The sequence below is a fragment of the Methylosinus sp. RM1 genome, assembly GCF_011378635.1.
In the GTDB taxonomy this organism is placed as follows: Bacteria; Pseudomonadota; Alphaproteobacteria; order Rhizobiales; family Beijerinckiaceae; genus Methylosinus; species Methylosinus sporium.
On sequence record NZ_WOVC01000026.1, the window covers coordinates 1 to 57,671 of the forward strand.

Genomic DNA, 57,671 nt, shown 5'->3' on the forward strand with positions numbered 1-57,671 from the left:
CTCAACGGATAAAAGGTACGCCGGGGATAACAGGCTGATAACCCCCAAGAGTCCATATCGACGGGGTTGTTTGGCACCTCGATGTCGGCTCATCACATCCTGGGGCTGGAGAAGGTCCCAAGGGTTCGGCTGTTCGCCGATTAAAGTGGTACGTGAGCTGGGTTCAGAACGTCGTGAGACAGTTCGGTCCCTATCTGCCGTGGGTGTCGGAGAATTGAGAGGATTTGTCCCTAGTACGAGAGGACCGGGATGAACATACCTCTGGTGGACCTGTTGTGGCGCCAGCCGCAGTGCAGGGTAGCTATGTATGGACGGGATAACCGCTGAATGCATCTAAGCGGGAAACCCACCTCGAAACGAGTTCTCCCTCGAGAGCCGTGGAAGACGACCACGTCGATAGGCCGGGTGTGGAAGCGCGGCGACGCGCGGAGCTTACCGGTACTAATAGCTCGATCGGCTTGATCGTTCTCATTAATCCATGCCCATCTTCCCAGATGGCGCGATCGAAAGACCAATCACAGTTTGCTTCAAACTTGCCCTTTGCCGGCCTGGTGGCCTCGGCGGAGCGATCAGACCCGATCCCATCCCGAACTCGGCCGTCAAACGCTTCAGCGCCAATGGTACTATGTCTCAAGACCTGGGAGAGTAGGTCGTCGCCAGGCCTGCAAAGGGCAAGAGTTTCCTTATCTACGATGTGCGAATGGGGAGTAGCGAAGAGCGAGTAGACGATATCTATTCGCCATTCGGTACTCCCCTTTCTCGTCTTCGGCCCGCCCTTTCGAGAGTGGCCGTCGTCCTTGGCGCGGGGTGGAGCAGCCCGGTAGCTCGTCAGGCTCATAACCTGAAGGTCACAGGTTCAAATCCTGTCCCCGCAACCACTTCTTACATAAATCAATCACCGCCCCGATCTGATCCTCGGGGCGGTTTCATTTTCATGGTCGGTCTATGAACAATTGCTTGAAACAGTCACTTAGGTAGTGCAGGATAGTCGCGGGGCCCATCGCCGCCTTCTCGGGTCGGCCCGAGCGACCTTTTGCCGAGAGCTACACGCGCCCGATTCGTGAGTTTGATCAAATTATTTTGGTGGCAAACGATTGCTTCAGCAATGATGATGTTCTCCCCCGACGCCTCCAGCTCATTCCTAGACGCCGCGACGCTCCATCGTCGTCGGGGCGGCCCAGCGCTTACGTTCCGATGACTTCGGCCGCGCCCTCCTGTTTCGTCACCGGAGCCTATCCAGCCGCGGCTCCGATCGGCGCATCGGCTTTCGCCTCGCATTTCGTTTTCGCGGAGCGTAACGCGGATCTCGACCTTTCACTTCGCCAGCGGCGCCAATGAACGAGAATCCGCGACCCGAGGTCGCAGCAGTCAGTGTCGACGCCGGCCTTTTGGCTTTGTGCGGCGTCGCCGCCTATTATCGGATCGTGGCGGATCCGGCGCATATTCGCCGAGAACTCGCGCTGCGTGATGGACCGGCGAGTTCTCAGGATATCGTGCGCGCGGCCCTTCTGATCGGCCTGAAGGCGCGCATCATCGTCGATCCCGACGAAAACCGCATCGGCGCTCTACCGGTTCCGTCGATCATCCGAATGCGCGATGGCTCGTTCCAGGTGCTCGGCGGACGACTCCCGTCCGGCAGCTATCGGCTCGTCGATCCCGTCACGCGGATGGATCGCGAGCTGCCGCTCGAACGGCTCGTCGAGGAGATGGGCGGCGAGGCGATCCTCGTTTCCCGTAAGCTCGGCGGCGCCGGCGTCGATCCGCAGACATTCGGGTTCAAATGGTTCCTGCCGTCGATCTGGCGCTACCGGCGCCCGCTCGCGCATGTGATCGCCGCCTCCTTCGTCGTGCAGATCTTCGCGCTCGTGACGCCGCTGTTCTTCCAGGTGGTGATCGACAAGGTGCTCAGCCATAAGGGCTACGACACGCTCTTCGTCCTCGTCGGCGGCCTCGCCGTCATCGGCCTGTTCGACGTCATCCTGCAATATCTGCGCAGCTATGCGCTGTCGCATACGACCAACAGGATCGACGTCGAGCTCGGGCGACGCCTGTTCTTTCATCTCTTCCGCTTGCCGATGAGCTATTTCGAGACACGTTCGGCCGGACAGACCGTGGCGCGCGTCCGCGAGCTCGAGACCATCCGCTCCTTTCTGACCGGACAAGGCCTGTTCTCGGCGCTCGACATCTTCTTCACCATCGTCTTCATCATCGTCCTCTTCGCTTATTCCTGGAAGCTGACGCTGATCGTTCTAATTTCCATCCCGCTCTATCTGCTCATCGCGCAATTGGTTCGCCCAGCGCTTCGCGAGCTGATCAAGGAAAAGTTCAATCGCGGAGCCGAAAGCCAGCAGATGCTCGTCGAGGCGATCGTCGGCGTGCAGACCATCAAGGCGGCGGCCGTCGAGCCGACCATGCAGGCGCAATGGGAGGAGAAGCTCGCCGCCTATGTCTCCTGCTCTTTCGACGCGGGGCTGGTCGGCGCGGGCGGGCAGAGCGCGATTCAATATGTGAGCAAGCTGACCAGTGCGGCGCTGCTGCTGTTCGGCGCCAAGGCGGTGATAGACGGCGAACTGTCGGTCGGAGAGCTGGTCGCCTTCAACATGATCTCGGGACAGGTCGCTCAGCCAATCCTGCGGCTTTCGCAGATCTGGCAGGACTTCCAGCAGGTGCAAATCTCCATCGATCGGCTCGGAGACATTCTCAATATGCCGACCGAGCCGCTGAATGTCGCGCATGGCCATCTGCCGAGGGCCAAGGGCGCGATCGAGCTGCGCAATGTCGCCTTCCGTTATCGCCCGGGGGCGCCCGAGGCGCTGAAGAATATCTCATTGTCGATCCGGCCGGGCGAAGTCGTCGGCGTGGTCGGCCGCTCGGGGTCGGGAAAATCGACGCTGACCAAGCTCATTCAGCGATTCTATCTGCCCGAGGAGGGGCAGGTGCTGGTCGATGGCGTCGATCTCTCGCAGGTGAGCCCGGCTTGGCTGCGCGCGCAGATCGGCGTCGTGCTGCAGGAAAATCTTCTGTTCAACCGCTCGATCCATGACAATATCGCCCTCTCCAACCCCTCCATGTCGCGCGCGCAGGTGATGGCCGTGGCGCGGCTCGCCGGCGCCGACGAGTTCGTCGGCAAGCTACCGCGCGGCTATGATACGGTGATCGAGGAGCGCGGAGCCAATCTCTCGGGCGGCCAGCGGCAGCGCATCGCCATAGCCCGCGCGCTCGCGATGAATCCGCCGATCCTCATCTTCGACGAGGCGACCAGCGCGCTCGACTACGAGAGTGAACGCGTGATCCAGAAGAACATGTTCGAGATCGTCAAAGGCCGCACCGTCATCATCATCGCCCATAGGCTTCAGGCGGTGCGTCCCTGCGATAAGATCATCGGCATGCATGAAGGACGTATCGTCGAGGTCGGGACGCATGACGAGCTGCTCGCGAAGAAGGGCGTCTATGCGCACCTTTGGGCGTTGCAGAACGATCTGACGAGGGCGGGATGACGATCTGGAGCCGCTTCGCCGACAAACAGAGAGACGCGGTTCGACAGCGCATGACGCGCTCCGACCAGGAGTTCCTGCCGGCCGCGCTCGCTATTCTGGAGACGCCGCCTTCGCCGATCCAGATCGGCCTGTTGTGGAGCATCTGCCTACTGGTGGTTTTCGCGATTGGCTGGAGCTATTTCGGCGAGATCGACATATTGGCGACGGCCCAAGGAAAAATCCAGCCGTCCGGTCGCGTGAAGACCGTGCAGTCTCTAGAGATCGGCAAGGTCGCCGTCGTCCACGTGGAGAATGGGCGGCATGTCGCGGCTGGAGACATTCTGGTCGAGCTCGATTCGACCGAGGCCGCGGCGGATGAGACATCGTCCAAGGCGGCGCTCACCGCCTTTCGCGCCGAATGGCTGCGGCGCAAGGCCGCTATCGCCGCTGGGGAGCGACGCGAGGTCGCGCAGGCGCAAAGGATCGACTGGCCGGACGATATTCCGATCGACACGCGCCGACGCGAGCAGAGAGTTCTCGAGGGCGATTTGTCGCAATTGCGATCCTCGGCGCAGAGCTTCGAGGCTCAGATCATCGAGAAGCATGCCGAAGAAAAGCGCCTCGAGAATACGATCGTCGCGCAGGAGCTTCTCGTCGAGACGTTGAGGAAGCGCGTGGACATGCGCGCGGCGCTGGTCGCGCGCAAGGCGATCGCGCCGGCGAGCCTGCTCGATGCGCAGGAGACGCTCCAGAATCAGCAGACGGCGCTGGCGACGCAGAAGGGCCAGCTCCTCGAGGCGCGCGCCAATGTCGATGTTCTCAATAAGGAGCGCGAGAAGGCGTTCGAGAGCTTCATTGCCGACAATGCCCAGAAATTCGCCGAGGCCGGGCGTCAGATCGACGATCTCGAGCAGAAGGCCTCGAAGGCCCATGCGAGGACCAGTCATATGACGCTCGTCAGCCCGATCGCCGGCACTGTCCTCGGACTCTCCATCACGTCGAAGCATCAGGTCGTCTCGCCGGGCGAAGAGCTCATGCGCATCGTTCCGGACGACGCCGGCCTCGAGATCGAATGCTATGCGGAGAACAAGGACGTCGGTTTTATCCAGGCGGGCCAAAAGGCGGTCATCAAGATCGAGTCGTTTCCATTTACGCGCTACGGCTCTCTCGACGGCTTCGTCACCCGTGTGGCGCGGGACGCCATTCCAGAGCCGGACGCCCAGACGGCCGAAGCCAATCCGGCCAAGTCGCAGAAGACGAGCTATTTCGGCGGCGCGCAGCGTGTTCAGAACTTGGTGTTTCCGGTGACCGTCGCGCCCGAGAGGCGGTTCATGAGCGTGGATGGCGTAGATGTTCCCCTCTCGCCGGGGATGTCCGTGTCGGTCGAGATCAGGACCGGCAAGCGGCGGATTCTGGAATATTTGTTCTCGCCGCTGGTCGAGACCGCGTCGCGGGCGTTGCGAGAGAGATGAGAAGACGGCGGGGAGCCCGATGGGCCCTCGTCGAGTGCGGCCAGAGTCGAGAGCGTTGCGTGATGGCGTTTCGAAAATCGATCCGGTGGGCGGCGACCGCCTGTGCTCGTGGAGTTCCGTCCGGGCGAGCCCTCTTGCTCGGAGCGGCTCTGATCGCCTCGCTCGAAGGCCGCGAGGCGCGGGCGGAAACTATGGAATCGGCGCTGGCCAAGGCCTATGTCGGCAATCCCGATCTCAACCAGCAACGGGCCAATGTGTGGGTGCGCGACGAGGATGTCGCCAAAGCGGCCGGAGGCATGCGGCCGAAGATCAACGCCTCCGTCAATGGCGGACCGCAATTCAATCGGCTCCGCCAGCCGGCCGGCCGGAACAGTTCCAACGAGCGGCTCTACAGCATAGAGCAGACGATCGGCGAGCCGCGCGCCGCCGCCTTCGCGCTGTCGCAGCCGCTGTTCGATGGATGGCGCACGGATAATTCCATACGTCAGGCCGAGTCGGGCGTTTTCGCCGCGCGGGCGACGATGAGGCTCACAGAACAGACGACGCTCCAAAACGCCGCGACCGCCTATATGAATGTGTTGCGCGACACGGCCGTTCTCGGCCTGCGCAAAAACAATATCGCGGTCTTGAAAGAGCAATTGCGGGTGACGCGCCATCGGCAAGAGCTCGGCGAGCTGAGCCCGACCGATGTGGCGCAGGCGCAAGCCGCGCTCGCCCATGCGGAGATGGAGCTGAATTCCGCCCAGGCCGCGCTCGAGGCCAGCGCCGCCAATTTCCGTCAGGTGATCGGCGTGGAGCCGCAGCATTTGGAGCCTGCGGCCACGATCGAGCAACTGCTGCCGAAGTCCTCGAGCGAGGCGATCGCCCTCGCGCTCGCCGAGCATCCGAGCGTCACCGCGGCGCAGCATCAGGTCGACGCCGCCGAGTCGGCGGTGAAAGTCGGGGAAGGCGCGCTGCTTCCGACCGTCTCGGCGAATCTGCAGGTCAATCAGCAATATGAATCCTTCTTCGGCATTCCGGGCACGCGACAATTCACAGCGCAGGTGAGCGGCGCGCTGAACGTGCCGATCTATCAGGGCGGGGTCGAATATGCGTCGATCCGCCAAGCGAAGGCGCAATTGCGCCAGGCGCGCTTCAACGCCGATCTGCAGCGCGATGCGGCGCGCGCCGCCGTCGTATCGAGCTTCAGCCAGCTGAAGACGGCGATCGGCTCGATCGCCGCGGGACGGGTCGCGGCGAAGGCGGCGGAGGTGGCGCTGAAGGGCGTGCGCGACGAGGCGCAATTGGGCCAGCGCACGACGCTCGACGTGCTCAACGCCCAGCAGGCGCTGCTCAATGCGCGCGTCGATCTGGTGACGGCGCAACGCGACCGCATCGTCGCATCCTACGCCGCCCTGGCCGCGGTCGGCCGCCTTTCGGCCGAACGGCTGCGGCTGGAGACGACGATCTACGATCCGGCCCCGCATCTCGAAGAGAGCCGTGGCAAATGGTTCGGGCTGGATGGTCCGGGAGAAAAATAGCGCAGAGCGTGTTCGCCGCTTTCGTGTCAGAAGTCCCGGATTACCCGGAAATTCGATGTCGACGGCGTTTCTCCTGGGCGTGTTGCAGACACACCCAGGAGGTCGAGAACCATCAGGCAAATTGGAACTGGCTCTGATTGAGGCTCGAAACCGCGACGTTTTTCAACGTGATCGCATCCGCCGCGCTCGCTGTGATCACCGTATCCGCTCCGACCTGCTGCGCCGCTCCGATGAGATGCGCCCAATCGGCGAAGATCGAGCTGTCGATCTGCATCCGATCGCTGCCGTCGAAACCGGAAATCTGATCCTGGCCGAAATTCGCTTCGAAAATGAACGTCTCGAAGGAGCCCGTATCGTCGACGGAGTCGTTGCCGGCTCCGAACACGACTTTGTTATTGCTTCCGGTGAGCGTCAGAGCGTCGCCAAATTCGAAAGTGACCGTATTGCCGGAGCCGTTGAGCGTGGCCTTCGCGCCGCCGCTCATGACGAGCGAGCCGTCGGACATGTTCACGACGTCGCCGGAACCGTTCTGCCCATTCGTCGAAAGCGTGATTTTCGCTCCCGTCTCGCCATAGACCGTATTGGCGTCGCCGACAATGTTCGCATCCACTCCAGCAAAGACGGTGACTGTATTGTTGGAGCCGTTGACGATCGTTCCAGATCCTCCCACCCAGAGGCCATCGGCCTTCGCGGAGACGATATTGTCGTCGCCAAATATTCCCATATTGCTGCCCACGTCCGCGGTAACGACATTGCGTGAACCGACGATATCCATATGGGAATCGGCGAGCAGGCTCGCTGAGCCATTCGAAATATAGACGACATTGTTGGCGCCCCACGCGCCATTGCCGCCGATCGTCAGGACGTCGCCGTTCCCGGCGTTGATCGTGTTTCCGCTTCCCGTAACACGAACGACCGCATTCTCCGCGAAATTCAGGGTCTGATAGGATGCGGCGATCGCTTGGCCCGCCTGGGATCCGATATAGGCCAGATGCTCGGCGCTTTCGGCGAGCGCGTAGATCATGTCGCCGCGGCTCACGCTATTATTGTCGAGCATCGACACCCAATCGGAGCTTTCCGTCGCGGTCGGGTTTCGTCCCAAGGAATTCAGATAGATCCGGGTAACGAAATCGGCGTTCGACAAGGCCCCATAGGTCTGATCGAAAGTGCTCGGATTCGAGACGTAAGGCCACCACACCCATTGAACCGAGACGATATTGTTCGCCAGTCCCGCCTCATTGGCGCCTCCGCCGACGATCGCCTGATAGCCGTCCGAAAGCTCGGTGGCGGTCGGGTCGCGTCCGAAAGCCGTTTGATATACGCGCGAGACCATGTCCTTGGCGAGCTGCTGATCGACAATATGGTCCGACGCCAAGGACGCCATCGACTGAACGGAATTGTTCGTCGTCGCATGGACGTTTCCGACGAGCACGTGCTCGGCGCTCTCGGAAATCTGAACCATCAGGTCGGCGCGGCTGAGCGCTCCGGCGTTCAATTGACCGAGATAGCCGGTGAGCTCGGCGACAGAAGGAGCGCGGCCGAGCGCATTTTCGAACACGCGTTCGACGAACTGCAGATTCGACAGCCCGCCATAGCGCGTGGAAAACTCGGTCGCGTTCATGAGGTCGTTCGCCAGCTGCGTCGAATTCAACGCATTCGTCGACGAATTGATGTATTTGCCGATCAGCTCCTTTTCGTCGATCAGCATGTCGCGATCGAAGGCCGAGTCGTACAAGCGCTCCGCCAAATCGAGATATTGATTCAACGCGTCGGACTCGATGCGGATCGTGCCAGAAGCGTTCGAGCTCGAGTAGGCATATGTGTCGATCTTGTTCTCATCGATCGTATGCGACGACGAACCGATAGTGGTGCCATAGGAGTCTTTTGAGCTCCAATTGTAGCTACCGGTTCCGTCGCCCAGCTCCGTCCTATTCTGAGTAATTCCGGCCGACGTGTTCATTGTCGTCGTCAGGCCGTCGAAGCTCGTCGTGGTCGTCGCGGTCGAACCGTCCTTGAACGTGATCGTCGAGACTTTGACGCCATCGGCGCCCTCCGTCACCGAGACGGTCTTGTCGGTGACATTGTCTCCATCGATATCGATCGTCGTGGTCGCGGACTTGCCGTTGGCGCTCGTGGTGAGGACCGATTTTCCTTTCAGGGCTCCCCCTGCGTAGAAATCGGCGACCTCGCGCGTCACGCTGCCGTCCGCATTCAGCGTCGTCAGGTCGGTCTCTGTCTCGATAGCGGAGCCGAGACCATTCAAATCGATCTGCGATGTCTTCGACAAGCCGTTGGCGCTGACTGTCGTGACGATGCGGGCTCGCAGTGTGCCATTCGAGTTGAAATCCGACGTTGTGACGGTATGGCTCCCGTCCGCATTGAGACGCTCGACGCTCGATCGGGACCAATCGACGGAGCGATCGCCGTTCGCATCGATCGCCTTCAATGCCGTCAGACCGTTAGCGCTGTCGAGCGTGACAATTCTATCCTTCAGCGCGCCGCTGGAATTGGTTTCCCATATGACGCCGCCCGATGCGCCGCTCGCCTCTTGGCCACTATTCTCGAAATGCTCATAAACGCCATCGCCATTGGCGTCGCGCGCTAGATTTTGTCTCAGCGCGTCCCAGCTGACGGTCGTGGCCTCCTTCCGGCGCAGTGAGCCATCGAGATTCTTGGCGGTCAGCGTGTCCGCGGCGGCGCCGTCCACCGTGACGGTCGAAACGTCAATCGTATCGTAGGTTCCGTCGCCATTGACGTCGAGCTGATAGGTCGTCGCCAAATTCGAATCGTCGACCGTGGTTACGGCCTTGTCGATCAGGATGGGCGCGTTCGATCCGTACAAAAACATCATCCCAGGGTCGGTCGACTGATCGATCACGACCCGTGTCGTCGAACCATCCGAATTATAAGTCGTGACGTCGCTCGACGCCAGATTGATGCTTGCGCCGCCGTTGGATCCTGTCCATTGTTTGGAGGTGGAGAGGCCATTGGCGCTGACGGTCGTGACGATCTGCTCGCGAATGCTACCGGACGTCGAGCCATTATACTGTGTAAATGTTCCGACCCTGCTGCCGTCGCCGTTCAGGACTGTGACATCGGTCACGGTCTTCACCACGTCGAGGGACTGATAGGGGATCGGAATCCAATATCCTACCCAAATCCAATTGTAGTGCGTCACCAATTCGCTGAAGTCGGTCTCGCTGGAGAGGCCGTCCGCGCTCTCCGTGGTCGTTAGCTGATTCTTGACGCTGCCGTCGGAGTTGAAATTCGAGGTCGTGTCGATTGTGGCGCCGTTCGACTGAATCTGAATGGTCTCCGTCTGATCGTTTGCGCCATTGCCGTCGATATCGTGGTTGATCGTCGTGCTGCGTCGATCCGCGCTCACCGACGTAATCGTCTGATCGCGCAAGGAACCATTGCCATTGTTGCGGCTGACGGTCTCGACATGGCTGTTGTCGGCCGCGACGCTGCGCGCGTCCGTCGTCGTCAGGTCATAGGCGCCATTTCCATCGAGATCTGCTTGCGTCGTGACCGTCAGTCCGTTGGCGCTCGTCGTGACGACCGAATTTTCGCGTATAGAGCCGTTGGAATTGGTGAGCATCGTCGTTTTGGTCGACGATCCGTCTCCGTTCTTGACGGTTACTTCGGTCGTGGTGGTGTCCCACGATCCATTGGCGTCTGCATCGACCTGCGTGATGCGCGTGAGGCCATCGGCGCTGGTCGTCGCTACAGTCCTGTCGATCAGGACGTTCCTCGGAGTATAGTTCGAAATCGTATCGACGCTCGACCCGTTGGCCGCCACGACGATCGTCTCGACTGTGTCGAACACGCCGTCGCCGTTCTGATCGAACTGGATCGTCCGCGAGCGGCCATCGGCCCCTTTCACGACGATCGTTCGAGCCCGCACGGAGCCGTCGGCATTGAGGTCGGTGGTTGTCTCGGTCCGGGTTCCATCTGGCGCGACGACGGTCACATCCGTCGTTACGCGCTCCCAATAGCCGTCGCCATTCACGTCGATCCAACTCGTCTTGGAAAGATTATCGGCGGAAAGCCAGGTGTGTGTGCGGCCGCGCAGCGATCCGTCGGAATTATAGTTGGTTTGGGTGACGGAATATGATCCGTCCGAATTATCGGCCATCGTCTCGATCGTTCGCAGATCGATCGTTTCATTGCCGTCGAGATCGAACAGCGACGTTTTCGAACGCCCGTCGACGCTCGTCCAGGTCGTGACCTTGTCGCGCAGGGATCCGTCGGCATTCGTGTCGGTGATCGTCTCGACCTCGCCGCCATTGGCCGCGAGCCAAGACGAGGCGGACGCCGCCGTATGAAACGCCATTTCTGATGAGTGAAGGACAACGTCGACGAATTCTTCGCGCGACATTCCTGTGTTCAAGGCGTTGGTCCAGCCCTGCTCCGCCTCTGGCTCTGGATTTCGACCGAGCGCGTCATTATAGATGTGAACCACGAATTGCTGGTTCGTCATCCAGCCGTATTTGCTTTGGCCCTCGGGCGATTGGACGAAGCCCGCCTCGGCCGCCTGCAGGCTGTTCCCACTGTTGAGCCAGGTGAGCCATCCGTTGAAGCCGCCCGTATCCGGCTCGCGTCCGAGCGCGGCCAGATAAAGCCGATACAGCATAACCGCTTGTTCCAGGCCATTCGTACTTTTGGCGTCGGTCGAGGTCGTGTCCCAGACATTATCGCCATTCTCGTCGGTCCTGTCGGTCCGGGTCAGGCCGTCCGCGCTGGTGATGTAGCTCGATTTGCTGATCAAGGTTCCATCGTTGCCGAAATTGGAGACGATGTTCGTCTTGGACCCGTCCGCCTCGGTGACCAGCGTCTCCGTCTGCTCGAAGACGCCATTCGCATCCATGTCGCGCTGGATGGTGGTCGATCTGCCGTCGGCGCTGGTCGTGGTGACGATCCTGTCGAGATTGACGCCGCCCGTGGTCGCATCGGTCAGCGTCACCGTCTTCGAGCCGTCGCCATTGACGACCGTCTGCTGCGACTGGACGAGGTCGATGACGCCGTCTCCGTCGACGTCCTGAGAGAGCGTGCGGGAGCTTCCGTCCGCGGACGTGACGGAGATGGTCTCGCTCGCGAGCCGGCCGTCGGCGGAATAGGCCTTGTTATCGACAGTCACCGCGCCATTCGGAGCCGTGCTGGTGGCCGTCTGTAGCGCGTGGCCTGTGGCGTCATAGACGAGTGAGACGCTCGCCGCGATTCCGGTCGCGCCATTGGTGCGGGTGAAAATCGTCTGACCGTCGATCGACGAGCCGTCGACGAAGGTCTGGGCGTAATTATTCTCCTTCAGATCGATCGATGCGATTCCGGCCTGCGCCAGGGTCTGGAGCGTCTTGCTACCATCGGCATTGGTGATGACGAGCTTGAATTGCGCGAATTTCGCGTCGCCTGCGTCGAGCTTGCCATTATGGTTCGTGTCGAACACATCGAGCAGCGCCTGCATGTCTGAGGTCGCCGTCGGGTCCCATTCGGTGAAGACGATCTCGTTCTTCTGATTGATCGCACCGTCATTGTTGGCGTCGAAGGCGAGCACGGCGTCACCGGCGCCGGCCCAGGCCGTGCGATGCTGATAGCCGTCGCCCGCCATGTCGAAATAGGTGTTCGACGAGGTCAGCGGATCGATCTTGATCCCGTTGCCGTCGAGGTCGAGGATGACGGGCCAGTCGCTCCACCAGTCGTCCCAGAACTGCCAATCCCAATCAGCCTGTTGCTGCCAGGATGCCTGATCGAAGCTGGCGCCGAAGTCGCCAAAGCCGAAGTCACTGAGTCCGAAATCGCCGAAATCGAGCGAGAAGTCAGAGAACAGGCCAGAATCGTCAAAGCCCGAGAAGAGGTTGTCCAGACCGGCGCCGATGTCGTCGAATAGGGAGGAGACGTTTGAGCCGATTTCGTCGAGAAAGCTGCCGACATTGTCGATGAGATGGGTGAAAAAGTTCGATTCATTATGCACACGCACGCCGCCGGCGATGTAGGTGTGCAGTTCCTCCACCTCGAAATTGTAGGTCTTCCACCCGCGCTCGATCTTCGGGGTCAATGCGAGACCACCGATGGATGCGTGGATGACGCGCTCCGCCTGCTCGTAGAGATGCGCCGTCTCTTCGGAATAGACGATCCGCTCCGCTGTGATCTCGGCCACGCTCCCATCGGCGAGCACGATTTTTCGGTCGCCTGCAGCGATTTCGTCGATACGACGGAAGTCGCCCGCGGGCGTGTAGAAGCGATGGCCTGGCGTCACTGTCAACTCGATCGATCCTGTTCCAGACATGTCGCCGTGGAGCACCAACCATTCCTCGGTTACATTTTTGAAAACGCGAGTGACGCGCCGCGGCACCAGAGCACCGTTCGAAGGATCAAAGGCGAGAACAGTATCGCCAATTTTGATCTGCTCAATCGCAGCTCTTACACCGGGTGCTATCTGGATTGGAGTGCCTGCAGGAAAACATTTATGGCCGGCATCAGAATCACTTTTTGGCACAATTTCGGTAGGGATTATCTCTCTATATCGCTCGATTGAGGTGCTTTCTTGTGACCATCGCGCAGGAATTTTATGCTGAAGCCGAAAATAATCCTCTACAACTGCCGCTCTTTGTTCAAAATTTAAATCATCATATGATTCAATTTCATTCAGATTGTATGGGTACAATTCTGTGTATTCGCCGCCAGTTATTATGAGTCCTTCAAGCCCCCTAATTCTAGGGTCCTCTCCATGTTGAATTTGATATACGTGAACAAGCTCGTGGATAAACAGCGCAGAATCTGATAGCGACTTAGAATAATCATCTGGCGCATATTTGTTATAAATATTGCCATCGGGCGTCATCGTGACATTGTCTGGTTGAAAAGGGTGGTATGTGCTATTAATAACACTGATCGTACTATAATCGAGCGAGTTTCCAAATACGGAAGCGCCGAGGGCAATCTCACCAATCGTTAGCGGCCGAGATGTCATTTTTGCTCTCCGAGATTTCCACGGTTTCCGCACGTGATAGATACAGTATGGTTATTTAAGTTAAGCATCAATTGCATAGACTGCTGTAAGTCTGGGATAATTCCCATATCGATCGCGTAACTGACGCACTGCGAAGGCGAGTACTGTGCAAAACATCCGTATTTGCCCCAACGAACTCCATAGTCATTATCTGAACGAAGGATACGTTCGGCCGCGCGCTCCAATATTTTGTTGCTCGGAACCCACTTCAAAACACTCTTCTCGTCCGCGACCATCGAATGCATTAACAAGGCATGTAGCAGCGCCGACCTATTCACCAGTTCTCCGTTTAAATGCAAAACATCATAAAAGAATAAAGCAAAAGAGACCCTTAGGGCGAATAAATCACCCCTCTGAGCCATCTTAACCAAATCAAAAAATGCATCCTCGCAGTGCCCCTCGTTTATCTCCAGAAACGCCGGCGCGTAGTCGCGAGAATCGTTGATCTCTTCCGCATGACAAAAAGATCCGAGCATCAACATACAAAAAAAAGCGCAACCGCTAGCGATGCGCTCGACACTTTCGCTGGGGACTTGAGCTCGGTATGTCGATCGACCGGCTGTGAAACGCAGAGCTTGACGGTATACGCTCGTCAAACTGCGCAGCGCAGATATTATTATTTTCTTTAAAGGCATAATCTCCGAATTACGCCAACAGGATACGAATTACATAAATCATCACGATCGCGAGCGTGACGCCATCTGCTGCGATGCTGCCGGATGTCATGGTTCGATGCTCGTTCAGAATTTGATAGCCGTGCCCGGTTTCAGGCATCGAACAAATCAATCGACGCGAGAACAACGCTCTCGCCAAATAGTTTGCGTGGACCATACCGCTTGCCCCACAGAATTCTAATCTCTTCGGCTGCAGGGTAGGCAACGCGCGCCGAAGCGGTCAAGAGGAATTTTCGGCAGCCGCAATCAAAACAGCTTTTTCGGCGATTCGATTTGAACTCCCGGCGCAAACGGGCTGGCGAAACAGGGACTACTCGCTCGATCATGATCTCGTCGCCGGACGCCACGCGGCGAATGGCGTCTTCCGCTGGGCTTATTGCTGCATGCCCAATCATGTTCATCTCTTCCTCACGCCCGCGACGACGGAGGGGCTGTCGCGCGCCGTGGGGAAGCGCATCGCCGCTATACCGCGTTTTTCAACGCCCGCGCGCGCGTCACAGGACATCTGATTCAGGGCCGATTCGCCTCCGTCGCGATGGACGAGGCGCATCTTGTCGCCGCGCTGCGCTATCTCGCGTCAATCCGGCGCCCGCTCGCCTCGCGGCGCGGCCCGAGGATTGGCCGCACGGCGGCGTCGCGGCTCATCTCGCCGGCCGCGACGACCCGCTCGTCGATGTTGCGCCGGCGTTGAAGCGGGTGGCGCGCTTCGCCGACCTGTCGGAGCTGACGCTCCAAGAGTTGATGGCGTTCGAAGGTTTCGAAACCAAGAGCGTCAACGGACGGCCGATGGGAGCCGCGGATTTCATCGCCTCCGTGGAGCAGCCGCTCGGCCGCGCCGTCACGCCCGGCAAACGCGGAGGGAAGCCGAAGGGAACGAAAGGCGAGAATTAATGATTCATATCATGTCACGGTAATAGGGGATCTGGACGAAAACTCGGCCTGCCCGCGGTCGAAAAAATCTTTTCGCTCCGAATGTTTCGGCGTCGACGATTCTCTGGCGCCACTTTCGGGTCGTCGCTCCGCGCGAGCCGGCGCGACGCTTCGAGGACATTCCCGGAGTCGGGCCGGAGACGGCGCTCAACTTCATTTCGGCGATCGATGACCCATCGCGCTTTCGCCGTTCACGCGATATCGCGGCCTATTTCAGGTCGACGTCGCGGCGCTGGCAATCCGGCGCTTCGATCGATGTTCGGGGACGCATCTCAAAGGCCGGCGACCCGGATGTGCGACGTTCGTATACGAGGCGGTATCTGCGCTGTGACGTGATTCAAGGGCAAGGGCAAGCTCAAAACCTGGTGTGAGGCGCTGGCCGAACGCGGCTGTCGTCGCAAGGCGGCGGTCGCCGTGGCGCACAGTATGGCGGTGATCATGTACGCGACCTGGCGCCGAGCCGATGCGCTCGTCCCAGACCTGCGCGGCTCTTTGATAGGGCGTCTCCGGTTCGGGCGTGCGGCCATAGCGCACCGAGGCGCGTCGGAACATGGGTCTATTCCTGTTGTGAGAGATCGACGGAATGGCCACCGCCGTGGCTGTCGCCGGACTGAATGACATGCGCGGCGGTCGTCGCGCCGTGGCTCGCGAGCTGATTGCGTTTCATGCGCCGCGCCCAGGCGGGCGGCGCATTCCCTGGCGAACCGCCTGTCGCGTTGTCGCCGACCGCGCCTGTCGTCGACGAGCCGCCGGTCGCCGTGAAGGCGGCGCGCGCGCCGGCGGAATAGTTCTCGGCCAAGGAGCTCGCCGTGCGTGCGGCCGCGCGCCGGAACGGAGCCGTTGCGACGGCGCCTGCGGCGCGGCCGACGCCGGCGAGTCCGGCGGCGATAGCCGAAGGCCCGGACTCGCCGGCCGAGCCGAGCGCATAGGCCGACGTCGCTCCGCCGGCGAGCCTCGCGCCGCCGCGCGCGGTGGCGGCCGCTCCCGAGGCGGCGGCCGTCGCTCCCCTTCCGGCGAGGCCGAGCGCTGCGCCTCCGACCATTCCGGCGCCCGCGACGGCGACACCGGTGCCGACCGCCGCGCCGGCGCCGAGCTGCGGCGCGCCGGAGACGAGGCCGGTCGCGATGCCGGGCCCGAATATGCCAAGGCCGAGCATGGCGAGAGCGGCGAGCACGACGGAGAGCGTCTGCTCGATCGTCGGCTGCTCGCCGCCATAGCTCGTCGTGAATTGCGAAAAGAGGCCCGAGCCGATGCCGACGATGACGGCGAGCGTCATCACTTTCACGCCGGACGCCACGATGTTGCCGAGCACCTTCTCGGCGAGAAAGGCGGTCTTGTTGAAGAGCGCGAAGGGAATGAGCACGAAGCCGGCGAGCGTCGTCAGCTTGAACTCGATCAGCGTGACGAAGAGCTGCACGGAGAGAATGAAGAAGGCGCTGATGATCAGCAGCCAGGAGATCATCAGCACGGCGATCTGAACGAAATTGGCGAAGAAGGACGCAACGCCCATTATCTGGCTCGCGGAGTCGAGCAGCGGCTGGCCAGCGTCGAGGCCGACCTGAGCGAGACGGCCGGGCCGCAGGAAATCGGCGGTCGACACAGAAGAGCCGCCGGCCTTGAGGCCGACGCCGGCGAAGCTGTTGAAGACCACTCCCGAGAGCTTGTTGAAATTGGTAATGAGGAAGGCGAAGAAGCCGATGTAGAGCGTCTTCCTCACGAGCCTCTGAATCACATCCTCGTCGGCGCCCCAGGCCCAGAACAGGCCGGCGAGCGTGATGTCGATCGCGATCAGTGTCGAGGAGAGATAGGCGACGTCGCTTTTCAGCAGGCCGAAGCCGGAATCGATATAGGTCGTAAAAGTGTTCAGGAAGGAGTCGATGACGCCGACGTTGTTCATCGCGCGGCGCCTTTCGATGCGGAGGAGGACGAAGAGGAATTGGCCGGCGCGGCCGTGGGAGGCGTCGGCCGCGCCGGCCTGCCGAAGAAGCGGCGGCGGTTCTCCGTCCAGATCGCCTCACAGCGCTGGTCTTCGGCATCCTGGAGCGCGAGCGCGCCGCAGCGGCGCAGCTCGGCGGAAAGATCGTCTCGATCGGTGGTAATGGCGGCGCCGGCGTCACGGATGATCGGCGCAGGCGCATCGAGATCGATCGCGGAGAGCGTCGCGACCAAGGTGGCGATCAGAATAGCGAACGCGCAAGTCCTCCCCATCATCGGCAAGCGCTTGCATCGCGCTACCTTGGACGTCGAGCTTCGTCTTCAGCGCCAGCACGTCTTTGAGCGCGGCACGGCAATGTTTGCCGACATAGCGGAAGGGGAGATCGCCGCGATCCATCCGCAGCACGACGAGCGGCCACGAGATGCCGAGAATGGCCGAAGCCTCGGTGGGGCTGACTTCTTGCTGCTCCGCAATTACCGCCACGCGCTCGCCACTGAGCAGGCGGGTCTACCACCATCTGCACGACAATTTGGAAGCCCTCGCGGAAAAAACTATCGGCCTTCAAAGCTATCTTTGGTTAGGACTCTCCACATGGGTCACGTCATGCGCACTCCGTCGCGAAACCCGATACGATATTTCTCACGAGTTGGCGGTCTCTCGCCGACGCAAAAATAAGCGAGCGCCGCGCCGGGCGTCATCGGCTTCCCCGAAGACGGATTCGATTTTCGGGGCGGCGCGAATTTTTTTGGCATGTTTCGCCGATCCCATACGTCTAAGGGCATGGATGTATTTGAACGCGATTGCGTCGGACGAAGTGAGGTCGCCGTCGACCCCACTGTGGGAGGACTTTGCCTGATGTCGCAAGAATCGCTGCATTCCGAGAGAAATTTCATAGACGCGGGCGCGATCGCGGCGCAGAGCAAGATCGATGTCCTGCAGTCGTCGGAGCCGTTGAACGCGAGTGACGTCGATTCTAGCCCCGAACCGGCGTGGCGTCCATTCTATCCGACTTTCGGGAACGCCTATCTCGATCGTCAGGAGGCGATCGAATCGAATGCGCGGACATATCCGCGCCGGCTTCCCTTGGCGCTCAAATCTGGTCGCGGCGTGAGGGTTCGAGACGTCGAGGGAAGGGAGTATATCGACTGTCTGGCGGGAGCCGGCGCTCTCGCGCTCGGTCATAATCACGCGGTCGTCGTCGACGCGATTCAGAGCGCATTGAGCGAAGAGATCCCGTTTCAGACGCTCGATCTGCCGACGCCTCTCAAGGATCGCTTCATCGGCGACCTCTTCGAAAGTCTGCCGCCGGAGTTCGCGAAGAACTTCAAGATACAATTTTGCGGACCGTCGGGGGCCGACGCCATCGAGGCGGCGTTGAAGCTCGTCAAGACGGCGACGGGCCGCAGAGGCATCGTCGCGTTCCATGGCGCCTATCATGGCATGACCCATGGCGCTTTGAGCGTCAGCGGCGAAAGCGTTCCAAAGATCGCGCTCAGTGGACTGTCGGCGGAGGTTCAGTTTCTTCCATATCCTTTGGACTACCGCTGCCCTTTTGGTTTGGGCGGGGACGCCGGCGCGGATATGGGAGCGCGATATATCGAGACGATGCTCGACGATCCCAACAGCGGCGTCTTGCTTCCGGCCGGGATGATCGTCGAGGCGGTGCAGGGCGAGGGCGGCGTCAATCCGGCTCCGGACGAGTGGCTGCGTAAAATACGCAGCATGACCAAACGTCGCGGCATTCCGCTCATCATGGATGAGGTGCAGACGGGTCTCGGACGCACAGGGCGTTTTTATGCATTCGAACATGCGGCCATAACGCCCGACGTGCTGGTATTGTCCAAGGCTATCGGCGGCGGACTTCCCTTGTCCGCCATCGTGTATCATCGCGATCTCGACGATTGGAAGCCCGGCGCGCACGCCGGGACGTTTCGCGGCAACCAGCTCGCCTTTGCCGCCGGCGCGGCGACGATCCGCCATATTCGCGATCGCGCCTTGGATCGCCATGCCGCGGAAATGGGTCGAAATATGCTGGCGGCGCTCCGCTCCGTCGCGACGCAGGCGCGCTGCGTCGGAGACGTCCGCGGGCGTGGCCTCATGATCGGCGTGGAAATCGTCGACAGGGATGCGGTCGGCTCTCTCGGCCACGCGCCGCCGCCGTTTCCGAACCTCGCGCGTCAAATTCAGCATGAATGTCTGCGCCGCGGATTGATCGTGGAATTGGGCGGAAGGCAGGGCGCGGTCGTGCGGTTTCTGCCGCCTCTGATCGCGTCCGAGGCGGACGTCGACGCGATCGTCGATCGCTTTCAGGAAGCCGTCCGAGCCGCGGAGACGGTATGCTAGGGAGGCCTTTCATCATGGCTTGGGAAGAAGACGAAAACGCCATCTACACGGTCGTCGTGAATCACGAAGAACAATATTCGATCTGGCCGGAGTACAAGGACATTCCGAAAGGCTGGCGAGCCGTCGGCAAGACAGGGCTCAAGGCCGTATGTCTCGCCTACGTCAATGAGGTCTGGACCGACATGCGTCCTCTCAGTCTACGTGAGCAGATGGCGAAAGCCGAAGCGCGAGAAGCCTGAGCGGGGCGCCGACGCGCTGCGGGTTTCGACGATCGCCGGTCGACCGCCGCCCTTGCGACTTCGCCGCGAGCAGAATTCGTTGTTTTCGAACGGCCCATGATCCGGCCGATCGCCTGATTGTAATCCGATCAAGGGTTGGACAGATGACGATGGCATTTCGCGTCGATCGGCTGGACCAGTTGTCTCCCGACGAGTTCGTCGAGAACTACGTTCGTTTGCGACGACCGGTGGTCGTCTCGGGCGGACTGAAGGGCTGCGCGGCGTTCTCGCTCTGGAATCTGGACCATCTACGACGCCGCGCCGGCGACCGGAACGTGATCCTCAAGAAGTGGGGGCCTTCGGGAATATGTCTCGACCAGGCTCTGCTGGGCGACTATGTCGACGCTCTGGAGCTCTATGAATCGCGACGCGAAAGCGACTCGACGGCGCAAAGACCGGCCTATCTGCACGATGTGCCGCTCGAGAGCATATTGCCGGACGCGGGCGCCGATCTCGAAGGGTTTCCCGCAGATTTCTTTCCGGCGTGGTACGGCGCAGAGTGGTCGACATTCGCGCAGCTCTTTCTCGGACCCTCGGGAAGTATGACGCCGCTGCATTTCGATTGCCTGCTGACTCATAATTTGTTCTTCCAAGTGCTGGGCAGAAAAAAATTCACGCTGCTTCCTCACGAGCAGATCGAATATTGCTATCCCTATAATTGGCGATGGTGCGCGGTCGACGTCGAAAGGCCAGATTGCATTCGGCATCCACTCTATCGACGGGCGAATCCGACGGAACTCGTCGTCGAACCTGGCGACGTCCTATACATGCCGCCGGGCGTGCTCCATCATGTGCGCAGCCTCGATTGCGCTTTCTCGTTCAATGTGGACTGGCATACGAAGGCCAGCGCTCTGCGTGGAGCGCTGGCCTTCGCGCGCGGAATGCCCGCAAAGAATGTCTACTACAACATGATCATCGCATTCGGATTGTGGAGCGGCGTCTCCGCGAAGCGGCTGCTGCCGTACTATCGACCCTATCTGAATTACGTCTCTTGAATGACTCTGTTCTCGAGCGCCGTGTCGAAAAGGCCTGGAGATGCAACGATCATGATCTCGATATTCGAGCACGCTCATGCGGACGACCGGTCGCTGGAAAGCGTAACCAATCTGGTGGCGCTGCTGCGTATGCGGGCTGCCCGGCAGCCAGACGAGACGGCTTATGTTTTTCTGGATGACGGAGAGAAAGAAAGCGCTCGCCTGAGCTTTTCCGAACTCGATCGCCGCGCCAGGTCTATTGCCGCAAATCTTCAGGATCTCGACGCGCAAGGCCAGCGGGCGTTGCTTCTGTATCCGCCGGGACTGGACTATATCGAAGCGTTCTTCGGATGTCTCTATGCGGGCGTCGCCGCTGTTCCCGCCTATCCGCCGTCTGGTCGACATATCCAGCGGCTGCAGGCGATATTTTCCGATGCGGAGCCGGCGGCGGTCATGACGACCTCCGCGCTCCACGCGCGTTTCGGCGGCGACGCCGAAGAAAAGCTGCGACCCGGAAAATGGCGATGGAGCCTGACCGACGGCGTCGAGTCGGACGGCGCGGACTGGCGGCCGATCGCAATCGATCCCGATCGCCTCGCCTTCCTGCAATATACCTCCGGCTCGACGGGCGATCCGCGCGGCGTGATGGTCAGCCACGGCAATCTGCTCGCCAATCAATCGTTGATCAAGGAGAGCTTTCGGCACAATGAGCGATCGACGCTCGTCGGATGGCTGCCGCTCTATCACGACATGGGATTGATCGGAAATATTCTACAGCCGCTCTATGTCGGCGCGACGGCGGTTTTGATGTCGCCGATGGCGTTTCTCGAAAAGCCGATACGATGGCTGCGGGCGATCTCGACCTATCGCGCGCACACGAGCGGAGGGCCGAATTTCGCTTATGATCTCTGCGCGCGCAAGATCACGACGCAGGAGAAGCGCGATCTCGATTTGAGCTGCTGGAGCATCGCCTTCAACGGAGCGGAGCCGGTGCGGGCCGCGACGCACGATCGCTTCGCCGCCGCCTTCGCCGATTGCGGATTCCGGCGCGACAGCTTCTTTCCGTGCTACGGCCTGGCGGAAGCGACATTGGTGGTGACGGCGCCGACGCGCGGGAGGGCCGCCGCTCTGCGTCGCGTGGATCGGACGGAGCTCGAGGCGAACCGAATCGTGGACGCCGCCGCCGGGAACGCCGTCTCCGTGGTCGGCTGCGGGCGCGTTTGGCCGGGACACGAGGTTCTGATCGTCGATCCGCATACGAGCAACCCTTGCGATGATGGAACGGTCGGCGAGATTTGGGTGACGGGGCCGAGCGTCGCGCAAGGCTATTGGAATCGCCCCTCGATGACCGAAAGCACATTTCGCACGCAGCTCGCAGGCGAGGAGACGAGACGCTTCATGCGCACGGGCGATCTCGGCTTTCTGGAGCGAGGCGAGCTTTTTATTACGGGACGGCTGAAAGATCTCATCATCGTCGGCGGCCGAAATTACTATCCGCAAGATTTCGAGAGCGCGATCGACGACGACGTGGAAGACGTTCGTCCCGGTTGCAGCGCCGCCTTTTCGGTGACGATGGAGGAGCAAGAGGCGCTCGTCGTCCTCGTGGAGCCTCAGCGTTCGCTACTGCAGTCGTTGCGTGAAAATGGAGCGCAGGCGCTGTTCCAGAAAATTCGCGAACGGCTGGCGAGCGGATGCGACATCGCCCCCTCGGAGATCGTTCTGGTTCAGCCGGGGTCTGTCCCGAAGACGTCGAGCGGCAAGATCCGCCGCGCCGAGTGCCGGCGGGGCTATCTCGAAGGAACGCTTCCAATTCTCGCACGGACACGCGAGGAGAGAATAGGCGCCGCGGATCGGCAGGAAAATGCCGTCGCGCCGGCGCCGGCGGGAAGCGACGCGCTCTTGCGCGATGCGCTGGGTCTGCTCGCTCCTCCGCAGAGAATCGCGCTGCTCACGCGCTTTCTGCTCTCCACCGCCGCCAGGCTGTTGCGTATGCCAGAGAGCGGGTTGAGCGAGGATGCGCCGGTCGTCGCCAGCGGTCTCGACTCTTTGCGCGCAGTCGAGCTCAAGCACGCGCTCGACGCGTTGCTCGGCGTGGAGGTTCCTCTTTCTCCCCTATTGTCCGACATGACATTCCGACAAGCGGCGGAAGCGCTCTGCGAGTCGGCGTCTCCCCGGGCCGCCGAACCGATGCGGGCCGATGATGCAATCGGCGACCGCGGTCTGTCCTATACGCAACGGGCGATGTGGGCTGTCCACCAATTGGAGCCGTCGAGCGTCGCTTATAATTTACACCTCGCCTTGCGGATCGAGGGGCCGGTGGACAGCGCGGCGCTGAGCATGTCTCTGGCCGATGTGCTCGAACGGCGTCCGATTTTGCGCGGCGTCTACGGGCTGGAAGGCGACGACGTCGTCCAGTCGGCGGCGCCGCTGCGGTCGATCGGCGACTGTTTTTCCATCGTCGACGCCGCCGGCTGGACGCGCGATCAGTTGCAGAACGACATGGGTCTGCGAGCCTGGAAGCCTTTCGATCTCGCGGCGGGACCGATATTGAGGGCGACATTGTATCGCCACGGCGACCACGGCGCGACCTTGCTGCTCTGCGCGCACCATATTGCGCTGGACCTATGGTCGTTGCTGATCGTTCTGGAGGAGCTTCGACTCGGCTATGCGGCTCGTTGCGCCCAGCAAACGGCCAACCTTCCCGCTCTCTCGACGAGCTATCAGGACTTCGTCTCCTGGCAACGACGATATATGCGGAGCGAGGCGAGCGAGAGCGCATGGCGCTATTGGCGAGAACGGCTCGGGGACGAACTTCCGGTATTGGCTCTTCCCGCCGATCATCCGCGATCCTCCGAACCGCGCTGCCTCGGATCGACGTTCCGCACGCAACTCGACGCGAAAACGACGGCGGCTCTGAAGACGCTGGCGCATGCGAATGGCGTCACGCTGTTTGCCGTCTTGCTCGCGGCGTACAAGGTTGTTCTCTATCGCTACACTCATCAGCCGGACCTGATCGTCGGCACGGCGAGCAGCGGACGCAGCCAAGGTCGTTTCAGAAACGTCGTCGGAAATTTCGTCAATCCTCTGGCTCTGCGAACGCGGCTCGCGCCACAAAAGCCGTTTTCGGAATATCTGCGCGACGTTCACAGATGCGTGATCGAGGCCCTGGCGCATCAAGACTTTCCGTTCTCGGAACTGGTCGAGCGTCTGCAGCCCGAGCGCGTCGCCGGCCAATGGCCGATTTTCCAGACCTGGTTCGCGCTGCAACAGGCGCAATCGGACGCGGAGAGCGGTTATGCGCAACTGGCGCTCGGCGAGGAGAGCGAGCCGTTGCCCTGGGGAGAATTGACGATCTCCGGCTTGCCGCTCGAGGCTCGGATCGAGCGCTTCGACCTCAAGCTGATGGCGGCCGAGACTCGCGACGGCCTGGCTCTGTCGTTCCAATATCGGCGTGACCTGTTCGAGGACGCGACGATCGCGCGTCTGGCCGGGTGCTTCGAGTCGGCGCTCGACGCGGTCGTGGCGGATCCGGGGACGAGAATTGCGGCGCTGCCATTGCTCACCCCGACGGAAATGCAGCGCCTGCTCGCGCGGGTGTCGCCGGAGCCGATCGCGTGGTCGGAAGCCTCGACCATCCATCGTGTCGTCGCGGGATGGGCCGACAAAGCGCCCGACGCCGTTGCGGTCGTCGCCGAGGAGAGGCGACTGACTTACGCCGAGTTGAACGCAGACGCGAATCGACTGGCGCATTTTCTTCGCGGCAAGGGCGTGGATCGCAATGCGCCGGTCGGCCTTTGCGTCACGCGTTCCGCCGAGACGATCGTCGCGATCCTCGCAATTCTCGCAGCCGGCGGCGCCTACCTGCCGCTCGATCCGGAATTGCCGCCCGCACGGATCGCCCAAATGCTTCAGGACGCGGGCGCGCGCACGCTGCTCTGCCGAAAGGAGTGGTTCGAACGCTCGACAATCGATTTCGACAGGCCGATCTTTCTCGACGGCGACGCGGCGGAGATCGCGGCGCAGCCGAGCACCGCCCCGCCCGTCGTCACGAACCGCCACGACCTCGCTTATATCATCTTCACATCCGGGTCTTCCGGCCAGCCCAAGGGCGTGGCGGTCTCCCACGGGAGCCTCGTCCATTACACACATGCCATTCTCGAACGGCTCGGAAACGAGAGCGGACTTCATTTCGCGCTCGTCTCGACGCTCGCCGCCGATCTCGGCCATACGGCGCTCTTTCCATCCCTTACGAGCGGCGGCTGTCTGCATGTGCTGAGCTATGACGCGGCGACCGATCCTCACGCGTTCGGGACCTATCTGACGGCGAACCCGATCGACGTGCTCAAGATCGTGCCGTCGCACTATAGCGCGCTCCTGCCGCCGGCGGGCGGCAGGGACCCATTGCCTCGCAAAGCGCTGATCTTCGGCGGGGAGGCATTGCCGATGCGATTGGCGAAGCGGCTCTTGTCGACAGGACCGTCATTCCGATTGTTCAATCATTACGGTCCGACCGAAACGACGGTCGGCGCGCTGATGCTCTGCTTGACCGGAGAGGAGTTGGATGGCGCCTCCGTCGAGGCTGCGCCGATCGGCCGCCCGATCGGAAATGCCACCGCCTATATTCTGGGCCCCAATTCGACGCCGACGCCGCTGGGCGTGAGCGGCGAGATCTGTGTGAGTGGGGCCGGGCTGGCGCGCGGCTATATCGGACGGCCGGATTTGACGGCGGAGCGCTTCGTTCCCGATCCCTTCGGCGCCGCCGGCGAACGGCTGTACCGTACCGGCGATCTCGGCCGCGTCGACGACCACGGCGTCGTGACGTTCCTCGGTCGCATCGATCAGCAGATCAAAATCCGCGGCTACCGTGTCGAACTCGGCGAAATCGAAGCGCGGTTGCGCGAGCATGCCGGCGTTGAACAGGCCGTGGTCGCATCGTTCGAGGAGGCGTCGGGACAGAACCGCCTCGTTGCTTATGTCGTCGGCGCGAAAGGGGCGGACGCTTCGGCTGAGGCGATGCGCGCGCATCTCCACCGATCGCTGCCGGATTATATGATCCCTTCGGCTTTCGTTGTCCTCGACGCGCTTCCGGTCACGTCGAACGGCAAAATCGACCGCAAGCGTCTGCCTCCGCCGGACATGGGAGCGACCTCCTCATGCGCCTATCGCGCGCCGCGCAACGAGGTCGAAGCGCTGCTCGCCGGCATTTACGCCGATCTCCTCGCGGTCGATCGGGTCGGGATCGACGACAATTTCTTCTCGCTGGGCGGCGATTCGATATTGAGCATTCAGGCCGCGAGTCGCGCCTATGCCGCCGGTCTCGCCGTCACGCCGCGCCAAATCTTCCGCCATCAGAGCATTGCGGAACTGGCGTCGGCGTTCACGTCGCATGATGCGACCTTGGACGGCGAGCCGCCTTTCGATACCGCCGCCGCCGACAAAATCTTTCCGCTGTCGAGCCTCGGCGGGGTCGAGCTCGACCGGCTCGGCGTGGCCCTATCGCAGATAGAGGATGTCTATCCGCTGACGCCGCTGCAGGAAGGCTTGCTGTTTCACACGCTGTCGCTGCCCAATTCGGGCGTCTATGTGATGCAACATCGGTATTGGATCGAGGGAGAGATCGACGTCGACGTGTTTCGGCGCGCGTGGCAGGCCGTCGCCGACGCGCATTCAATTTTCAAGACGTCCTTCGTTTGGGACAATTTGTCGAGCTCCCAACAGCTCGTCCATCGGCGGATCGAATTGCCCTTCGTTTTTTTCGACTGGCGGGAGCTGAATGAAGCCGAGCAGGAAAGCCGCCTGAACGCGCTGCTGGCGGAAGAAAGGTCGCAGGGATTCGATCTCGGCCGCGCTCCGCTCGTCAGAATTCGACTCTTCCGTTTGGAGACGCGTCGCTATCTATTGGTCCGCAGTCACCATCACATCCTGTTCGACGCTTGGTGCACCTCGCTCATCTTGAAAGAGCTTCAATCGAATTACGAGGCTTTGGTCGAGCGACGCGCCTTGCCGGAGCGGGCTCATCGAGGCTTTCGAGACTATATCGCTTGGCTGCGGCGCCGGGACGCCAGCGCCGCGGAGCCGTTCTGGCGAGACTATCTGCGAGGCTTCGACGAGCCGACGCCGTTTTTCGCGAGCCGTTCGAGCGGCGACGGAGGCCTCGATAGCGAGGAGATCGAGGACATCGTCCTGCATCTTTCAGCGGACGATACGGCGAAGCTGAAACAGCTCTCCCAGCGCTTTCGAGTGACGCCCAACACCTTCGCGCAAGCCGCCCTGGCTCTGCTGCTGGCGCAATACGCCAGTCGTGCGGAGGTCGTGTTCGGAGTCACCGTTTCGGGACGTCCCGCGGATCTTCCGCAGGTCGAATCCATCCTCGGCTTGTTCATCAACGGCTTGCCGCTGCGCGTCGCCGTCGACATGAAGCAATCGCTGTCGTCATTTCTGAAAGACGTGCTCGAGCACAATTATGCGATCCGGGACTATGAATATGTTTCGCTCACGCAAGTTCAGGAGTGGAGCGAGATACCGCGTGGGACGGAGCTGTTCCAATATCTCCTGACCTTCGAAAATGCGCCCGTCGATCCGGACCTGCTGGAATCGAAAGGAAGCTGGCGGTTCACGGATTGCTGGCACCGCACGCATACGAACTATCCGATCACCTTCGTGGTCATTCCCGGACCGCGTCTCCATTTGCAGATCACCTATGCGCGCGATCGTGTCGATGCGGCCGGCGCGCGACGACTTCTCTCCCATTATCGCGGGCTTCTCGAACAAATGATCCGGCGTCCAGAGGCCCGATTGGGCGACTTCGCCGTGGTGAGCGACGAGGAGCGCCGCCTGCTTCTCGAGGACTGGAACGAGACAGCTCACGCCTACGCCGAGCCGCGCGACATTATCGGGCGATTCGCAGGGCAGGTTCAAAGACGGCCCGACGCGGTCGCGGCGCGCTGTGACGGCGCGACGCTCACCTATCGCGAGCTCGACCGACGCGCCGACCGCGTCGCGTCCGCTCTGATCGACGAAGGCGTGAAGCCGGACGACATCGTCGCGCTCCTAGACGAGCGCGGTCTTGATTTTCTCGTGATGATGCTGGGCGTCTTCAAGGCCGGCGCCGGCTATCTTCCGCTCGATCCCGCCTATCCGGACGGTCGCATCGCCCAGGTTTTCGAAGAGGCGCGGGTCGGCTGGGCGCTCGCCGGATCGGCTCACCATGAACGCGCCCGCGCCGTGCTCGCTATCCTCGAAACGGTCGCGCCTCGCCTTCTGAACCTCGCCGCATTGGAGGCGCGCGGGGGCGAATGCGCCGTTCCGGCTCGCCGCCATGGTCCGAGCAATCTCGCCTTCGTGATCTACACCTCCGGCTCGACCGGCAAGCCGAAGGGAGCCGTGGTGGAACATGGCGGGATGTTCAACAATCTCATCACCAAGGAGAGAGCGCTCGGACTGACGGCCGACGACGTCATCGCGCAGACCGCGTCTCAATGCTTCGACATATCGGTTTGGCAATTCCTGACAGCCCCGGCGCTGGGGGCGCGCGTCGAAGTTTTTCGGGACGACATTTCTCGCGATCCGCAGCGCTTGCTGAAGGAGATCGAAGCCAATGGCGTCACCATTCTCGAAGCGGTGCCGTCGATGATACGGGCGCTGCTCGACGCGTCCGAAACCGGCGAGGAGCTTACGAGCCTGCGGTGGCTCCTGCCCTGCGGCGAAGCCCTCGCTCCCGAGCTCTGCCGGCGCTTCATGGAACGCTATCCGCATGTGCGTCTGCTCAACGCCTATGGCCCCGCCGAATGTTCGGACGATGTGTCCTATCATCCGATCGAAGCGCCGCCGCAAGGCAATGATCTGAGCGTTCCGATCGGCCGGCCGGTGGACAACACGCAGCTCTATATTCTCAACCGTTGGCTCGAACCGACGCCCATCGGCGTGGCCGGCGAAATATGCGTCGCGGGCGTCCAGGTCGGACGCGGCTATCTGAATCGTCCCGATCTCACCGCCGCGGCGTTTCTGCCCGATCCGTTCGGTCCGGCGGGCGGACGACTCTATCGCACCGGCGATCTCGGCCGTTATCGCTCCGACGGGGTCATCGAATTTCTCGGACGAGTCGATCACCAGGTGAAAATACGAGGCAATCGCATCGAGCCGGGAGAGATCGAAGCCTGCCTCCTGAACCACCCCACGGTCGAGGACGTCTGCGTCGTAGCGCGGGAAGTTTCGAAAGGCGTCTACCGTCTCGTGGCCTATGTCGTCGGGAGCGCGTCGGACGAGCGTGCGTTGCGCGAGCATATTCTCCAGACCCTGCCCGAGTTCATGGCGCCTGCGGCGTTCTTGTTCCTCGAGGCCTTGCCGTTGACGCCGAACGGCAAGGTCGACCGCAAACGGCTGCCCGACCTCGACGCCGCTCGCCTGCTTGCGCAACGATATGCGCCGCCGCGCAATGCGACCGAGGAGCTGTTGTGCGAGATATGGTCGGAAGTGCTCCGGGTGGAGCGCGTCGGCGTCGAAGACAATTTCTTCGAGCTCGGCGGCCACTCGCTTCTCGCCATCCAGGTGCGATCGAGAATAAGAGCGGCGTTCGACGTCGAGATTCCGCTTCGCAATTTATTCGAAGCCACGACGATCGCCGCGCTCGCGGAACAGATCGAGGAGACTCTGATCGCGACCCTCGAGGCCGTCAGCGACGAGGAGGCCGCGAGCCTCCGTGAGCAGATGGCGGAATAGTCTCGCAAAACGACTGTCGCTTCGCCGAGTCGAAGCAATCGCCCACGACTGGAGTGTGGAAGAAATGAGCGCGACCCCCATCGCCGGCGAGGATAGAAAGGGACGATTGTCCCCAGCCAAGCGGAAACTCCTCGAAATAAAGCTGCGGGGACGTCGTCCCAACGTCGCGCGCAACGAAATATCTGTTCGCCCGCCGTCACAAAATCCGCTGTCGTTCGGCCAGGAACGCATCTGGTTCCAATGCCAGGTGACGTCGAACGCCGCATTGTACCATATCCCGCTGCTGGCTTGGTTCGACGGGCTCCTCGATGCGCGAGCGCTCGAAGCCAGCCTGAACGAGGTGATCCGCCGCCATGACGTTCTACGCTCCGGCTTCGAGAGCAAGAATGGCGCGGCGGTCCAGATCATATCGCCGCATGTCGATCTGGCGATCGGGCATGTCGACCTTCAGGACATCGATCCTGCGTCGCAAGAAAGTGAAGTTCGAGCGCGAGCCGGCGTGGAAGCGCGCAAGCCGTTCGATCTCGCGCGTCCGCCGCTCCTTCGAGTGACGCTGTTGAAGCTCGGCCCGGCGCGACATGCGCTCCTCCTGACGGTGCATCACATCGTCTGGGATGGGTGGTCGAGCGGGCTGCTGATCCGGGAGATCGGCCAGCTCTACACGGCGACGCTGTCTCATTCGCCCAGTCCGTTGGCGCCGCTGCCGATTCAATATGGCGATTTCGCTTATTGGCATCGGCGGACGATGGAGAGCGAGAGCGGCTCCGAGCAAATCGCTTATTGGAAAAAGCGCCTCGAAGGCCTGCCGGATTTGTCGGCTTTGCCGACCGATCGGCCGCGCGCGGCGAAGCAAGCTCATCGCGGCTCGACCCATTCATGGCGTTTGTCGGAGAGCCTGCGTGATGGATTTACGAATTTGGCCCGCGGCAACGACACGACGTTGTTCGTCGTCTTGCTCGCGACATTCAAGGCGCTCCTGTTCCATTACACTGGCCAGGGCGACCTCGTGGTCGGAACGACTATCGCGTTCCGCACGCGATCGGAACTGGAAAACCTGCTCGGATTTTTCGCCAACGCCTTGGTTCTTCGCACGCAGCTCGGCGACGACCCGTCGTTCGAGACCTTCCTTGCGCGCGTCCACGAGACTGCCCTCGGCGCGCAATCGAACCAGGATGTGCCGTTCGAGAAGCTGGTCGAGGAATTGGCTCCCAAACGCGGATTGAGCCACAATCCATTGTTTCAGGTCGCCTTCGTTCTGCATAATCTTCCTTCGGAGAAGCTCGAGCTGCCGGGACTGACGATCCGCGTCGAGGAGACGAGCACGGAGTCGGCGACGTTCGATCTCGTGCTGCACATCTTCGATGAACGTCCGGGATTGAAGGCGAGGCTCGAATATGATTCGGAGCTCTTCGATCACGCGACAATCGTTCGGATGGCGTCGCATTTCGACGCGCTGGCGCAAAGCGTCCTGACGCATCCCGGCTCTCGAATCTCGGCGCTCTCCTTATCGGCTCCAGAACAGGAGCGGCAGCTTATCGACAAGTCGAGCGCAAAGCTGACGATTCTTCCCGATCGACCGCTTCTCCACCAGTCGATAGACATCGCCGCCGAGGCCGGCGCCATCGCCGTGACGGCGGGCGGAGAAAGCCTCACTTACGGCGAGCTCGTCGAGCGCTCCAATCGACTCGCGCATCACCTCGCGAATATGGGCGTCGGCCCCGATGTGCCGGTGGGCGTTTTCCTGGAGCCGTCCATCGACATGATCGTCGCGATCCTCGGCGCGCTCAAGGCGGACGGCGCTTATGTTCCGATCGATCCCTCCTATCCGGCGGCCCGCATCCAGCATATTTTGGCGGACTCCAACGCCGCGGCCGTGATAACGACGCGGCGGACGGTCGCCGGTCTCCCCGACATTTCGACGCCCGTCGTTTTTTTGGATGCGGATGCGGCGATGATCGGCGCCAATCCGACGCGCGCCGCCCCCAGCCGCGCTGGGCCGGACAATTTGGCCTATCTGATCTATACGTCCGGCTCGACGGGGCTGCCGAAGGGCGTGATGGTCTCGCACCGCAACGCGGTCGCCTCGACCCTCGCGCGCCGGCAATTCTACGCCGCGCCCGTGAAGACCTATCTCCTATTGTCTTCGATCGCTTTCGACAGTTCGGTCGCCGGCATTTTCTGGACCTTGTTCGAGGGCGGCCGGCTCTGCATTCCCGGCGAGAACATCCGGCGCGACCCGGGCGCCTTGATGCGGATGATCGAGCAAGAGGCCGTTTCTCATCTCTTGTGCCTGCCGTCGCTGTATTCGGTCCTGTCGAGCCTCGCGTCGCCGACGAATTGCGCATCTCTCGAATGTGTCATCGTCGCGGGCGAAGAATGCAGAGGCGAGGTGGCGGCGCGTCACTTCGATCGCGTTCCCCGCGCGGCTCTCTTCAATGAATATGGACCGACCGAATGCGCGGTCTGGAGCACGGTTCACGAGATCAAATCCGAGGATCGAGCGGATGCGCCGATAAGCATCGGAAGGCCGATACCCGGCGCGCAAGCGTTCGTGGTCGGCCCGGGCGGGACTTTGCTGCCGCCGGGCGTCCCTGGCGAGCTATATGTCGGCGGACAAGGGCTGGCGAGAGGCTATCGCGGACGCGCGGATTTGACGGCGGAGCGCTTTTTGCCGAACCCCTTCGGCGAAGCGGGCGAGCGGCTGTATCGAACCGGCGATCGGGTTCGCCTCCGCGCCGACGGCGACATCGAATTTCTCGGCCGCGTCGACAATCAGGTCAAGGTGCGGGGCTACCGCATCGAGCCAGCCGAAATCGAGAAGGCGCTTCTGCGTCATCCCTCCGCGCGAGACGTTGTCGTCATCGCATCATCCGACAAGACGGGCGGCGCGAAGCTCCTCGCCTATCTCGTCACGGCCGCCGGCGCGCAGGAGCGCGACGCCGACTTCAAACAATATCTGTCGGAACATCTGCCGGACTATATGGTTCCAGACAGCGTCGTCATATTGGCCTCTCTTCCGAGATTGCCCAACGGCAAGATCGACCGCGGCGCATTGCCGGCGACATCGTCCACGACGAGCAGCCGCGCGAGAGCAAACGAGCCGTCGAGCGCCATTGCGGCGCTGATGGCTGAAATCTGGCGCGAGGTGCTGTCGATCGAGGACGTCGGCGATGACGACAATTTCTTCGATCTCGGCGGCAATTCCCTGTCGGCGATCCAGGTGATCGCGCGCGCCCAGCAGCTGCTCGGCAAAGACATTCCGATCGCCAGCATTTTCGACGACGGCGCGTTTCGAGAATTCGTTCTGGAAGTCGAGCGGTGCGCCAAGAGAGAATTCGCCGACGATGAGTTGAACGCGCTGCTGGCGGAAATCGAAGAGGCTCCGGAACCGGGATTGTCGGTGGTCTCGGGCCGCGGGCTCGACGAGGAGGTCCACCATGTCTGACGGCGCCGTGTTCGCTTTGGCGGAAAGCGCCTGCGTCGAGCCGCTGGTCGGGCGCTGGCCGGCATGGGCGCATGTGATGGCGCCGGCGGCTTTCAGCCTGCATCTGGTGAATTATCAGGTAAAGACATTGCGGTCCTATCTGGACAATCCCGGCCTACATGAGAAATCGTGCCGCGACCCGCGACTCCTGGGCGGCGCATTCGTCGATATTCCCAGCGAGAGAACGCCCGAGGTCGCGGCGCTGCTGCGGGACATGGAAGACTCTCTCAAAGAAAATGTCGATTTCGCCCATGCGCTCACCGAGTTCCACAATTGGCTCGTGAGAGAGGCGAAGGGGGAGAGTCTCGAGAGCTATTATCGCCGGCTTCCTCCCGCGCTGCGCGGATATGTCGAACTCGTGTATGATTATTACAACCGGCCGATCGTGCGTTGCCTGGAGGGAATGCTCTACAACAGTCCCTACTATAAGAGAGAACTGCAATCGTTCCGGTTGTTTCGACAAGAGCATGATCTTTCGCGCCCCTATTATATGAGCACGCCGAGGCTTCCCGACGAGAACGCCATCGATTGGGACGTGCGTTTCGACGATCCTCGAGTCGACGAGCTGTTCAGATTGGATTGTCGGCCGAGGAGCTTTGGAGAAATCAGAGAGCTGTTGGATCTCTCGCCCGAGGATGAGGGGCGGCTGGCGGGGCTGTTGCAAGAGGTCCATCCAGAGCGGCGGGAGCGTTGGCGTGGGAGCGGAGTCCGTATCCGCTATTTCGGCCATGCCTGCGTTCTGGTGGAAAGCGCCGATGTTTCGATATTGATCGATCCCTTGATCGCTGTCCGGCCGGAAAGCTGCGACATCGAGCGGTTCAGCTACGACGACCTTCCCGACCAGATCGACTATGCGCTCATAACTCACGGCCATCACGACCATTTCGTCATAGAGACGCTTCTGCGGCTGCGTCACAAGATCAAAACGCTGGTCGTGCCGAAGAACTGTGACGCATTCTTCGCAGACATGTCCTTGCGCCTTCTGGCGGGGCGACTTGGTTTTCGCGGCGTGCGCGAGGTGGAGTGTCTCGACGAGCTCGCCATCGCCGACGGACAGATCGTCGCCATTCCGTTCCTCGGGGAGCACAATGATCTGCCGAGCGCCAAATCGGCGTATTTCATTCGAATAGGCGGGCAGACGTTGCTGTTCGCCGCCGATTCCAACTGCCTCGATCCCGCCATTTATGCGCATGTCTGTCGGATCACCGGCCCGATCGACACGCTGTTCGTGGGAATGGAGTGCGTCGGCGCGCCGCTGGCGTGGGTCTATGGACCGATTCTGCCGATCAAGCCCGATCATCGCCACAGCAAGGATCGTCGTTCGAACGGCTGCAATTCGGCGACGGCCTTCGAGCTGGCGCGAGCCATCCAATGTCGGCGGGCCTTCGTCTATGCGGTGGGACGGGAGCCGTGGGTCAGATTTCTGCTGGCGCTCGAACCGTCCGATGACGACGTCTACATGACCGAGATCGGATCATTCGCTCGACGTCTCGAGGAAGAGGCTCACGTCGAGGCCCGGCGCCTGTTCGGCAAGGCCGAACTCTTCATGTGACCTCGTCGTCGGGCGAAAGAATTGTTCGAGGAAATCGAAATGGACCAGTTCGTCGAGCGCATGGCGCGCCTCTCTCCGGAAAAGCGTGCGCTGTTGATGAGGCGTTTGGGGGAGAAGACAGCCGCCGAAGCGATCGTCGCCAGGACGAGCGGCTCCGCAAAGCCCCTGTCCTTCGCGCAGCTGCGGCTGTGGTTTGTCGATCAGATCGAGCCCGGCGGCGCTCACTACAACAACATCGGCGCGTTTCGCATGTCGGGTGAGCTCGAGCTCGGCGTCTTCGTGGCGGCGATCAACGAGATCATACGCCGGCACGAGGTTTTGCGAACGACTTTCGTGATGCTAGGCGGCGGTCCGATTCAGGCTGTTCACTCGGAACTGAAGATTGCGGCGCCGGTGATCGATCTCGGCCGGCTGGACTCGGAACGCCGCGAGGAAGAGGCGCGGCGCCTCGTCGACGAGGAGGCGCTTCGGCCGTTCGATCTGACGAAAGGGCCGTTGCTGCGGACGCTGGTGTTGGATCTCGGCGCGCATCCCGTGACGGGAGAGCGCGAATATGTCGTGACATTCACTTTGCATCATATCGTGTCGGACGGCTGGTCGACGGATATTCTGATCCGCGAATTCGTCGCTCTGTATGAGGCGTTCATCGCGGGACGACCGTCGCCGCTGCCGGACCTCGCCATCCAATACGCCGATTATGCGGCGTGGCAGCGCGACTGGCTGCAAGGGGAGGTTCTGGAGCGGCAGCTCGCCTATTGGCGGGACCGGTTGGCGGATGCGCCGTCGGCGCTCGATCTGCCGACGGATCGTCCACGTCCGCCGGCGCCCGACCATGGCGGAACGACTTATCGTTTCAGTGTTTCGAAGGAGCTTGCCGACCGGCTGCGCGGCCTCGGCCGTCGGCAAGGGGCGACCTTGTTCATGGTTCTGTTGGCGGGGTTCCAGCTTCTGCTGTCGCGCCACAGCGGTCAGCGCGACATTTGCGTCGGAACGCCGATCGCGAACCGCCGCCGGGTGGAGCTCGAGGGACTGATCGGATTCTTCGTGAACACTCTGGTGTTGCGCGCGGACCTCTCCGGCGACCCGACATTCCTCGCCTTTCTGGCGCAGGCGCGCGAGACGGCGCTGGGCGCCCAGGAGCATCAGGACCTGCCCTTCGAGCGGCTGGTGGAAGAGCTGCAGCCTGCGCGGGACAACCGCAGTCCGCTCTTTCAGGCGATGTTCGTTCTGCAGAATGCGCCGACCCGAGAGCTGGCGCTTCCAGGCCTGAGAGTCGAGCCTGTGGCGCTGGAAGGGCGGACCGCGAAGTTCGATCTCACTTTGGCGCTGGAGGAAAGTGACGACGGGCTGAATGCGTCGTTCGAATATGCGACGGCCCTGTTCGACGCGCCGACGATCGCGCGAATGGCGCACCACTATGTGAACCTGCTCGAAGGGATTGTCGCCGATCCGGGCAGTCGTCTCAGCCGATTGCCGATGCTGAGCGACGACGAACGTCGTCGGCTCCTGGTCGAATGGAACGACACGGCGGCGGCGTATCCGCGCGACAAGCGCATTCACGACCTGTTCGAGGAACAGGTCGCGCGCGCGCCCGAGACCGTGGCGGTCGTCTTCGGGGACGACCGCCTCACTTATGGCGCGTTGAACGCCAAGGCCAATCGATTGGCGCATCGTCTTTGCCGCCTGGGGGTCGGACCGGAGACGGTCGTCGGCGTTTGCGTCGAGCGGTCCTTGGAGATGATCGTGGCGCTGCTCGGCGTCTTGAAGGCCGGCGGGGCCTATCTGCCGCTCGATCCCGATTATCCGAGCGAGCGGCTCGCCTATATGATCGACGACGCCTCGCCCGCGCTGACGCTGACACAGCGGAGCCTGCGAGAGCGGCTCCCGGACAATGTCGAGACGCTGTGTCTGGATACGGATTGGGCGTCGATCGAAGAAGAGAGCGAAGCCGATCCCGTCTCGCGCGCCACCGCCCAAAACCTCGCCTATGTGATCTACACTTCCGGCTCCACGGGAAGACCCAAGGGCGCGCTCATCGCGCATCGAAATGCCGTGGCGATGCTGCATTGGGCAAAAGGTGTGTTCGGCGACGAGCGGATAGAAGGACTCGCCGCCGCGACGTCGTTGAGCTTCGACTTGTCGGTGTTCGAAATATTCCTGCCTTTGTGCCGAGGCATAAAACTATTCGTGTTGAAGGATATTACCGAGCTGGGACGGTTCGAGCGTCACGACGGCATATTGATCAACACGGTTCCGTCCGTAATGGCCGAATTGCTCCGGCTCGATCGCGTGCCGGCCTCCGCCAGAATTATCAATCTCGCCGGCGAGCCTTTGCCGCGATCCTTGGCGCGAGCGCTGAACCACCGTCGAGGCGTGGAAGCCGTGTTCAACCTCTACGGTCCTTCCGAATGCACGACTTATTCCAGTTTCGCATTGCTGGACAAGAACGACCAGCGGAATCCTCCCATCGGCCGGCCGATTTCGAACACGCAGATTTATCTTCTGGACGCCGGGCTGGAGCCGGTTCCGGCGGGGGTGGCGGGCGAACTCTACATCGGCGGCGCCGGCTTGGCGCGCGGCTATCTCGGCCGCCCCGATCTGACCGCGGAACGCTTCGTTCCAAATCCGTTCGGCGATACGGGAGAGCGACTGTATCGCACGGGCGATTTGGCCCGCTACCGGGCCGACGGGGACATCGAGTTCCTGGGCCGGATCGACCACCAGGTGAAAGTCCGCGGCTTTCGCATCGAGCTCGGCGAGGTCGAGGCGGCGCTGTCGGGCGTCGAAAGCGTGCGTGAAGCCGTGGCGGTCGCGCGTGAAGACGTTTCCGGCGACAAGCGACTGGTCGCCTATGTGGTCGGGCGCGTCGGAGCGGATGTGTCCGTCGCCGAATTGCGGGCGGCGCTGCAACGAGAGCTGCCGGATTATATGGTCCCTTCGGCCTTCGTGGTTCTCGACGCCCTGCCTCTCACCAAAAATGGCAAGGTGGACCGCAAGGCGCTGCCCGCTCCCGATATGGAGGCGCAGATCGCGCGCGCCTATGTCGCGCCGAGGACGCCGGTCGAAGAGACGCTGTGCCGAATATGGGCCGACGTGCTCGGCCTCGAACGCGTCGGGATAGACGACGATTTCTTCGAATTCGGCGGCCATTCCCTGTTGGCGGTGAGGCTGCTGGAGCGCCTGCGACGGCAGGGATTGCAGACCGACGTGCGCGCGCTGTTCGGTCATCCGACGCCGGCGAGGCTCGCGGCGGCGATCGGAGACCAGCGCGCCGTCGTGGTTCCGCCGAACCTCATCGAGCGTGGTTGCGAGGCGATCACGCCGGCGATGCTGCCGCTGGCGGCGCTGACGCAAGCGGAAATCGACCGCATCGTCGGCGCGGTTCCCGGCGGAGCGGCGAACGTCCAAGACATCTATCCTCTGGCGCCTCTGCAGGAAGGCATTCTGTTCCATCATCTGATGGCGCTCGAAGGCGATCCTTATCTATTGTCGTATGTGCTTTCGTTCGACCTGCGCGAGCGATTGGACGGCTTTGTCGCGGCGTTGCAGGCGGTGGTCGCGCGGCACGACATTTTGCGCACGTCGATCGCGTGGGAAGGACTGGCCGAACCGATGCAGGTGGTCTGGCGCGAGGCTCCGCTGCGCGTCGAGGACGTCCGCCTGGACCCGGCGGCCGGCGATGTCGCGGAACAGCTGCGGGCGCGCTTCGATCCGCGTCGGCTCCGGCTCGACGTGCGTCATGCGCCGCTGATGCACGGCTTCGCGGCGCATGACGCGGCAGGGGAGCGCTGGGTCCTGCTGTTGCTGGCGCATCATCTGGCGTTGGACCACACGACGCTGGAGATCGCCGCCGAAGAGGCTCGGGCGCATCTCATGGGGAAATCGGCGCTCCTGCCGGCGGCGACGCCATTCCGCGATTTCGTGGCGCAGGCGCGGCTCGGAGTGAGCCGGGAGGAGCATGAGGCATTTTTCGAGGCGATGCTCGGCGATGTGACGGAGGTGACGGCGCCGTTCGGACTTTTGGACGTGCGGGGCGACAGCTCGGGCGTCGCGGAAGCGCGCCTCGCCCTGGATGCGGATTTGGCGCGTCGGCTACGCGCGCGCGCGCGCGGGCTGGGGGTGAGCGCCGCGAGCCTTTGCCATCAGGCCTTCGCGCAGCTTCTGGCGAGGGCTTCGGGCCGTTCGGACGTGGTGTTCGGCACAGTTCTGTTCGGGCGCATGCACGGCGGCGTCGGAACGGATCGGGCGCTGGGCCTGTTCATCAACACCCTGCCGTTGCGGGTTCGGATCGGAGCGGAGGGAATAGCCGCGAGCGTGCGGCGCATGCACGGCCTGCTGACCGCTCTGTTGCGGCACGAACACGCCTCCCTGTCGCTGGCGCAGCGCTGCAGCGGAGTCGAGGCCCCGGCGCCGTTGTTTTCGGCGCTGTTGAACTATCGTCACAACCCGGCCTCTTCCGACGCCGCCCGACACGCATCCGCGATCGTCGAGGGCGTGACAACGCTCCACGCCGAGGAACGCACCAATTATCCGTTCACGCTGTCGGTGGACGATTTCGGCGACGGTTTTCATCTCGCCGTGCAGACGCGGGGGGCGATCGATCCGGCGCAGGTCTGCGTTTACATGCGGACCGCGCTGGAGGAACTGGTCGAGGCGTTGGAGACGGCGCCGGAGACGCCGGCGCGCAAGCTCGACATTTTTCCGCCGGCCGAGCGGCAAAAGCTGCTCGTCGAATGGAATGCGACGGGCGCGGATTATTCCTTGGACAAATGCCTGCACGAGCTGTTCGAAGCGCAGGCGGCGCGCTCGCCCGAAGCGGTCGCGACGGTGTTCGAAAAAGAGCGTCTCACTTATCGCGAGCTGAACGAGCGCGCCAACCGGCTGGCGCATCGTCTCGTCGGCATGGGGGTCGCGGCCGAGACGATCGTCGGCATTTGCGCCGAGCGCTGCTTGGAAATGGTGGTGGGCCTGCTCGGCGTCTTGAAGGCCGGCGGAGCCTATCTGCCGCTCGATCCGGATTATCCGAGCGAGCGGCTGGCCTATATGATTGGCGACGCGCGCCCGGCGCTGGTGTTGACGCAGGAGCGCTTGCGCGAGCGTCTGCCGGCGACGATCCAGACAGTGTGTCTCGACGCCCATCGGACGGCGATCGAGAGCGACGGCAATCCCGTCCGGCGCGCCGCTCCGCACAATCTCGCCTATGTCATCTACACATCCGGCTCGACCGGCAAACCCAAGGGCGTGGCCGTCCTTCATCGTGGCGTCGTCAATCGTCTGGAGTGGATGCAGGCTCGTTACGAGCTGACCGAGTCGGACACAGTGTTGCAGAAGACGCCCTATGGGTTCGACGTGTCGGTCTGGGAGTTTTTCTGGCCGCTGACGGTCGGAGCCCGGTTGGCGTTGGCGCCGCCGAACGATCACCGCGATCCGCGGAGCTTGAGAGCGATCATCGAGCGCGAGCAGGTGACGACGCTGCACTTCGTGCCCTCGATGCTGCAAATCTTCCTGAACGTTCCAGATTTGCCGCCGCTGACGACAGTGCGCCGCGTGCTGTGCAGCGGAGAAGAGCTTCCGGCGGGACTCGAGGAGCAGTTTCATCTCCAGCAATCGTCGGAGCTGCATAACCTCTACGGTCCGACCGAGGCGTCGATCGACGTGACGGCCTACGCGTGCCGGCGGGACACGGCGCAGACGCGTATCCCGATCGGCCGGCCGATATGGAACACGCAGATTTATCTTCTCGACGCCGATTTGGAGCCTGCGCCCATGGGCGTGGCGGGAGAACTCTATATCGGCGGCGTGGGACTGGCGCGCGGCTATCTCGGTCGTCCAGATCTCACGGCGGAGCGCTTTGTCCCGAACCCGTTCGGGGAGGCGGGAGAGCGTCTGTATCGCACGGGAGATTCGGCGCGCTACCGAGCGAACGGGAACATCGAGTTTCTGGGTCGGATCGACCATCAGGTGAAGATCCGCGGCTTTCGTATCGAGCTCGGCGAGATCGAGGCGGCGCTGTCGGGCCTCGACGAGATTCGCGAAGCCGTGGTCGTGGCGCGCGAGGATGCGGCCGGCGACAAGCGGCTGGTCGCCTATGTGGTCTGGCGCGATCGAGCGGAGTTGTCGACAGCCGCGCTGCGGGCGGCTCTGCAACGGGATTTGCCCGACTATATGGTTCCGTCGGCTTTCGTCGTTCTCGACGCCCTGCCTTTGACCACGAACGGCAAGGCGGACCGCAAGGCGCTGCCGGCGCCGGAGGCGCTGTCCGCGCGCCGTTACGTGGCCCCGCGCACGCCGACCGAGGAGGCCTTGTGTCATATCTGGGCCGACGTCCTGGGGCTGGAGCGCGTCGGGATAGAGGACAATTTCTTCGAGCTGGGCGGCCATTCGCTGAAGGCGCTGCAGTCGATCTCCAGAATATGGCAGATCCTCGGGGTGTCGTTCCCGATGTCGGTGTTCTATGAGGCCGACACGCTTTCGGCGGTCGCCGAGTCCGTCGAAATTCTGCGCGGCCTCGATGCTCCCGAGCGACCTGAACACGCGCCGTCCGTCGAACTCGAGGAGTTCGAGATATGAACGCGGCGGAGCTCATGAGCGAAATGCAGTCTCGCGGCATCCGGATCTATCTGGACGACGGGCGGGTGCGTTGCGCCGCTCCGGCCGGCGCCGTCACCGAAGAGATACGCCAGGCGTTGGCGACGCACAAAGGCAGCATCGTCGCCGCCCTATCGCAGACGCATCGGCATGCGCCTCCGGCGATCCAGCCGCATTCGCGACTTCGTCCGGCGCCGCTTTCGTATGGTCAACGGCGACTATGGTTCTTGGATCGCCTCGACCCCGGAAACGCCTCCTACAACGTGCCGGCGGCGCTGCGGCTGACCGGACGCTTCGACTCCGCCGCCTTCATATCCGCGATCAACGAGATCGTTCGGCGTCACGAGGTCTTGCGAACGACTTTCACGATGCGGGACGGGGAGCCGGTTCAGACCGTTGCGCCGGTGCTGGAGATTGCCGCTCCGATGATCGACCTGAGCGGCGTCGACGCGACGACTCGCGAGGCGGGAGCGCGCCGTCTGGTGGACGAGGAGGCGCGTCGTCCGTTCGATTTGGCGACGGGGCCGTTGTTGCGGACATTGGTGATCGATCTGGGATTACGCGCCGATACGGGAGAGCGCGAGCATATCGTGGCCTTCACGCTGCATCATATCGTGTCCGACGGCTGGTCGACGGATATTCTCGTTCGCGAGTTCGCCGCTCTATACGAGGCTTTCGTCGGAGGAGGCTCGTCGTCATTGCCGCCTCTCGCGCTCCAATATGCCGATTACGCGGCATGGCAGCGCGACTGGCTGGGAGGCGAGGTTCTGGAACGGCAGCTCGCCTATTGGCGGAACGAGCTGGCCGGCGCGCCGCCCTCGCTGGATTTGCCGACGGATCGTCCGCGACCGGCGGCGCAGGACCATGCGGGCGCGGTGTGTCGTTTCCCGGTGACGAAAGAAACGACCGAAGGATTGCGCCGCCTCGGCCGCAAGGAGGGCGCGACGCTGTTCATGACGCTATTGGCGGCGTTTCAGCTTCTGCTGTCGCGATACAGCGGCCAAAGCGACATTTGCGTCGGAACGCCTGTCGCGAACCGCCGCCGAGTGGAGTTCGAGGGGCTGATCGGATGTTTCGTCAACACGCTCGTGCTGCGGACGGATCTTTCCGGAGATCCGACATTTCGCGTTCTGCTGGCCCGGGTGCGCAAAACGGCTCTCGGGGCGCAGGAAAACCAGGACGCGCCGTTCGAGCGGCTGGTCGACGAGTTGCAGCCGCTGCGCGACATAAGCCGTTCGCCGTTGTTTCAAACGCTGTTCGTCTTGCAGAATGCGCCGGGACGCGAGTTGGCGCTTCCCGGGCTGCAGGTGGAGCCGCTGGCGACGGACAGCGGGTCGGCGAAGTTCGATCTCACGCTCTCTCTCGTCGAGGCCGATGGCGGATTGAGCGGACGGATCGACTATGCGACGACGCTTTTCGATCCGCAGACCATCGAAAGGCTGGCGCGGCACTATTGCGCCCTGCTCGCGGGGATCGTCGCCGATCCCGACCGTCGCGCGAGCGAGCTGCCGATGCTGTGCGAGGCCGAGCGGCGGCGGCTGCTGGTCGAATGGAACGACACGGCGACGGACGATCCGCGCGACAAATGCCTTCACCAACTGTTCGAGGAGCAGGCGGCGAAGACGCCAGACGCGGTCGCCGTGGCGTTCGAGGACGCGTATTTCACCTATGACGAGCTGAACGCCAGGGCCAACCGACTGGCTCATCGCCTCATCGGCCTGGGGGTCGGCGCGGAGACAGTGGTCGGCATATGCGTCGAGCGATCCTTGGAGATGGTCGTGGGTCTGCTCGGCGTGTTGAAGGCCGGTGGGGCCTATCTGCCGCTCGATCCCGACTATCCGAGCGAGCGTCTCGCTTACGTGATCGAGGACGCGCGTCCCGCGCTGGTCCTGACGCAGGAGCGTCTGCGCGCGCGTCTGCCGGAGTCGATCCAGACGTTGCGTCTCGACGCCGATTGGACCTCGATCGCGCGCGAGCCGCGGGACAATCCCGCCGCCCGCGCGACGCCGCAGAACCTCGCTTACGTCATCTATACCTCCGGTTCGACCGGACGGCCGAAGGGCGTCGCCGTCGCGCATGGCGGCGTTGTGAACTACACGCGGGCCATCAATGATCGGCTTGCGGACGGAAAGCGTCTTCGGTTCGCAATGGTCTCGACGCTCGCCGCCGATCTCGGCAACACGGCGCTGTTTCCCTCCTTGACCAGCGGCGGATGTCTGCACGTCATCGGCTATGAGACCGCGACCGACGCGAACGCGATGGCGGACTATATGAGGCGACACGCCATCGACGTGCTCAAGATCGTGCCGTCTCACTATGGCGCCTTGACGCATTCTGGCGGCGCCGCGCGTCTTCAGCCGCGTAAGGCTCTCATTTTCGGAGGCGAGGCCCTATCCGGCGAGCTTGCGGAATCCGTGGCTTTCAACGGCTCCGAATGCCGAATATTCAACCATTATGGACCGACCGAGACGACGATCGGGGCCTTGATGTCGCCATTGAACGTCGAGCGGCGATCGACGCTCGCGCCGCCCATCGGCCGCCCAATCCGAAACGTCGAAGTTTATCTGCTCGACGCGCATATGCGCCCGTCGCCCATCGGCGTGGCGGGCGAGCTCTATATCGGCGGCGTCGGATTGGCGCGGGGCTATTTCGGGCGAGCGGATCTCACGGCGGAGCGGTTCGTTCCAAACCCGTTCGGCGCGGCGGGAGAGCGGCTTTATCGCACGGGCGATCTGGCTCGTTATCGAGCAAACGGCGACGTCGAGTTTTTGGGCCGCGTCGACAATCAGGTGAAGATTCGTGGATTTCGGATCGAGCTCGGCGAAATCGAGACGGCGTTGTCTCGGATTCCGGGCGTGCGCGACGCCGTCGTGACGGCGCGCGAGGATAACGCCGGGGAGAAGCGGCTCGTCGCCTATGTGGCGGGGCGGGAGAATGCCGCCCTGTCGGCGGGCGAACTGCGGGCGGCGCTGGGGAGGGCCTTGCCCGATCCCATGATTCCTTCGGCCTTCGTCGTCCTCGACGCCCTGCCTTTGACGAGGAACGGCAAGATCGATCGCAAGGCTCTGCCGGCTCCGGACGCGGCGGCGCTGCCGAGCAGCCGATATGTCGCGCCGCGAACGCCGGTCGAATGGCTCATCGCTCGGGAGTTCGAACAGGTGCTGGAAATTTCTCCCGTCGGGATCGACGACAATTTTTTCCATCTCGGAGGCGACTCCCTATCGGGAGTCAAGCTCGTCGACCGCATCAGAAGCGCTGTGTGCAGCAGCCTTCCCGTCACCGCGATTTTCCAGGCTCCGACGATCGCGCAATTGTCGAGCTGGATTTCGGGAGAGCAAGGATATGTCCCGTTGGTTCTGATGCGCCGTGGCCACGATGTTTCGCCATTGTACTGTATTCACCCCGCTGGAGGGTCGATCATTCGCTATCAGGCTCTGGCCGAAGCACTGGACGGGGTGCTTCCGGTCTATGGAATTCAATCCAGAACCATCTTCGATCCGACCCATTTCGACACGTCGATCGAAGACATGTCGGCGATTTACGTCGACGCCGTTCGCCGGCGTCAGCCGCGGGGGCCTTATCATCTATTAGGGTGGAGCATGGGGGGCGTCATCGCCATGGCCATGACGGCAAGGCTCGAAGAACAGGGAGAAGACGTCGCCTTCCTGGGTCTCCTCGATACGCAGCTCTGGTCCGAGAGGCGGAGGACGAGCCGTACCGTTCTCGATTATCTCGATCAATTTGCAAAATTCGAAGGCAAGGAGATAGAGGGCCTCCTCGCTCCCGACGACTATGAACATATTCGAGGCGTTTCGACGGATCTGTCCGAACGAGAGCGCTTCGTTTATGCCGCGCAGTGGGGGCAGGAACGGGGATTTTGGCGAAACATTTCCGCCGATCTCGTGAATTTTCTCTATTCGGACGCCGAGAATGCGAAAGAATTGACGCGTGGCTCGGCGCTGCGTCCGATTTGCGCCTCCATGCACGTCTGGTGGGCGCGTCGCTCGCTCGCGGACGGAGGAGGCTTTCCCGTCGACTGGCGGTCGTTTACGCGAGGCTCTGTCACGATCGACGTGATCGATGGCGACCACGACGAAATCGTTCGCAAGCCGGAGCTTCACGCAAGCTTGAGAACGGCCCTGCGATCCATCCAAAACATTCGCGCGGATGTCCGCGTCAACGGATGAGCAGGCTCCGGCCGAGGCGCGCGCAGGGAAAAGAATCGATGAAAACAAGCAACATCGCACAGGACCTATTCGGCGTTTCGCCGAAGCGATTTTTATATATGACGAGCGGCTCGAAGGCGCAGTTCGCGCTGTCGGCTCTCGCCGGCGTCGTCGCCGGGGCCAGTCAGGCCTACCTCCTGGTGTTCATCAATCGGTCCCTCGAGGACGGCCAACGCAACGCCTCGGCGCTCGCAGTCTCCTTCTTCGGCCTCTGTCTTCTCGTGTTTTTCTCCGGGGCGCTGTCCGTGACGCTGTTGTCGCGGATAGCGCAGGACAATCATTACAATCTTCGTCTCCGATTGAGTCGCTGCATCCTCTCCACGCCTCTGAAAGATTTGTATTCGTGCGGCCCGCAGAGGCTCATGGCGGTCTTGACGGACGACATCGGCAGCATCGTTCAAGCACAAGATGCGATACCTCTGCTGTTTGTCGAAGGGGCGAAGCTCGTGGCGGCGCTCGTCTATCTGGGATTCATCTCCTACAAATTGCTGATTCTGGTGTTCGGCTTTCTCGTCTTTGGCCTCACGAGCTGGCATCTCTTACAGAGATGGGCGCGGCGATGGCTGAAATTGGCGCGGGAGGCCGACGACGCGTTGTTCGGCCATTATCGGGCGATTACCGAGGGCTTCAAGGAATTGAAGATGGATGCGCGCCGGCGTCGCGCGTTCCTCGATAGAGAATTGCGCGAGACGGCGAATATGATCAGAACGCGGCGCAACAAGGCGTCGTTGATCTATGCTCTGGCCGGACGCTGGAGCCAATCGCTGTACTTCCTGTTGATCGGCGCAATCCTCTTTCTGCCGTTGCTCGGCGAGCAGGTCGAAAGAGAGAGCTTGACGGGTTTTACGCTCACGGTCCTCTTCATCGGCGCTCCTCTCGCCGCGATCGTCAATGTGACGCCCGCCCTCGGAAAAGGCGTCGCCGCTCTCAAAAACATCGAGAAACTGGGACTCGGCGCCCCGGCGGAGGCCGACCTCGGAACCGGCGTGGAAGCGATCGATCTCGCTTCCACGCCTTCCACGCTCGAGCTCGTGAACGTAAGCTACCGCTACCCGGAGGCCGAGGGGAGCAGGGGTCAACATCTCGGACCTTTGAACCTGCGCATCGAGCCTGGCGAGCTCGTCTTCGTGACCGGAGGAAACGGCAGCGGCAAGACGACGCTGGCGCTCATCATCCTCGGCCTGTTCTCGCCGGATTCCGGCGAGGTCCGGCTCGGCCGACAACCGATCACGCAACAGCAGCGAGACGCCTATCGTCAGAATTTTTCCGCGGTTTTCGCCGACGCTTACGTCTTCGATTCGCTTTTGGGCTATTCGAACGACGAGTTGCAAGCCCGCGTCGAGGAATTGCTCGTCCTTCTCCAGCTCGACGACAAGCTGCGGATCGAAAACGGGCGCTGCTCCACGGTCGACCTGTCCCGCGGCCAGCGCAAGCGACTTGCCTTGCTCTCCGCCTATCTCGCGGATCGGCCGTTCTATCTCTTCGACGAATGGGCGGCCGAGCAGGACCCGGTCTTTCGCGACTTTTTTTATAGCCGGATGCTGCCGGAGCTGAAAGCGCGCGGCAAGACGGTCATTGTGATCACCCATGACGACCGGTATTTTCACATGTCCGATCGATTGCTGCGGCTGACGATGGGACAAATAGAAGAATTGCGGCCGGCTTTAGCGGCCTCCGCATGACTGTTCGAGGGGATGGACCGATGTCGGAAAAATGGAAAGGCCCTTTCACGCGAGCCGGATTGTCGGCATTCGCCGTGATCGCGGTTCTCGGCGGCGGCGCGACATTTTATCGGATGGGAGCTCCCCATTCGGACGCGGCCGTCGAAATCCGTCGGACCTCCTATGGCGTTCCACACATCAGAGCGGTCGACGAGAAAGGGCTCGGCTTTGGAATCGGCTACGCCTATGCGCAGGACAATGTCTGCTTGCTGGCGGAGGAGATTCTCACCGTCAATGGCGAACGCTCGAAATATCTCGGGGCGGATGCGATGGCCTCCGCCACTGTCACGAATCTCGACAGCGATTTCTTCTTTCGATGGCTGAACAATGACGAGGCGATCGCGGCGACGCTGGAGGCGCAGCCGAGAGAGATCCGCGATCTGCTCGCAGGATATGCGTCGGGGTACAATCGCTATCTGCGCGATACGGGAGCCGCCGGATTGCCTTCGGCGTGCCGGGACAAGAATTGGGTGCGGCCGATCGTCGATGTCGACCTCCTGAAAAACATGCGCCGCCTGCTCGTGCGGAGCGGGCTCGGGCGTTTTGCCGGCGCCATCGTCGCCGCGGCGCCGCCGCCGCCGCGTCGAAGCGACTCCCCCAAATCCCGTTCAGGCGAGCTTTCGGGCGAGCGCATACGGTTTGTCGAAGGGCGGGACGATTTCGCGAGCAGCCATGGAAGCAACGCGCTCGCCTTGGGAAAAGCTCTCACCCGCAACGGAAAAGGGGCGCTGCTCGCCAATCCGCACTTTCCGTGGTCCGGCTCCTTGCGGTTCTACCAGATGCATCTGACCATTCCCGGAAAGCTCGATGTCATGGGAGCCGCTCTGCCGGGGCTGCCGTTCGTCAACATCGGCTTCACCCGCAATTTGGCCTGGACGCATACGGTCGACGCGTCGAGCCATTTCGTCGCTTATCGCGTGCGGCTCGACCCCGCCGATCCTACCCGATATGTCGTCGACGGCGAAGCGGCGCCGATGCAAAAAATATCGGTCGTCGTCGATGCGCTCGAGAAAGACGGAACTCTCTCGCAGCGCTCGCATGATTTCTATCGGTCGAGATTCGGCTTCGCGATCGATCTCTCCGATCGGCTCGCCTGGGACGAAAACCAAGCCTTCGTCATCGCGGACGCCAATCTGGAGAACGCCAGGGCGTTGCAGCAATGGTATGCGATGAACCAAGCGAGCTCGCTCGACGAGTTTCAAGCGAGCGTCACGCGGATCTTGGGCATTCCGTGGGTCGACACGATAGCGGTCGACGCCGACGGAACTGCCTTGTTCATGAATGTTTCGGCGATCCCGAACATCGACGCCGGCACGCTCGGGGATTGTCGTCTGCCGGATTTCGAGAAATTGGGGTTGGACTTTCATGTTCTTGACGGAACGCGAAAGGTCTGTGATCGGAGCGCGGCGTCGAACGATACGCGGGCGGGTCTCTTTCCCGGCGACAGTCTGCCCATTCTGCGGCGAGAGGACTTCGTTCTCAATTCGAACGACAGCGCCTGGCTCGCCAATCCGGCGCAGCCTATGACGGGATATTCGCCCCTCGTGAGCCGAGAGAACGTCGAGTTGGGGGGCAGGGCTCGCTACGCGCTCGGATGGCTCCAGCGCCGAGCGAAGGAGCCGACGTCGCGAGGCGAAGGGCTGGGAGCCGAGGAGCTGAAAGACCTTCTCATGCGCGACGACGTCTATTTCGCCTCCTTGGTCATGGACGATCTCCTGACGTTGTGTCCGAACGAGAGAGACCTCGGCGCCGAAAACGCAGAGACGAGAGATGTGTCGATCGCCTGTGAAAAATTGCGCGTCTGGGATCGAACCGCCAATCTCGACGCCAACATCGGCTATGTCTACTTCGAAGGCTTCATGGAGCGCGCGCGTAAGATAGCCAACGTATGGCGGGTTCCGTTCGACCCTTCGCGCCCCGTCGATACGCCCTATGGGTTGAACGTCGGCGATCCCGAGATCGCGGCGCAACTGAGGTCGGCTCTGGCGGCTTCGCAAAGAGACGCCGCCAGCGCTGGTTTGTCGCCCGACGCGACCTGGGGGGACATCCAAATCGCTTCCAAAGGCGCACGCGCTATTCCGATTCATGGCGGCAATGGCGCATTGGGCGTCTACAACGTCATACGAAGCGCGCCGTCCCGCGGTGGCAAGCGAGAAGTGGTTTCCGGGTCGAGTTACATTCAGCTCGTCTCGTTCGACCAGAGCGGCCCGCGCGTGGAGGCACTGCTGGCGTTCTCGGAATCTTTGAACCCGGACTCGCGATATTTCGCCGATCAGACAGAGATGTTTTCCAAGAAGGAATGGGTGCGTCTTCCCTTCTCGGAGCAGGAGATAGAGTCCGATCCGGTCTTTCGCAGTCAGAAGATCGGCTATTGACGACAAGCGCGGTCGGCGAGGCGTCCCGACGGATTCGGTCGAGAACGCGAGCCGTTGCGCGGTCGCATTTCGACAAGAGCGGAAAAGACGCCTCGTTCCGAGCGCTCGTCGGCGACGGGGCGGCGGGCTCGTCCCGTGTCGTCGCGCGCTTTGCCGAATGCTGTGAGGCGTCACGACAGGAGAATGATTTTCGAGTTGACTTGAGTATCCGACTACGTAATTGTTTTGTATTGTGCGGGGAACGAGGTTATGAGGCAGTCGAGGACAAAGCGAATGTCGACGCGCGCGCTTATCGCGAGCACGGTGGCATGCGTTTGTCTTTTGCAGGCCTTCATCCTCGTCATGTCCATGCAAGGGCGCTTCGCTCATGTGAGCGCCGAGTCGGGCGTCTCCGTTTCCGTCAGTGATTATTGTCGCGCAAATGCGCATGGAGGCGGCGAGGGGTCGACGCAGCACGACCATTCGCAATGTTGCATTCTCTGCTCGTCGAGCGTTTATGGCGGGCTGTCCCGTTTTGCCGCGGTCGTGTGCAAGATCGCCTTCTTTCCGGCGCCGCGAACCGCCGCCGAGATAGGCTGGCGTTTCCTCGACGACCCTGTCGCGCAGCTGGTCGGCTGGACGAGTTCCTGGTCATCGCGCGCGCCGCCTTCGATCTCCTGACCCGACCGCGGCCCGAGCGGTCGTCTTTCCTGTCTTTCAAATCTTTATCGACGGCCCGTCGGGCTGCTCAGGAGAACCTCGTTATGCTTCGTTCGACTTTGTTGCGCGGCGTTTCCGCCGGCGCGTTCGCGCTCGCTTTCATGTCCGCCGCTTCTGCGCCTGCGCAGGAGGCGCTGCCGACGATCGACATCGCCGCCGGGGCGGGCGGCGGCGCTCCGACCTCCGGGCTTCAGGGAAAAGCGGGCGAGAACGGCTATGCGCGCGCCAAGGCGGTCTCGGCGACCAAAACCAATGTGCCGATCCTCGACACGCCGCGCTCGGTGCAGATCATTCCGCACGAGGTATTGGAGGACAATCAGGTTCTCAACACGCAAGAAGCGGTCAAATTTGTTTCCGGCGTGCAGACCTCTCCGGCCGCATACTACGACCGCTATTCGATTCGCGGCTTTGCGACCGGCAACAACACCTATCGCAACAGCCTGAAGCTGTTCGGCGTCGCCGGCACGGAAGACGTGGCCTTCATCGATCGCGTCGAGGTCGTCAAAGGCCCCGCCGCCATGCTCTACGGACGCATTCAGCCGGGCGGCCTCGTCAATTTCGTGACCAAGAAACCGCAAGCCGAGGCGGCCTATAGCATCCAGGAGCAATTCGGGAGCTGGGGACTTTCCCGCACGACGGTCGACGCCACCGGCCCCTTGGACCAGGACAAGACGCTTCTCTATCGCGTCATCGGCGTCTTCGATCGCGCCGACGATTTCGTCGATTTCCTGCACCGCGACAATGGCAGGGTCTACGGCGCGCTCTCCTGGAAGCCGACCGAGCAGTTCGAATCCAATCTGCAAGTCGAGTATTACCACGACAGCGGAACCAATACGGGCTATTATCGTCAACTGGTGCCGGCCCTCGCGCTCTCCTACGCCGTGCCGGGAATCGCCGGCCGGCCGGCCAATCTGCCGCGCAACTGGTCGCAGAGCGATTCTGCGCTCTATACGAATTACCCGAGCGTGACGGAGCGCTTTCTCGTCTACGGGGATTTGACTTATCGTTTCAACAACGCCTGGAAGGTGAGCAGCAAGGTTCATTATTCTCATTCGGACGAAGATCAGGAATATATATTGAGCCGCGGGTTCAATCTCGCGACCGGCGTCATGTCTCGACGACTCAGCTGGAGTCAGGCTACGCGCGATACCTGGTCGCTCAATCTCGATGTCAACGGCGAGTTCGAGACCGGCATCCTCAAGCATAATCTCTTGGTCGGCTTCGATTATTACGACTATCACTACTTGAGCAAGGGCGACTTTCCGCAGGGCGCGGGGCCGGAAATTTCCGCCCTCAACATCTTTGCGCCGTCCTATGGCGGCGTCGCCTGGCAGGTCCTTCAGGCGGAGCATTACATCGCCAGCGGGAATATAAGCACAAGGTCGAAGCAACAGGATTTCGGCTATTACATACAGGACAGCATTTCCTATAACGACTTCATCTATCTGCTCCTCGGCGGCCGCTACGACGTCGCCTTCGACGCTGATTCGGAACTCTACGGGGTCACGAACAAGTTCTATTACGGAACTGGCGAGGGGGCTTGTTTTCCCATCTGCGATGGTCACTACAATCCGTCGGGGAAAGGAAATCCGACCGAACGCAAATTTTCGCCGAATGGCGGCTTGCTGTTCAAATTGACTCCGGAAATCTCCGCATATGCGAGCTATTCAGAATCCTTCGCCAGTTCGAACGCAGGCGCGCTGAGTTACAGCGGCCAGGTGTTCAAACCGCAGCAGGGCAAGCAATATGAGCTCGGTTTGAAGGCCAGCCTCTTCGACGGCCGGCTGACCGGCTCCATCGTCGGCTTCGATCTCCATTTGACCAACCAGCTGTCGGCCGACCCTCAGCATACCGGTTTCTCCGTCCAATCCGGCGAAGTCCGCAGCCGCGGCGTCGAGGTCGACCTCGCCGGCCAGGTGACCGACAACATCAGCGTGATCGGCAGCTATACCTACGACGATGCGATCATCGTCAAGGACACGACGACCGGAACCGGCGCCGTCCTCGGCAAGCGATGGCCGGGCGTGCCGCGGCACGCGGGCAATGTCTGGGCGAAATACGACACGGCGCCCGGCCAGAAGGAGGGATGGAGCTTCGGCGCCGGCTTCTACGCCAATGGCGAGCGGCAGGGGAACAACACCAATTCCTGGCAGTTGCCGGGTTATGTCCGCTTCGACACGATGCTCGGCTATCGCACCGTGTTGCAGGGTATTCCTGTCGAGGCTCAGCTCAACGTCACCAATATCGCCGACGCCAAATATTTCGAAGCGGCGGGTTCGGGCAATTACGCCTATTATGGCGCGCCGCGAACTTTCACAGGGTCGGTAAAGGTGAAATTCTAGAGCGTTTTCGAGCGAAGTGGGAACCGGTTCGCGTGAAGAAAACGCGACAAAACAAAGGATTCTAGAGCGCTTTCCGCTCGAACGGAATCGTTCGAGCGATCAGAATTCGCTCCAGAAAACCAAATTGGAGCCGTTTCCGGTCCATTCGGATCGGCAACGGCTCTGACGGAAGCGGCCCTGACCGAACTCGACTCGCCGCCGCGCCATCCTTTCGCGCGGCGGCCAGTCGTCTCGGGGATTGGCGAGGGATCCAGCGAGTTTGCGCTGGCGTCGACGGCGGGGCGCGAGTCGAATCGGCCGGCGTCTCTATCGGCGGCGGGAGATTTTCGAGCCCGTGAGGATTTGATATCGTGATCCGTCCATTTTTCGTTCTGCTGCATCGATGGGTCGGCTTGGCGATGACGGGTTTTCTCGTCGTCGTCGCGCTGACCGGCAGCCTGCTCGCTTTCAATACGGAACTGGAGCGCGTGTTCGCTCCGCAACTGTTCGCGACGCCCCGCCCGGACGTCGCGCCGCTCGATCTCGCGACCCTCGCCGAACGCGCGCAGGCGATCGTTCCGCAAGGCCGCGTCGCCAGCGTGTTATACGCCGAACCCGATCAAGCGCTCGTGACTTTTGCGCCGCTCATGGACCCCGCGACAGGGCAGGCTCGAAAGCTCGGCTTCGACCAACTATTCGTCGACCCATGGACCGGCGCCGAGCTCGGACGGCGGAGGCGCGGCGACCTTTCGGAAGGGCCGATCAATGTCATGCCTTTCATCTACAAGCTGCATTGGACGCTCACATTCGACGCGGTCGGCTCGACCATCCTGGGGATCGTGGCGGTCGCCTGGACCATCGACTGCTTCGTCGGCTTCTATCTCACCCTGCCTGTCTCGCTCGGCGGATTTTTTCGCCGTTGGATGACCGCCTGGCGCGTCAAGCGCCGCGGCGGCGCCTATCGCGTCAATCTGGACCTGCACCGCGCCGGCGGCTTGTGGCTGTGGCCGGTTCTCTTCATCTTCGCCTGGTCGAGCGTGATGTTCAACATGCGGCCCATCTACGAGTGGGCGACCAAGGCGGTGTTCGACTATGCGCCGCGCAGCGCCTCGGCGCCGCCGCAAAAACGCAACGACGCGCCGCGTCTCGATTGGCGCTCGGCGCAGCAGACCGGCGAGCGGCTGATCGGCGAACTGTCCGCGCAAGGCGGCTTCACCGTGATCCAGCCTCTGGGGCTGGCGTATAGCGCGCCGCATGGGCTCTATATCTATGAGGTTCGCTCGAGCCGCGACGTGTTCGAACGCTCCCCCAAGGGAGGCGGGGCCTATCTCATGTTCGACGGCGACGACGGCGCCTTGGTGAGCCTGCGCCTGCCGACCGGCGAGCATAGCGGCAATACGGTCGAAAGCTGGCTCTATGCCCTGCACATGACGCGCGTGTTCGGCAGACCGTTTCAAATTTTCGTCTGCGCGCTCGGTTTCCTCGTCACCATGCTGTCGGTCACGGGCGTCTACATCTGGTGGAAAAAGCGGCGTGCTCGAAAATACTCGGCCGCGCGTTCTGGCGAGACTGTCGGCCAGAATGAGACTTCGGGGCACTCATCGGCGCGCGAGGCCGTGGCGAAGCGGCGGGCGCAAACCATGTTCGGCGGGTTTCCGGCGCTGAACGGCGGCCATTTCGGCGGGAAACGCTCGAGAGCGTTTTCGAGCGAAGCGGGAACCGGCTCGCATGAAGAAAACGCGACAAAACTAAGGATTATAGAGTCCTTCCGGTTCAATCTGAACCGGAAGGACTCTCGGGAAGAAAAATAGACCCGCATGATCAGAACTCGGAAACTCTGCAAATATTTCGACGGCGATCGCGCGCTCGATTCCGTCGATCTCGACGTTGCGCCGGGGGAGGTCTACTGCCTGCTCGGCGCCAATGGCGCGGGTAAGACGACGTTGATCAATATATTGCTCGATTTTCTCCCCGCGAGTTCGGGGAACGCCTGGATCAACGGCCTGGACGTCAGCGTGGAGCCGCTGGAGACCAAGAAATACGTCGCATACATTCCCGAGCAGGTCATGCTTTACGGCACGCTCTCGGGCGTCGAAAATCTCGATTATTTCGTCACTTTGGCCACCGGCCGGCGTCTCGGACGAGAGCGTCTCCTGGAGCTGCTCGCGGAGGCGGGGCTGGCCCCCGACGCGGCCGAGAGGCGCGTCGCGAAATACTCCAAAGGCATGCGTCAAAAGGTCGGCGTCGCCATCGCTTTCGCCAAGCAGGCAAAGGCCTTGCTTTTGGACGAGCCGACCTCGGGGCTCGACCCCCAGGCGGCCAACGAGTTCTCGCGCCTGCTGAAAAAGGCGAGCGATCGCGGCGTCGCGATCCTGATGGCGACGCATGATCTATTCCACGCCAAACAAACCGGCACGAGAATCGGCATCGCCAGGCGCGGCAAGATCGTCGCCAATCTGGATGCCAGCGACATCGGCCATGCCGATTTGGAGGCTCTCTATCTCGATCTCATGCGCGCATGAGAGTTTTTCGTCGCCCTTCGAATGGTCGAGGAGGATAAGGCGTGATCGCGGTCGTCGCTAAAAGAGATTTCATCGGATTCGTCCGGGACGGACGCTTTTCCTGGGTCGGCGGCCTCGCGCTCGTTCTTTTGCTGTCCTCGATCGCCGTCGGCTGGCGGCATCACGGCGAGCTGGCGCAGGAGCGTCGAGCCGCGCAATTGGAAGGATATGAAACCTGGGTGGCGCAGGGCCGTAAAAACCCGCATTCCGCCGCGCATCTGGGCATGTTCGTGTTCAAACCCGAAACGACTTTGGCGTTGTTCGATCCTGGCCTCGAGCCTTATGTCGGCGCGACGGTCTGGCTCGAAGCGCATGAACAGAGCGATCTCAAATTTCGGCCGGCTCGAGACGCGACCGGATTGCGTCGCTTCGGCGATTTGTCGGCGGCCTTCGTGCTGCAGATGATCGGCCCGCTGGTCGTCTTGCTGATCGGCTTCGACGCTTTCGCCGGCGAGCGCGAGCAGGGGACGCTGCGTCAGCTCTCGAGCCTCGGCGTGCCGCCGCATCGCTTGCTATGGGGCAAGGCGACGGCGGTCGCCGCGGGCGTCGCGACGCTTCTCCTTCCGACTGTCGTCCTCCTACTGGCCGCCGTGTTCGCCAGCGGCGACCTCGGCGACAGTCTCGCGCGTCTTGCCTGGCTGTTGCTGGGATACTGCCTTTATCTCGGCACGTTCCTATTCTCGACGCTGGCCGTGTCGGCCGCGGCTCCAAATTCGCGCGTGGCGCTGATCGTGCTTCTCGCCGCCTGGATCGTCGCGACGGTCGTCATTCCTCGAGCCGCATCCGAATTGTCCCGGATTCAGTATCCCACTCCAACGGCGTTTGCGTTCGACTCCGCGGTCGCTGACGGGCTCGAGCACGCGCGTCGGCAGGCTCTGGAGGAGAACTTCCACGTGAAGCGCTCCCAGGACGTCCCGATCGAGGAGACAGGAAGGGCGCTGCAGATCGACGATCACGCCGCCTACCTCGTGTTCGACAAACATTACGGCGCCCTCTGGGACGTCTTCGCGCGCCAGCAGCGCGCGCAGGAAACGATCGGCGCGCTTTCGCCTCTGGTCGCGCTGCGAGGATTGTCGACCGGCATGGCGGGAACCGACCTCGCTCATCAACGAGACTTCGCCGCCGCCGCCGAGCGCCACCGGCGTCTCATTCAAGACATGATGAGCGACGACCGCATCGTCCACGCCGGGGCCGAAGGGTACAATTATCAGGCCGACGCGGAACTATGGCGCAAGGTTCCGCCGTTCGACTATGCGAGCCCGCCGAGCGGTTGGGCCTTGGCGCGTTGCTGGCCGAATCTGATCGTGTTGGCGGCCGGTTTCGTTTTGTCGTTGTTGTCGGCCGTCGCATCCGTGCGCCGGTTGCGTCCGCTCTGATCGGGAAGGGAGCCGCCGAATGGCCGAGACCGCCCGCGCCGTTTCCGCATCATGCGCGTTTTGGACCGTGGCGCGCCATGAGCTCCTGCTGCTGTGGCGAGACCGTAGCTTGCCGATCGCCGTGGCGCTCCTGCTCGCGCTGATCTGTGGCGGATTGTACAATGGATTGCTTCGCGTTGACGAAAGGGACGAGCTTCTCGTCGCGCTGCTGCGCGAGCAAGACAGCCGTGTCGACAATCTGGCGGCCCAGTTGAGGACAGCGGAAACCGACAAGCTCGACGTCTACGCCAATCCGACAAATCCGTCGTCGCTGCTCGCCTCGGGTGCGGGCCTGCGCTACGCGATCATGCCGTCGGCTCCTCTCGCTCCGTTGACCCTCGGCCAATCGGATATTCTGCCGAGCTATTTTCGAATCTCTGGGCGTAGCGAGGTCAATTTCGTCTATGACAGCGATATCGAAAATCCCTGGCATTTATCGGCCGGTCATTTCGACGCGGCTTATGTGGCGGTCTATCTTCTCCCATTGCTGATCTTGGCGTTGAGCTACAATCTGCTCTCCGCCGAGCGCGAGCGAGGAACGCTCCGAATGCTGCTGGCGCAGCCGGCGCCTCTCGCCGTCGTCGTGCTGGCAAAGGTCGCGGTAAGGGGGCTGGCGTTGCTGACGCCGCTGGCGATCCTGCCGCTCGCGGTCGCGCTGCTCGCGCGTTCCTCGTCCGACTTCTGGAACGTGGCCGCTTCGGGCCTCCTATGGTCGGCCTCGGCGTGCGTCTACGGGCTGTTTTGGATCGCGGTGGCGGTCATGGTGAACGCGCTGGGCAAATCGTCGGCCGTCAACGCCATCGTGCTCGCAGGCGTCTGGGTGGCCGTCGTCTTGGTGGCTCCCGTGACATTGAGTGTCGCTGTCGACGTCATTCACCCAGCGCCGAGTCGAATCGAGATGGTTCAGAAGCTTCACAAGCTCCATGAGGCCGCTATGCGCCACTATGCCGATCTCGATCGAACGGACTATGAGACGCTTCGCGATCCCGGCCCCAGGAACGGCAAGGTTTATATTCAGCCGACCACGCTTCGGTACTTCCATATACAGCGGGAGGTGAGCGAAATGATGCGTCCTTGGATGGACGACTTCGAAGCGACGCTCGATCGCCGACAGCAGTTCGTCGAAACTTATCGGTTTCTCTCGCCCGCCGCTACAACCTTCGAGGCGATGAGCGATCTCGCCGGCACGAATCTCGGACGACATCGGCATTTCCAGCGTTTGGCGTCGGATTACTACCGCCAGAGGCTGTCATATGTGTTTCCCATGATCCTCTCGGGAACTGCCGTTAGCGAAGCCGATCTGCGGGACATGCCGCGTTTCGTCTGGACGGAGGAGCGCTCCGGCCACGGGATTTGGCGGCGCGCGACGAGCTTGGCGGAACTCTTGCTCCTGACGGTC

25 protein-coding genes, 1 tRNA gene, 2 rRNA genes and 3 pseudogenes (1 of these 31 running past the window's edge) are annotated in these 57,671 nt (G+C 62.0%); 24 read left to right on the plus strand and 7 right to left on the minus strand.

Annotated features, from left to right (window positions below; translation table 11 throughout):
• The 6 genes from FMZ75_RS15815 to FMZ75_RS15840 form a co-directional block, all read left to right on the plus strand.
• Positions 1 to 466, plus strand: a 23S ribosomal RNA gene (locus FMZ75_RS15815); the annotation flags it as partial.
• Between the two features lie 81 nt (positions 467 to 547).
• Positions 548 to 662: ribosomal RNA gene (rrf, locus tag FMZ75_RS15820) — 5S ribosomal RNA — on the plus strand.
• Positions 663 to 801: 139 nt separating this feature from the next.
• A tRNA-Met gene (locus FMZ75_RS15825) sits at positions 802 to 878 on the plus strand.
• Positions 879 to 1,334: 456 nt separating this feature from the next.
• Positions 1,335 to 3,497 (plus strand): peptidase domain-containing ABC transporter, encoded by a 2,163-nt coding sequence (locus FMZ75_RS15830; RefSeq protein WP_166144112.1) that lies wholly within the window; start codon positions 1,335 to 1,337, stop codon positions 3,495 to 3,497.
• Positions 3,494 to 4,948 carry an HlyD family type I secretion periplasmic adaptor subunit gene (locus FMZ75_RS15835; protein WP_166144113.1) on the plus strand — a complete coding sequence of 485 codons (1,455 nt, stop codon included), beginning with the start codon at positions 3,494 to 3,496 and terminating at the stop codon, positions 4,946 to 4,948. Before FMZ75_RS15830 ends, FMZ75_RS15835 begins: the two co-directional genes overlap by 4 nt.
• A gap of 134 nt (positions 4,949 to 5,082) precedes the next feature.
• Positions 5,083 to 6,468 (plus strand): TolC family outer membrane protein, encoded by a 1,386-nt coding sequence (locus FMZ75_RS15840; RefSeq protein WP_246729008.1) that lies wholly within the window; start codon positions 5,083 to 5,085, stop codon positions 6,466 to 6,468.
• A 112-nt stretch (positions 6,469 to 6,580) separates the two neighbouring features.
• On the opposite strand, the gene FMZ75_RS15845 is transcribed toward FMZ75_RS15840, so the two are convergent.
• The 3 genes from FMZ75_RS15845 to FMZ75_RS15855 form a co-directional block, all read right to left on the minus strand.
• Complete coding sequence (locus FMZ75_RS15845; RefSeq protein WP_370464731.1) at positions 6,581 to 12,724, minus strand: DUF4214 domain-containing protein; 6,144 nt, start codon at positions 12,722 to 12,724, stop codon at positions 6,581 to 6,583.
• A gap of 710 nt (positions 12,725 to 13,434) precedes the next feature.
• Positions 13,435 to 13,959, minus strand: coding sequence for a hypothetical protein (locus FMZ75_RS15850; protein ID WP_166144116.1), 525 nt, complete (start codon positions 13,957 to 13,959; stop codon positions 13,435 to 13,437).
• Positions 13,960 to 14,243: 284 nt separating this feature from the next.
• Entirely contained in the window at positions 14,244 to 14,546 is a 303-nt protein-coding gene (locus FMZ75_RS15855; RefSeq protein ID WP_166144117.1) for a hypothetical protein, read from the minus strand.
• A gap of 301 nt (positions 14,547 to 14,847) precedes the next feature.
• On the opposite strand from FMZ75_RS15855, the gene FMZ75_RS15860 reads away from it, so the two are divergent.
• Entirely contained in the window at positions 14,848 to 15,042 is a 195-nt protein-coding gene (locus tag FMZ75_RS15860; RefSeq protein WP_166144118.1) for a hypothetical protein, read from the plus strand.
• 62 nt (positions 15,043 to 15,104) lie between these two features.
• Positions 15,105 to 15,534 (plus strand): annotated as a pseudogene (locus tag FMZ75_RS21635) (transposase); the annotation flags it as partial.
• Here the strand turns inward: FMZ75_RS21635 and FMZ75_RS15870 are convergent.
• The 4 genes and pseudogenes from FMZ75_RS15870 to FMZ75_RS15885 all read right to left on the minus strand — a co-directional run.
• Positions 15,535 to 15,633 (minus strand): annotated as a pseudogene (locus FMZ75_RS15870) (conjugal transfer protein TrbF); the annotation flags it as partial.
• Positions 15,634 to 15,637: 4 nt separating this feature from the next.
• Positions 15,638 to 16,978: a P-type conjugative transfer protein TrbL gene (trbL, locus tag FMZ75_RS15875; RefSeq protein ID WP_166144119.1), complete on the minus strand. Its 1,341-nt coding sequence runs from the start codon at positions 16,976 to 16,978 to the stop codon at positions 15,638 to 15,640.
• Positions 16,975 to 17,250, minus strand: a complete 276-nt coding sequence (gene trbK-alt / locus FMZ75_RS15880) for a putative entry exclusion protein TrbK-alt (RefSeq protein ID WP_246729009.1) — start codon at positions 17,248 to 17,250, stop codon at positions 16,975 to 16,977. The genes trbL and trbK-alt overlap by 4 nt, the downstream gene beginning before the upstream one ends.
• 13 nt (positions 17,251 to 17,263) lie before the next feature.
• A pseudogene (locus FMZ75_RS15885) lies at positions 17,264 to 17,518 on the minus strand (DNA-binding protein); the annotation flags it as partial.
• Positions 17,519 to 17,872: 354 nt separating this feature from the next.
• Here FMZ75_RS15885 and FMZ75_RS15890 point away from each other — a divergent pair.
• The 16 genes from FMZ75_RS15890 to FMZ75_RS15965 all read left to right on the plus strand — a co-directional run.
• The gene (locus tag FMZ75_RS15890) at positions 17,873 to 19,360 is read left to right on the plus strand and encodes a diaminobutyrate--2-oxoglutarate transaminase (RefSeq protein WP_166144121.1); all 1,488 of its coding nucleotides are present in this window, start codon (positions 17,873 to 17,875) and stop codon (positions 19,358 to 19,360) included.
• A 14-nt stretch (positions 19,361 to 19,374) separates the two neighbouring features.
• Positions 19,375 to 19,599: an MbtH family NRPS accessory protein gene (locus FMZ75_RS15895; protein WP_108916719.1), complete on the plus strand. Its 225-nt coding sequence runs from the start codon at positions 19,375 to 19,377 to the stop codon at positions 19,597 to 19,599.
• A gap of 143 nt (positions 19,600 to 19,742) precedes the next feature.
• The gene (locus tag FMZ75_RS15900; RefSeq protein ID WP_166144122.1) at positions 19,743 to 20,633 is read left to right on the plus strand and encodes a cupin-like domain-containing protein; all 891 of its coding nucleotides are present in this window, start codon (positions 19,743 to 19,745) and stop codon (positions 20,631 to 20,633) included.
• 51 nt (positions 20,634 to 20,684) lie between these two features.
• Positions 20,685 to 29,330, plus strand: a complete 8,646-nt coding sequence (locus FMZ75_RS15905; RefSeq protein ID WP_166144123.1) for a non-ribosomal peptide synthetase — start codon at positions 20,685 to 20,687, stop codon at positions 29,328 to 29,330.
• 64 nt (positions 29,331 to 29,394) lie between these two features.
• On the plus strand, positions 29,395 to 32,775 hold the full coding sequence (locus tag FMZ75_RS15910) for a non-ribosomal peptide synthetase (protein ID WP_166144124.1): 3,381 nt from the start codon (positions 29,395 to 29,397) through the stop codon (positions 32,773 to 32,775).
• Complete coding sequence (locus FMZ75_RS15915; protein WP_166144125.1) at positions 32,768 to 34,366, plus strand: MBL fold metallo-hydrolase; 1,599 nt, start codon at positions 32,768 to 32,770, stop codon at positions 34,364 to 34,366. Before FMZ75_RS15910 ends, FMZ75_RS15915 begins: the two co-directional genes overlap by 8 nt.
• Positions 34,367 to 34,405: 39 nt before the next feature.
• On the plus strand, positions 34,406 to 40,936 hold the full coding sequence (locus FMZ75_RS15920) for a non-ribosomal peptide synthetase (protein ID WP_166144127.1): 6,531 nt from the start codon (positions 34,406 to 34,408) through the stop codon (positions 40,934 to 40,936).
• Entirely contained in the window at positions 40,933 to 45,141 is a 4,209-nt protein-coding gene (locus tag FMZ75_RS15925; RefSeq protein ID WP_166144129.1) for a non-ribosomal peptide synthetase, read from the plus strand. Before FMZ75_RS15920 ends, FMZ75_RS15925 begins: the two co-directional genes overlap by 4 nt.
• A 98-nt stretch (positions 45,142 to 45,239) precedes the next feature.
• Complete coding sequence (locus FMZ75_RS15930) at positions 45,240 to 46,862, plus strand: cyclic peptide export ABC transporter (RefSeq protein WP_166144130.1); 1,623 nt, start codon at positions 45,240 to 45,242, stop codon at positions 46,860 to 46,862.
• Between the two features lie 59 nt (positions 46,863 to 46,921).
• The gene (locus tag FMZ75_RS15935; RefSeq protein WP_207783470.1) at positions 46,922 to 49,276 is read left to right on the plus strand and encodes a penicillin acylase family protein; all 2,355 of its coding nucleotides are present in this window, start codon (positions 46,922 to 46,924) and stop codon (positions 49,274 to 49,276) included.
• Between the two features lie 273 nt (positions 49,277 to 49,549).
• Positions 49,550 to 49,936 carry a DUF2946 family protein gene (locus FMZ75_RS15940; protein WP_166144132.1) on the plus strand — a complete coding sequence of 129 codons (387 nt, stop codon included), beginning with the start codon at positions 49,550 to 49,552 and terminating at the stop codon, positions 49,934 to 49,936.
• Positions 49,937 to 50,019: 83 nt separating this feature from the next.
• Positions 50,020 to 52,317 (plus strand): TonB-dependent siderophore receptor, encoded by a 2,298-nt coding sequence (locus FMZ75_RS15945; protein WP_166144134.1) that lies wholly within the window; start codon positions 50,020 to 50,022, stop codon positions 52,315 to 52,317.
• Positions 52,318 to 52,667: 350 nt separating this feature from the next.
• Positions 52,668 to 54,107, plus strand: a complete 1,440-nt coding sequence (locus FMZ75_RS15950) for a PepSY-associated TM helix domain-containing protein (RefSeq protein ID WP_166144136.1) — start codon at positions 52,668 to 52,670, stop codon at positions 54,105 to 54,107.
• 6 nt (positions 54,108 to 54,113) lie between these two features.
• Complete coding sequence (locus FMZ75_RS15955) at positions 54,114 to 54,818, plus strand: ABC transporter ATP-binding protein (RefSeq protein WP_166144138.1); 705 nt, start codon at positions 54,114 to 54,116, stop codon at positions 54,816 to 54,818.
• A gap of 41 nt (positions 54,819 to 54,859) precedes the next feature.
• A complete protein-coding gene (locus FMZ75_RS22190; protein ID WP_166144140.1) occupies positions 54,860 to 56,233 on the plus strand; it encodes a DUF3526 domain-containing protein in 1,374 nt (457 codons plus the stop codon).
• A gap of 19 nt (positions 56,234 to 56,252) precedes the next feature.
• Positions 56,253 to 57,671, plus strand: partial view of an ABC transporter permease subunit gene (locus FMZ75_RS15965; protein WP_166144142.1) — the 5' portion only. 60 nt of this gene lie beyond the right edge of the window; 1,419 of the gene's 1,479 nt are visible here — the first part of the coding sequence; its start codon is at positions 56,253 to 56,255; the stop codon falls past the right edge of the window.

Coding starts and splice junctions, on each gene's coding strand:
- FMZ75_RS15955 (WP_166144138.1), top strand. CDS start 54,114: ATGATCAGAACTCGGAAACTCTGCAAATATTTCGACGGCGATCGCGCG.
- FMZ75_RS15915 (WP_166144125.1), top strand. CDS start 32,768: ATGTCTGACGGCGCCGTGTTCGCTTTGGCGGAAAGCGCCTGCGTCGAG.
- FMZ75_RS15930 (WP_166144130.1), top strand. CDS start 45,240: ATGACGAGCGGCTCGAAGGCGCAGTTCGCGCTGTCGGCTCTCGCCGGC.
- FMZ75_RS15855 (WP_166144117.1), bottom strand. CDS start 14,546: ATGATTGGGCATGCAGCAATAAGCCCAGCGGAAGACGCCATTCGCCGC.
- FMZ75_RS15830 (WP_166144112.1), top strand. CDS start 1,335: ATGAACGAGAATCCGCGACCCGAGGTCGCAGCAGTCAGTGTCGACGCC.
- FMZ75_RS15835 (WP_166144113.1), top strand. CDS start 3,494: ATGACGATCTGGAGCCGCTTCGCCGACAAACAGAGAGACGCGGTTCGA.
- FMZ75_RS15940 (WP_166144132.1), top strand. CDS start 49,550: ATGTCGACGCGCGCGCTTATCGCGAGCACGGTGGCATGCGTTTGTCTT.
- FMZ75_RS15850 (WP_166144116.1), bottom strand. CDS start 13,959: ATGTTGATGCTCGGATCTTTTTGTCATGCGGAAGAGATCAACGATTCT.
- FMZ75_RS15925 (WP_166144129.1), top strand. CDS start 40,933: ATGAACGCGGCGGAGCTCATGAGCGAAATGCAGTCTCGCGGCATCCGG.
- FMZ75_RS15900 (WP_166144122.1), top strand. CDS start 19,743: ATGACGATGGCATTTCGCGTCGATCGGCTGGACCAGTTGTCTCCCGAC.
- FMZ75_RS15910 (WP_166144124.1), top strand. CDS start 29,395: ATGAGCGCGACCCCCATCGCCGGCGAGGATAGAAAGGGACGATTGTCC.
- trbL (WP_166144119.1), bottom strand. CDS start 16,978: ATGAACAACGTCGGCGTCATCGACTCCTTCCTGAACACTTTTACGACC.
- FMZ75_RS15890 (WP_166144121.1), top strand. CDS start 17,873: ATGTCGCAAGAATCGCTGCATTCCGAGAGAAATTTCATAGACGCGGGC.
- FMZ75_RS15920 (WP_166144127.1), top strand. CDS start 34,406: ATGGACCAGTTCGTCGAGCGCATGGCGCGCCTCTCTCCGGAAAAGCGT.
- FMZ75_RS15895 (WP_108916719.1), top strand. CDS start 19,375: ATGGCTTGGGAAGAAGACGAAAACGCCATCTACACGGTCGTCGTGAAT.
- FMZ75_RS15905 (WP_166144123.1), top strand. CDS start 20,685: ATGATCTCGATATTCGAGCACGCTCATGCGGACGACCGGTCGCTGGAA.
- FMZ75_RS15945 (WP_166144134.1), top strand. CDS start 50,020: ATGCTTCGTTCGACTTTGTTGCGCGGCGTTTCCGCCGGCGCGTTCGCG.